This is a genomic window from Sphingopyxis terrae subsp. terrae NBRC 15098 (assembly GCF_001598815.1).
GTDB classification, from domain to species: Bacteria; Pseudomonadota; Alphaproteobacteria; order Sphingomonadales; family Sphingomonadaceae; genus Sphingopyxis; species Sphingopyxis terrae.
The window spans coordinates 1-57,671 of sequence record NZ_BCZQ01000029.1; the positions used below are offsets into that span (position 1 = coordinate 1).

Consider the following 57,671-nt stretch of genomic DNA (forward strand, 5'->3'; position numbering starts at 1 on the left):
GGCATGGCCGAACTCAACCAACCCATGATCGAGGAGGAAAATCAGCCCCTACACATCACCGCCAAAGCCGCCTGACGATGGCCCACGGCCACAGCCGAAATTACACCACCTTGACGGACGCGACCTGCTGGTCTGGGTAGCCTGAAGCCGACATTCCCTGGGCACACATTTGGTGTAGGTGCCATTTATGTCGGGTCAACGACGTCACAAGAGGCATGTCGGTCCGTCAGATTCCTAAGCCAAGCGTCGAGACGTCGAGCTTCGATGGAATTTGGTCGGGAATGCGCCTTATTCTGTTGAAAAACTATCCACACGGCTTTGGGCGCCTCGACACAAGTAAAAATATTAGCACATTTCTAATTGCTACATAACTTTGGATCGCCAATTGGGTTCTTATTATATGTTTATTACGGAAGAGGCATGGATGAGGTGCGTCGTCCGAGTTTTTCAACAGAATACGCCTAATCGCGGTCATTCGAGAAATCAGCGGGCCTGCCCATAAGCTGTCGTTCGTTTACCCCCGCGAGGATGGCAGCTACGCGCCTGATGTCGGCCGTTCGGCCACGCCGGGCACGTTGCCGAAAGCGGACGCCGAAATGATCATTGCTGAGCGGCATCAATGTTGAACGTACCGGAAAGCCACCTTTCAGGAACACTGACAGAGATCATGGACATACCAAGAAATGAGTTAGCGCGTCAGTTCCGCGCCCCGTGGCTTTGCCACGCCAGGGGTCGTCGGCGTGAAATGAACGTTGCCGTGCTTTTATGCTTGACGCGATGGACACGCCGGTCATGCATAGGCGGGCTTATGAAACCGGAAGTCGGTAACTCAGACCTTGCATTCTCTCTGGCTGAATGATCAAATCGCGGACATCCGCTAGCCACAGGCACTCACTAACAAATGAAGCCAGCTATACGACAGTTTCTTACCGACTATCTTGGCGAGGTCGTGGTTGGCGATGCTGCAGTATTTGCAGGCGCAGGTCTTTCGATCCCTTCCGGTTATGTCGACTGGCGTGAATTGATACGCCCGCTTGCTGAAGAACTTGAACTAAGGATCGACCTTGAAACCGATTTGGTAGGGGTGGCGCAGTTTCACGTCAATGCCAACGGCACCAATCGGGACAGGCTCCACAAGGCTGTTATCGAAGCAATTGCCCCGACCAATCCACCGACAAGAAATCACGAACTCCTCGCGCAGCTACCGATTCGTACTTGGTGGACAACGAATTACGATAAGCTCATTGAAACCGCCCTCCGTAACGCCGGGAAAGTTGTTGATGTAAAAAGCGCGGTACCGCAGCTGGCCACTAGCCGTCCAGGCAAACAAGCTACGCTGTACAAGATGCACGGGGATGTTGATCGGCCTGACGAAGCCGTGGCGACCCGCGATGACTACGAACGTTATCAGACTGATAGAGGTGCTTTCACAAGTGCGCTTGCAGGCGACCTAGTCTCGAAGACGTTTCTTTTTTTGGGATTCAGTTTCACAGATCCGAACTTAAATCATGTACTCTCTCAGGTCAGGCTGACTTTCAAGAGCAATCAACGGCGCCATTACGCGGTCTTCAGGAAGCGTGCGAAACTACCTGAGGAGACAGCCGAGGATTTTAGGCACCACAGCCTTCGTCAAGAGTTGATAATTGAGGATCTCAAACGCTTCAATGTGAAGGTTCTATCAGTTGACGAGTACGATGAAATAACGGAGTTTCTCGAAGAGCTTGTTGCCCGTTACCGCCGTCGAACTGTATTTGTTTCCGCAAGCGCTGCTAACTTTGAACCCTGGGGGAAGGAGGCGGTCACTAAATTCGCCGAGACGCTTGGACGCCAGCTGATTTCAAGCGGGACTCGCCTCGCGACCGGTATCGGCCTAGGCTTCGGCGACGCTTTGCTTTCGGGAGCATTGAGGGAAATCATGCGGTCCGACAGCAGCATTGAGGAAAATTTGGTGCTGCGACCGTTCCCGCAAAGCGGCGATCCAGAAAATCGAACCGCTGTCTGGAAGGAGTACCGCCAGGAAATTACCTCCCACGCCGGAGTCGCCGTCTTCTTGTTCGGGACGAAAGAAGGGGATGACGGGGTGATTTCGGCTCAAGGTATGAAAGAGGAGTTCGAAATTGCGCGAACACAGGGTCTTGCCGTGGTACCGATCGGGGCGACTGGAGGGATGGCGAAAGAGCTTGCAGATTTAGCCCTCGCGGATCCGAGCCAGTTCATTCCTGAACTCGGCGCAGATGGTCCGACACTTATTCAGGGTTTGGCGGAGCATACCGACGATTTGTCCACGCTGATCCAACCAATCATTGCGGTGATCCGTAAGCTTCAGGAAGGCAACTCTTAGTAATGCGCAAAGTGTTTTTTAGCTTCCATTATGGACGCGATGTGCGTCGTATTCAGCAGGTGCGCAATTCGTGGGTTGTGCGCGAACAGGGTGCAGCACAGCCGTTTTATGATGCCGCAGAATTTGAAGATGCCAAGCGCCGGGCGGGTGGGATACAAAAGTGGATAGACGACCAGCTCGCGGGGTGTTCGGTAACCGCAGTCCTGTTTGGGCGTGAGACTTACGGTCGTGAATGGGTCAAGTACGAAATTAAGCGGAGTCACGAGCGCAAGATGGGAATTTTGGCCATCGACATACACAATGTGAAAGATCCACTCAGTGGTGTTGATTTACCCGGCCGCAACCCTCTTGAGCACTGGAAAGTGGGTCAAAGGCCGTTCACTGAATTGTATCATACCTATGACTGGGTAAGAGACGATGGCTACAACAACATAGGCGCGTGGATTGAGCGAGCTGCCCGAAATGCCGGTAGGTAGACTACCTTCACCGCTTATGATCGGCGCGTCAGTGTAGCGGCGGTCTGCACCTTTAGCCGCGACTCTCGCGGCGCTGCGAGCCGACAGTGACGATGAAACCAACTGCCGCCTGTCGGCTCGCCATTACACTCCATGTTTGGCGGAGACTTCCGGTCCTATATAAAATGGGTGTTCGCGATATTCAGATGTCCGCGTCCCAGCCCTCATCCCATGCGCCGTCGACCTGCATCGCAACCATCAAGCGACTGACAACGAGAATAGCCTCTGCAAGGCGGACCGGATCGACGGGGCGTGCGTGCATCGTGGGACGACGGCTTGCGTTGAGGCGCAGAATATCGACGCGTAAATCTTCGAGCCTGCTGAACACGGCCTCGAAGGCCGCGCCCCAGTTGTCGGTGCGTCCGATGATCGAGATCAGGTCGGCGAGATCGACATAGTTGATGAGAGGCAGCGACGCCTCTCCGCTGCGCTGAGCTTCCAGGCGCCGCTCTTTCGCCCGGCGCGCGACGTCGCCGGGGACGCGTTGCTTGAACCATTGGGGTCCTGCGATCGCTTCGAGCTTCTGGGTGATGAACGCTCGAAGCGCCATCTCGAAGCCGTCGATAACGGAGTACGATGCCACTCTTGCCTGGCGGGCTGAAACGCGCATCCGGATCGATCCGGCTTCGACAAAGGCGGTCACCACGCCGGCGCGCGATACTGCGCCCTCAACGACGCCCCCTTCGATCAGGAGCGCGAGCGTTTCGCCGATATTCGTCTCGACGAAGCCCTCGTCGACATCCATGTCGCGATAGACGCGGGCGCGTTCAGCGGGCGAGCGGCGCAGATCGACGTCGCTAAGCGTCGCCGAATTATAACCGCCCATAACGCTGTCAAATGCCGCTCGGCTGGCGAGCGATGCCGGACCCAGGATATCTGTCGCGCCCGCGAACATCGCGAGTTTCGCAGTCGTGCTGCCATAGCCGGCGATCGCGGCTTCGATTTCCCGCTGCAACTTGCGGGCGCTGCCGAAACTGCTCGTCATCTCGGTGATGCGCTTGGCCGCCAGGCCGATCGCATTGATTTCCTTGGAGGCAAGCGCGTTGGACCCGGTTATCGCCTCCATATCCTTCGGCGACAGGCTGCTCAGTCCGTTGGCCCAGTGACGCGAGCGGCCGAGCGCGCTCAATCCGGCAGAATCAAGACCAAGAACCACGCGCTCGGCCGAGGAAAATGCCCCGGAGGAGAGTGACGCCTGAATCTTATCGAAAACGCCCGCGCCCAAACTGCCCTTCGTTCCGCAGAGTCCAGCGCTGATCGCAGCAAGCCGTTCGGCTGTTTCGGTCGCCATGCCGAAAGGCCGTTTAGAGCCGAGGCCGATGCGCTCGATGGCATCTCGCAATGCCTTGTTCTGCTGGGCGAACGGGCCGAAGGGATGCTGAATTTTGAGCGCCTGCTGAATCTCGGACTGCAGGGTGACCGACTTGGTCCCGAAAATGGCGAGCCGATCCATCTTGGCATAATCCGCCCTGATCTGCTCGATCAGCTTGTCGGTTGCCGTGACGGGCAAGCCCATCGCAAGCCGCTTTGCGGGATTGCTGAACAGCGGATCGAGCGCCGCAAGCGCGGTGACGCTTTTTTGGACCTCCGCCGCGCGCCGAACGATGTCGCTTCCTCCAGCCAATTCCTGCGCGCGGCGTGTCAGTTCAATGCTCTTCTTATTCGCGTCGGTCATGCTCGATCCCCGGTATGGTCACGCGCGAATATAGGTCGCATGCGCCCAAGTTCACCTCGCCGCCTTCGAATGAACCGCCACTGAGGATTCCGTGCAACGCCAAGAGGCCAGGCTTCGGATGTCCCGATTGGGGCTGCTGACGCCGACGTGCACGCCATGACTGAGAAGATGGGCGCAGCGACATCCCCGGAAATCATCGGCGTCCGAACTATCTCCCAATCGGATACAATTTGACTTAAAGGTTCCGTTGATGCTGTCGGCGAGCGGTCCATATCGCTATTATCGGCACCTTGAAGGCTGACGCGGATTGCTGCCGCGTCATTCGACGGCGCATAAAAATGGTGGGGGCGACATGGCACGTCGGGTATTTTTCAGTTTTCACTATGCGCGCGATGTGCGCCGCATTCAGCAAGTTCGGCAGAGCTGGGTCGTCAGGCCCGGGGGCGAAGCGCAGCCCTTTTACGACAAGGCCGAGTTCGAGGAAGCGAAGCGGCGTGCGGGCGGTATCGAAAACTGGATCGAGCAGCAGCTCAAGGGCACGTCGGTGACGGTTGTGCTGTTTGGTGCCCAGACCTATGATCGGCCTTGGGTCAAGCACGAGATCAAGCGCAGCTACGAGCTGGGCAAGGGACTGCTCGCGATCGACCTGTTCGGCGTAAAAGACCCGCAGACGGGTATCGATGTGCCGGGGCGCAATCCGCTCGACCACTGGAGCATCGACCGCGGCGGCATCAAAACCGCTTTTTCGAAAATCTATCCGACCTACAGCTGGGTGGGCGACGACGGGTATCACAATATGCCCGCATGGATCGAGGCGGCCGCCAAGGCAGCGGGCCGCTAGCAATGGCAATTGATCTGTCGACGCTTACCGAAGCCTCCACGCGCTTTCGGGTCCATGTCACCAAGGCCATGGTCGAGGAAGCGCGAACCCGAAACGCCAAGACTGTCTTTCTCTGTCACAGCCACAAGGACGAGCAATATGTTAAAGGCTTCGTCCAGCTGCTGAACGATGCCGGGTGGGACGCCTATGTCGACTGGATGGACCACGATATGCCGCCGCATCCAAACCGCAAAACTGCCGAGAATATCCAGCGACGGATCAAGCAATCGACCTATTTCATGTTTCTGGCCACGCCCAACGCCATGAAGTCCCGCTGGTGCCCTTGGGAAATCGGCTATGCTGATGGTGTCAAACCCATTCGCAGCATCCTTGTAGCAACGACGCGCGACAATGCCGGCACGACGCACGGCAGCGAGTATCTGGACCTTTATCGAAAGGTCGATTTTTCGAAGTTCAACCGCTTGGCGGTCTGGGAACCTGGAGAAGAAATGGGCGTGGCCCTCGCATCGATGTAGTATTCGCCGGGGCGGATCGCGCTCAGCCAATACTACCGATGCTTGTTCAAGATGGCCGCAGAGCCCGATTGCTCTTGCTCGCGTGCGATGGCTTTGACGATCCGCCGCCGCGATTGCGCGCAGGCGAGCAGGGCCGCCGCTTCGCCCGATTGGTCGATCCAATCGAAAAAGCGTTGGGCGCTAAAGCGGGTCGTTGTTCGGTCGCGGCAATTCTGCAGAAAGAGGAACTGCACTTTCTGGAGGGGGTCGGCGACATAGACACCGAAGGGCGCCGCCACCACCGTCGCGTCGGGAAAGCCGAGCATCGCGATCGCCTGGCTTTCGGTAGCGCCTTTCTGGCAACCGATCACATGAACGGGGCCCGCCGCGGCTGCGAGCGCCGCCTCATATTCGAAGTCGCGCAAAAACGGTTGGCCGACGAGCTCGCGCGCCGCGGCAATTGTCAAAGCCGCCGGGATCGCGTGGACGGCGAACAGCACGGCTTTTCCCGCGACCGGTAATTCGACGCGGTTTCCCACGCGCTTGCCACCGGGGCGCGCGGCAAAACACTCGGCGAGCGTGTCGACCATTAGCGCCTGGCGATCGCGAAAGTTGAGACTGCTCCACTGCAGCGCCTCGCCGGTGTGGAACTTGCCCTTGCGCGCCTCGCGCACGCCCAAGCGCGCAAGTGATTGAACCGCGTCGAAGACGGCTTCGCGGATCCTCTCAAGCGCGTCGTCGCGGGTTCGTACCGAGCCGCCACGAAAGAAATTCTGTGTCTGAAGATATTCGCGGAACCGCGCATTGCGGGCGATCTGCGAAGGATCTTTAGGATCGTCGGCGATGTCGTGGAGCGCAACGAGGCGAACCTTGCCCGCCGCCGTTGCAACGCCGCGCATCAATTCGGCATGGCAGATGCCGATATCCGATGCTCCCGCCGCCCAGCCGGCGTTACCATTGCTCAGGACAACGACGATGTCGGCTTCGTCAACTTGCGCAAGGCAAATGTCGATCGAATCGCCCGCGGCGTCGTCGGGCGGGGCGTCCTCGTTGATCCAGACATCGAACATCGGTTTCCCGAAGAGGCGCACGGCTTCGAGTTCGCGCTTCGCTGCGCGGCGCAAATCGCTGAGCGGCGACCCGCCCTCGGGAAACGGGTCGTTGCAGCGGCTCGATATCATCACGCGAAGCTTTTTGTCGGGCATCGACGACTCCATGTTGGGATCAGCGGGGTGGCGGATGGCGCACGACGAAATTCTTCTGTTTCGACAAATATGGCGCGATGCCTTGCGTCGCGGGATCGAAAAGGCGGGGCTTGTGCTTCTTCTCCCATTCCTGCGCGCGCACCTTGTCGATGTCGGCGGGGGGATATGTCAGCTCGACGATCGTCTTCGCGTCGGCGCGCGCCGCCGCAAGATATTCGAATGTTTCGCGGTCGGGATTTTCATGCTTGCCGTCGCCCGAAAAGACGTAGTGCTCGGCGGGGAACATCGCAAAGCATTCTGCGCTGTTGTTTCGGTCGCTGCCGTGATGCGGCACCTTGAAAATGTTGACCGATAAGGGTTGCGACTTACTGGCGAGACCGAAGGCTGCGGCCGCTTCCATTATCTTGTCGCCGCGCGCGTCGCCGGTGAGCAGGAATCGCTTCTTTCCCTTTTCGACGAGGAGAACAATGCTCGACAAATTGGCGACCGACGTGTCGGTGAAGCTCGCGAGCAGCGATGCAGGGGTCGCTTGACCCTTGTTCCGCGCCTTGAGCCAGGCTGCGAAATCCTTTCGCAAGGCGTCAAGTTCGGACTTTCGCGGGCCGAGGAGCCGGATCGACAGCCCGTCGATGACGAGCGGCGCGGCGCTATGCGCTTCGATCGTTTTACCCTTAAATCCGGGGTTGATCGCGATGCCGAGCGCCTTGGCCTGGGCAAGCAAATTATAGCCTTGGGCAATGCTCGCAAGCACCATTTCGAGGTCCTCGGCGCCCTCCTTCGCGGCCTCGGGCGCCATGGCGCCGAGACTGGCGATGATGGCATCGCCCGCCCCGGCGAGCGCGGCAACGTCACCGCTTTTGGCGTCGACGAGACTCAGAAAGCTGTTGTGCCACAGGCGATCGACCCGAAAATCGGGCTTATGCGTGCCCCCCTGCGCCGCGATATCGTCGAAGAGCGCCTCGATGCCGTTGATATGGTCATCATCGATGTGGCTAACGATTATGAGGTCGATGACGAGCGGATCGGACTTGCCGATCGCGCCTTCGGCGATCCGCTCCTTGCGTAGTTCGAGCAAGCGCGGCTTGAGCGACTGTTTGTAAACGCCGGCAGGACCGCCGTCGATCAGGATCAGGCGCTTATGTCCATTCTCCTCATGGTGGAGGAGCAGGCAATCGCCCTTGGCGGCAGGCAGGACCTCGAGTTCCATATTTTCCCCCTCTCCCTTTTCGCATCTGCAACCTCACCACCCTAGATTCGCTGCATTGCGCGCAAGATATCGAGCATGCCTGCCCCCTGAAAGCTGCGCTCGCGTCCGAGATCGGTGCAGCTTTCGCACAGGATCGCCTTGATCTCGGCGGCGCGGCCGACGAACTCGGGATTACGCGCCATCAGCATCGCCGCCGCGCCGCTGACGTGCGGCGCGGCCATGCTCGTGCCGCTGAGGGCGTCCTCGCTCGGGCCGGGGATCATGCTCCATATTTTCTCCCCGGGCGCGACCAGATCAGGTTTCTGGCGACCGTCGCCCGTGGGCCCGCGGCTCGAGAAGAAGCTGACGCCATAGCTGTGGGGCGAGGTGCGATGCGTTGCACCGACCGTGATCACCGCCTCGGCGTTGCCCGGGTCGGTGATACTCGATGGCGCGTAGGATTCGAAGGCGCCGCCGTCGCTGAGATGGTAACTTTGAAAGCCGCGATTGCCGGCGGCCGCGACGACGACGACACCCGAAGCAACGAGTTTGCTCGCCTCTTCGCAAACAGGAGTTTGGCCGCACGCATAATTGCGCACATCGTGGTGAATCGACAGGCTGATATTGGCGCCATGAATTTCGGTGTGATAGGATCTTGTGTTGAGATAGCGGATGAACTGCAAGGCGCCGACGAGCGCAAATTCGCTATCGTCGCCGCCTCCGGTCACGACACGGAAATCATAGAGGCGGATGTCGGGACACACCCCGCGCTGCGCAGTCGGTGCCCCGCCTGCGAAGTCGGCCGCATCCCAGCCGCCGCCGATAATCCCCGCGACATGCGTACCGTGGGGGTGCGCCGGCACGCCGGGCGAGGCTTCGAGAACATATTTCTCGGCGCGCATCCAGTCGACAGGCCTGCGCTCGCGTGCGTCCTGCGCGAGCGATAACAGATCCTCGATGACGAAGCCGAGCGACAGACCCGTGCGCTCGGCGAGGAACCGCGCATTGTCGCGGAGGATGTCGCCATCATAAAGATGATCGACCAGCACGGCGCGGCGAAGCTGCGTAAAATCATAGGTGGCAACGACCCGGCTATTTGGCGGATCGCGCAAATCCTTGAAGGCGGGATGGCTCGCATCGATCCCCGTGTCAAGGACCGCCCAAGCAAGCCGCTCGCAGTTCACAGAAAAAAGCGTCGCGGCCGCGTCGCCCTTGATCGCCGGCACCGAGCGGTCGATCGCGAGCTCGACCGGGCGGTTCAGCGATACCGCGAATATATCATAATCGCTGCCTAGGCCGATGGGGCGCAGCCGCACCAGATGCTCGCCAATCTCGCCGGCAAGCGCCGCGATCGCCTCAATGTCGGCGCGGCGATAAAAGTCGGCGGGCGTCCCGATTTCGGCAGCGTCGGCGGCCTCGGCGCCTTCGGCCCATAGCAGCGATGCCAGCACGCGCAGCGTCGCGGCGAGACGTTCGATCCCGGGAGGCGTCTCGATGGTCGCGCTTTCCCAACCGCGTCTGCGGCGCAGCTCGTGCAGTTGCCGCGCGACGCGCTCCTCCACGCCCGCTGCGACACCATCGTCGGCAGCGAGACCAAGCGACCGTGCCCAGCGGGTGAAAGGCAGCAGCGAATAGGCAAGTTCCTTGATGCGCAGGCGGGCCGCCACAAGACCTTCGACGAAGGACAGGCCGTAACCGAGCCGATGGCCGGCGTCGCCGAAGCCGGGGCGCTCGGGCGTATCGTAAAGTCGCGCGGCGATGCGCGCCGCGACAAGCCCGGTGGGCGTGTCGCGATAGGCCTCGACCAGGAGATCGAGCGCTTCGCCTGGCGCCCCGGCATAGCCCGCCCAGACGTCGCTCCGGACCGGCGAATCCTGCACGAGACGCCCATCAGCGTCGGGACCAAGAACGAGGCTGTTGACCACCTCGCGACCCAGAATGATCATGTCCCCTCCCGTCACGGCCGCGCGAGCATCGATGCGGCGCGAACACGCGACACGCCGAACATGCTCGAAGGTGCGAGGGCCGTACCCGGCTGTCAAACATTATCGCATCGGCTTTGGTAAGGATTGCCGGGCCGGGCGCACGCTACCGATAAATAGCATATCGGGGAAGATTGCGCTTTGCAGCGCGCGGCCATGAGCTATCGTGCCGGTCTCGAAAATCAGGGAGAGGGCCTGTGGAGGGCAAGCGGCCGCGTAACGTCATTGTCTGCTGCGACGGCACGTCGAACCAGCCGGCAAAACACCAAACCAATGTCGCACGCCTGGTCTACGCACTCGAAAAGGACATTGAGGCGCAGCATGTCTATTATCAGCCGGGCCTTGGAACGCGCGCGTCGCCCGGTTTCCCGCTTCCCGTCGGCAATTATCTGGCGCGGGTTGGGGGCATGGCGTTCGGCTACGGGATCAAAGACGACCTGCGCGACGCCTATGTGTTCATCATGAACCATTGGCGGCCAGGCGACCAGCTCTTCCTGTTCGGATTCAGCCGCGGCGCCTATACCGTCCGTATCCTCGCTGCCCTGCTCTCCACTTACGGCGTTCCGATGCCCGGCAACGAGGCGCTTCTACCCTATGCGATCAAGATGTTCTGGCGCGCCAATGGGGCCGAAGGCGCAGCGTTCGACACGGTCATGACGCTCGCTAGGCGTTTCAAGGCCAATCTCTCGATGGCCGAATGCAAGCCCCATTTTGTTGGCGTTTGGGATACGGTGAGTTCGGTCGGCTGGATCGGAACACCCGTGGCGCTACCCTATACGGGCGCCAATCCGGATATCGCGCATATCCGGCATGCGATTGCGCTCGACGAGAAGCGGGCCTTTTTCAGGACAAACCGCTTCCGCCCGCACGCCCGGCAGGATTGTGCGGAAATGTGGTTTCCGGGCGATCATTGCGACGTCGGCGGGGGTCATGCCGAATCGGCATCCGGCCTCAGCAAATATTCGCTCCGCTGGATGGCCGACGAAGCCGCGGCGAAAGGGCTTGGCATCGATAAAGACCGCCTTGCCGACATACTCGGCGAGAGCGAGGGGAGCCATTTCACGCCCGCCTCGCCGAAGGCTGAAATTCACCGCATGCCCTTCTATTGGTGGCCGGCAGAATTTCTTCCCAAGAAGCGCTGGGACAACAAGACCCAGCGAACGACACGCCGCCTCAATCTTTTCCGTCGCCGGCGCCCACCGAAAAACGCGCTGATCCACCCAGTCGCGTGGGATATCGACGGCTATGCCGAACGTTATCTTAAGGACTTCCGTCGTCCAGAGGCGCCGCAATGATGCGGTTGGCATGCGTTCCCTTTCGACGCGAGGAGAGACCGCAATGAGCCATTACGAACTCGCCATTCTCGGTTCGCCGACCGAGGCCGAGCGAGCTGCGCTTGTCCGCGCGATTGCCACGCTCGTCGGCGATTTCGGCATGGAGATCGGCCGCGAGCTAATTCTGCACGACGGCGCTAGCGTGGCCGGGCGCAACCCCCGTGCCGCCTTCGTTGCTGCCTATTTTGGGGGCGTCCCCGCATGCGATGTTGAAGCGGCGCGGATGCTCGTTGCGCAAAGCGCGCCCGTGGTCCCGACCGTGGGGCCAACCCAGGAATTTGGCGCCTGCATTCCCGATTTCCTCCAGTCGGCAAACGGGCTTCGCCGGCGGGGTGACGACGAAGCGATGCGCGAGCTCGCAGCAGCGCTCCTCGAATGCATCGGCTTGCTTCGTCAGCAGCGGCGCGTCTTTGTGAGCTACCGCCGTACCGAGGCGCGCGCCGCAGCGCTTCAACTCCATGACCTGTTGTCGGCACGCGGGTTCGACGTCTTTCTCGACACGCACGACATCCGTCCCGGCGATCCCTTCCAAGAAGTGCTGTGGCACCGCCTTGTCGATTCGGATGTCATGGTCATGCTCGACACACCGACCTATTTCGAGAGCCGCTGGACCCGGCATGAAATTGGCCGCGCTCGCGCTAAGGAAATCCATGTGCTCCGCGTCATATGGCCAGGGCTCGAGCCGAACCGCATGACGGACCTCGCCGAGACGGTCTATCTCGATGCTAACGAACTGACGGGTTCCGACGGTCCGATCGTCGATACCGCCGCCGATGCGATCTTGCTGCGGGTCGAGGATTTGCGCAGCCGGAGCATCGCCGCGCGCTTCATGTCGATCACTGGCAAGCTCAGGGCCGACATTGTGAAGATTGGGGCCGAGGTGGAGGGAATCGGCGCGCATCGGGCAATCGCGGTGCGCCTGCTCGATCAACGCAAGGTCTGGGCCTATCCGATCGTCGGAATCCCGACCGCTGAAATTTTGAACGATGTGGTTGAAAAGGCGCGGCGCGCCGAGCAGCAGGGCATACCGGTGCTCGTTTACGACCATATTGGAATCCGGCAGGCTTGGACGGCGCATCTGAAGTGGCTCGACGAACAGATTGCGGCCGTGCGCGCGATCAAGGTGTCCGACGCCGGTTGGGAACTGGCCGGATGGGAGGCTTGATGATGGATGCAATTTTCCTGTCCGCCGGCGTCCCCGATCCGCGGCGCGGTCCCGAATATGCCGCAACCGCCGATACGGTGGCGATTACCGCCGCGGTCTCGGCGCTAGTCTATGTCACGCTCGGACGCCGTCCGCTGATTTGGGGCGGCCACCCTGCGATCACCCCGATGATCTGGGTCATAGCCGAAGACTTAGGCCTCGATTACGGACGGTGGGTCGGGCTCTATCAGTCACGCCATTTCGAAGACCAGTTTCCGCAAGACAATGCACGGTTCGGCAATGTCACGCTCACCGACGATATCGCCGGCGATCGCGCGCAAAGCTTGCTGCATATGCGCCGACGGATGTTCAGCGAGCATCGCTTCGCCGCCGCTGTCTTCATCGGCGGCATGGGCGGGATCATCGACGAATATGACTTGTTCCGGGAACTTCAGCCCGAGGCCGCGATCATCCCGGTGGTCTCGACCGGCGGCGCCGCGATCGAAGTCGGCAAGCGGCTCGATGCGCTCGTACCCGATCTCGCTGACGATCCCGACTATGTCGCGCTGTTTCACCGCCACCTCGGGGTTTCGGCCAGGGAGCAGCGTTTCGCCAACCCGGATGCGCAACCGCGCGATATCGAAGCGCGTTATTGGCGGCCGCCGGAATGAACCGCGAGCCGTTCCCGATTTGCACGGCCGACGACAGGGCACGGGTCAGTCCGAACCGCCATATCGCATCAGGATTTTTTCCTCGTCGCCGTCGCCAACCACGAGCGACCAGTCCGAAAAGCCGAGCCATCCATCGGGCAGCGACGTGGCGGCCTGCATGCCGCTGGCGAGGTCGATCGTGGCTCGGCCAATCCCGCGCTCGAACGGAGCGATGACGAAGCACGAATGGCCCGCCACGAGAAGCTGTCCCTTGAAGGACTGCCCTATGTAAGGGCTGGCCGCCGCAGCGACGGGATCCACGCGCACGGCGACGGGGGGCAGCAAGGCGACGGGTTCGCTGTCACTTGGAACCTGAAGAAACGGCCCGCTCTGATCGGGACGGTCGAAAACGAGTTCCCAGCGATCCTGCGACCCGCCATCGCCCGCCGCCGCTCCGACGCAGAGCGCGAGCCAGCGCCCGCCGGCATAATCGGACCGAACATAAAATTGTCCCGGTTTTAGCGCGGCGGGATAAACGACACCGACAATTCCTCGCAGCATCGCTCGATCTCCCTAGTGCTGCAGCGGCCGGATGAAAGCCGCCCAAAACATTTCCGATGCCCCCTCGAAAGTAAGCTTTGCGGCGCGATCACGGCCGACGTTCATACCCATCGCGCGAAGAAAGCAACTTTGATCGTCGGCCTCGACATGGAGGCATTCGCTAAAGCTGTTGGTATCGCTCGTCTGCCCTTCGAGAAAATGAATCGCCCGGCCCAGCATGCCGCCCATGAAAATCGTGCAGCGCGCCGCTGCCGCGCCATCGCGATAAACCGTCGCAAAAAAGCGATCGGCATCGATGCGGCGGATACTCCCCTCAATGCCCTGGTTGCGCGCCCCTAGTTCGTCGAGCGATGTTTCGAAAAACCGCACCATATAATCGAAGGCACCGTGCAGGAACTCATCCTTGTCGCGGTCGGAAAATGTCTTGGCGAGTGCCAGATTACTCGACCGCGGTGCCTCGGGCACGACGGCGCTTCTCTCCAACGGCAAAACCGACCGCATCGCCGGGCTTTCACGTGTTGCCATTTGCGGCGTAAGCGACGCCGCCGCGGTGCGAATGGCGTTGGCAACCTCGAGAAATGCCTGGTCACGGTCAGGCCAAAGCGTCACCGGCTTGCCATCGGTGGGAACGGCAAGGAGCTTGCCGAACGGCGCATGTTTCCAATCGCAGGCCCGTAGAATGACGGGAAGCACCACGGCTTCGCCTGCTTCGTGGCGCTCTATCGCGCGCATCATCTCGACTTCGTAGCAATAATCCGAGGCGAGAAAATCAGGGCTCACGAGCAGGAGAAGGATATCATCCCGTTCGACATGCGCGCCGATGACCTTGTCGAACGCGGTTCCCGGCTCGATCTTGCGATCATGCCATGTCTCGATGATGCCCTGACGTTGGAGCATCGCCAGTTGCGTCTGCAACTCGTCGCGCAACGCCTCGTCGCGATGGGAATAGGAAAAGAACAGCGTCGCCACGTGCAAAACTCCTTTCCCTGACCTTTAGCGTTCCGCATCTGTTCCAACAAGCAGGATATAAAAACCACCATTCCAGTTCACGAGAAGTGCGTGCGTCGGAAACTAGCAATCAGGGACGCGACAAAACCGCGTTCGGAATTATCGTCGACGGATCGACCCTTGTGAAGCTGGCGTGGAATCGCACGCCCTCGGCCGAACTAGCGTCCGCCACAGTGGCCGGCCCCGCGACTACGGTGCTAATCATGGTCAGGGACAGCAAACGCTTCACCAAATCCCGAGGCTTGGGGTTCGGACGATTTCTCAGCTGCTAGCCTGCCGATGAGGCCCAGCACCGAGCCCGCTCCGCCATCACGATGCTAAGGTGTCCGACCGGGACTGGGTGTTTACTCGCTATAGTGAATGGTCAGAGCGTCGATGTTGATGTGGCCCCGGGCGGATCGTTGTCATCTGTCGCTGGCCACGCGTCTACGAGCGCAGACGTCCGCTTTACGCGACCGCTGCCCTGAAACCCGCCAGTCCAAAATCGGCCGAAGCTGCCTAACTTGTGGGGCGACCAGCGCTTGCAGCATTCTCTTTGAGGAAAGTCTCAATTGTCGAGCAGGTTGCCGACGTAGTTGGTTGCAGTATGCCGATGTCCTCCAACGTCCTGGCTTTTTGGGAACTCAGCGGGATCCACGTATCGATAACTTCTGTGGTGTGTTCGCCTGCCAATGGAGCAGGATCACCAAGCGGGGCTGGAAGGTTGCGATACTGAGCCGCGTTACGTTCCGACAGGACCGGCTCAGGGAGGTAGGGGTGTCGATCGACGCGAAAGCTCGCGCGCTCGTTACAGTAAGGGAAGTCCGGCAAATCTGCGACCCGAAGCATCGGGGCGGCGGCGATGCCGATCGCCTGCAGGGCCCGCGCGGCATCCATGGGCGAACGCTTGCCGGCCCACTCCTCGATGGAAGAACCGCTCAGCAGGGCGTCGAGGCGCGGCGAAGGGCCGTCGGGCAGGGTGAGCACGCACCATTCGTCGTCACCAAACGCGCGCACCGCCAACGAGCGGCTGACGAGTTGCGGTGCTTCGTTTGCCATCAGCGATTCGGCAAACTGCCCGAGCATCACTTCGGCCTGCGACACGCTTGCGGTGCCACCGCGCCCGGTCCGCAGACGCCGGATCAGCAACGCGGTCGCGCCCAGCGCGCTGATCCGACCCGCCACATGGTCGGGATAGACGGTGACCGCGTCGCTATAACTGTTGGCGTCGTCCAAATAACGCCACATCCCCGTCAGCCCGGTCGCCGCACGGACCAGTGGGCCATAGCCAAGCCGCTTCGCCCACGGCCCAGTCGGGCCGAAGGCCGAGCTGTCGGCCATGACGAGCCGCGGATTCGCCGCGGCCAGCACATCGGCGCCAAGGCCGAGCGCGTCCAGCGTCCCGGGCTTGAAGTTCGAAAGCAGCACATCCGCCTGCCGCACCAGATCGAGGAAGAGTGCGCGCCCCTCCTCCTGCCGCAGGTCGAGGCCGAGGCTTCGCTTGTTCCGGTGTCCTGCGGCGAAACTCGCCGACAGGCCGTAGGGGAGGTAGGATTGCCGCGACCCGTCGGGAAAGGCCGCGCTCTCGACCTTCACGACATCGGCGCCGCCGTCCGCGAACATCCTTCCCGCTTCGGCGCCGACGACGATGACGCCAAGGTCGAGTACCTTCAGCCCCTCGAACGGCCGGTCGAGCACTTCGTCGCCGACCACAAGTGCAGGCGTGTCGCCCGCGGCGCCAACCGGCCCCATGCGCGCGCCGTCGATCGTCAGCACTCCGTTCGGCAGCCTCAGACGCCGACCATCGGCCAGCGCGACCTCGGTCAGCGCGCCGCGGGTCGCGACCTGTTCGCTCGCCGCAAATTCCTCGAAGCTCAAGAGCGCCGTGATCGGCACGCCATGCGCCTGACCTTCGGCTTCCAGCGCGGCGCGTTCGCGCGGCGCAAAGAAGGCCGCGAGCGCAGCCTGCAGTTCTACCGATTGTTGCCGCGTACTGATCTTTGCAAACTCGGGCCCGTCAAAGGCTGCGGGCTCGCCCATCCAGCGGAACATGCCCTGCCACTGGCGCGGCGCGAGCAGGCAGATGCGGACCTGACCGTCGACGCAGGGGAAGATCGGATATTGCGTGCCCTTCGCAGGCCGATCGCGCGATAGCAGATGGACGGGCCGTCCCATCGTCGCGCTGCCGTTTATTCCATAGCCGGGATCGAGAGCCTGCATCGCACCGTCGAGCGCCGAGAAATCGATGCAGTCGCCAACACCCGAGCGCAGAGCCTTGAAGCAGGAGGCCAGCACGACATAGGCGCCCTGCGCGGCGGCGCATTGCCAGGCGAGTTCGCCCGGCGGCAATAGCGGCGCGCGGCCGCGAATGCCCGAGCGCGACAGGCTGCCCGACAGTGCATGCAGCACCGCATCGCTCGCCCGCCAGTCGCTGAAGCTGTTACCGGTTCCGAACGGGCTAACCTCCATCAGCACCAGCGCCGGATTGGCAACGGCGAGCGCGTCATAGTCGAATGCAGCGGGCGGCGCGACGATGATATCCGCCCCGGCAAGTGCGTCCCGATCGACCGGTCCCGCGCGAAAAGTCTTCCCCGCATTCGCCGCGATATCCGCGGCATCGCCGGTCGCCGGAACATGGCGGTCCACGCGGGCGCCCAGTTCGGCCAGATAGCGCGTGATCGGTGCCAACGGGCCTTCGACCAGATCGACGACACGCAGCCCCGCCAGCGGCCGGTCGACGCTCATCCGGGATTGCGCGGGAATTGCGGCAGGTCCGTGGGAATTTCGACCCACGGCAGCGCCGACGACGTCCACACGTGGATCGCGGGGGTGAATTGTCCTGGATCGTCGGCGGTCCCCGCCTTGACGATCGCGACCTTGGGCGAGGCAGCAGAAAGCGAACGGATGGGCGATCCGCAAGTCGCGCAGAATTGCCGCAGCACAGGCTGGCCGCTTTCGGTGTCGGGATCTTCCCATGTCGTCAGGTCGCCCGACACATGCATCGCGTCATCAAGCACCACGACATTGACCGAAAAGGCGCTGCCCGACTGACGGCGGCAGTTCGTGCAATGGCACACCGCGACGGTAATCGGATCGCCGGCGAGGCGGTATCGCACCGCGCCGCAATTGCATCCGCCCTCGATCTCGCTCATCACTCTCTCCCGCATCTTTGCTGTTGCGCTTTTATCTAATGACATTAGTTTACGGAGTCGGCAACAGACAATCGGTCGGCATCAAGCTGGCGGCAAGAGGTGGAGAGGCGAATGAGCGAGACTTTCGCGATGACGATCGATGGCTGCGCGGTGGAGTCCGCACGGACGATCGATGTGCGCAACCCCGCAACGGGTGAGATATTCGCCGCCGCGCCCGATGCCTCGGCCGCCGACCTTGATGCTGCGGTTGCTGCAGCCGCGCGCGCCTTTCCGGCCTGGCGCGACACGCCGATCGCGGACCGCAAAGCTGCGCTCGCTGCGGCTGCAGACGCCATCGAGGCGCATGCTGACGAACTCGCGTCGCTATTCGTGAAAGAGCAGGGGCGCCCGCTTCCCGGTGCCAAAATGGAAATCCTCGGCGCCGCGATGTGGATGAAGGCGACGACGATGCTCGACATCCCCGTCGACGTCACCGAGGACAGCGACAGCCGGCGGATCGAGGTGCACCATGTCCCGCTCGGCGTCGTCTGCGGCATCGTGCCGTGGAATTTTCCCGTGCTGCTTGCCGCCTGGAAAATCGGTCCGGCGCTGATGGCGGGCAACACGCTGGTGCTCAAACCCTCGCCCTTCACGCCGCTTTGCACGCTCAGGATCGGCGAGCTGATCCGCGACGCTTTCCCCCCGGGCGTCGTCAACATCATCAGCGGCGGCGATGCACTGGGCCCGCTGATGACCGCACATCCGGGCTTTGCGAAGATCAGCTTCACGGGCTCGACCGCGACCGGGCGCCGCGTGATGGAATCGGCGGCCAGGGACCTCAAGCGCATCACGCTCGAACTCGGCGGCAATGACGCTGCCATCATACTCCCCGACGTCGATGTCGACGCGGTCGCCGAGCAGTTGTTCGAAGGCGCCTTCCACAACACGGCGCAGGTCTGCGTTGCGACGAAGCGCCTCTATATCCACGCCGATATTTACGACCGTCTGCGCGACCGCCTCCACCAGCTCGCGAAGGAGCTTCCTGTCGGTGATGGTGCCGAGCAGGGTAGTCGCTACGGCCCCATTCAGAACGAGCCGCAATATCGCCGCGTCCTTGCGCTCCTCGACGATGCCCGTGCAAATGGGCTGACTCTGCTCGAAGGCGGCGCGGTGCCCGATCGCGGCTATTTCGTCCCCCTGACGCTGGTCGACAATCCGCCAGAGGACAGCCGGGTCGTGGTCGAGGAAGCCTTCGGTCCCGTGCTCCCGTTGCTGAAGTTCACCGATATCGACGATGTCGTCGCGCGCGCCAACGACAGCGACTATGGTCTCGCCGGCGCGGTCTGGTCGGCCGACGTCGAGGCTGCCACCGCGATCGCGCACCGGCTCGACACCGGCACCGTCTGGATCAATCAGAATCTCCAGTCGACGCCCTTCACCCCGCTCGCGGGGGCGAAACAGTCGGGCTTCGGGCAGGAGAATGGCGTGCCCGGTCTGCTCGAATTCACCCGCCCCAAGGCGATCTTCATCCCGAAGGCAGCTTGACGCGATGCGCCTCAGCGCGAAAGACGAGGCGTTTCGCGAAGAGGTTTGTGCTTTCTTCGCGGCCGAACTGACCCCCGAGTTGCGCCGGGCGGGCAAGTTGATGACGTCGGTCTATGCCGACCATGCGTCGCAAATGGCGTGGCAGGAAAAGCTCCATGCCAAGGGCTGGGCGGCGCCCGCCTGGCCGGTCGAGCATGGCGGCTGCGACTGGAGCGTCGTCCAGCACCATATTTTCGCAAGCGAACGCGTTCGAGCGGGCGCGCCGCCGGTGTCGCCGATGGGGATCAAGATGTGCGGTCCCGCGATCATCGGTTTCGGCACCGACGAACAGAAGAACTTCTTTTTACCGCGCATGCTCAACGGCGAGCATTTCTGGTGCCAGGGCTATTCCGAGCCTGGCGCGGGATCGGATCTTGCGGCGCTGCAGATGAAGGCGGTGCGCGATGGCGACGACCTTGTCTGCACGGGGACGAAAATCTGGACGACGCACGCGAACGTCGCGAACTGGATCTTCTGTCTCGTCCGCACGACAAGGACCGATCGCAAGCAGCAGGGGATCACCTTCCTGCTGATCGACATGACCTCACCGGGGATCGAGGTGCGCCCGATCATCATGGCGTCGGGCGAGCATATCCAGAACCAGATCTTTTTCGACAATGTCCGCGTTCCGGTCGCCAATGTCCTGGGCGAAATCGACAAGGGCTGGACCGTCGCCAAATATCTGCTCGAATTCGAACGCGGCGGTAGCGCCTATGCGCCCGAGATCGAGGTTGCGCTCGATGAGCTTGCGCAGCAAATTGCTGCGCAGCCGGCGGGCTCAGCGCGTAGCTTGCTTGAGGGGCGCATCGCCGAGGCGCGCATCCGCTGCGACATTCTCGGCCGGCTCGAAAGCGATATCCTGTCGCGCCTGTCGGTGGGCGCGCCGACCGGGGCCGATGCGTCGATGATGAAGATCCTCGGGACCGAGTTGAACCAGCGCGTGACCGAACTCGCACTCGAGGCGGCGGGGCCGCTCGCGCGTGCGTTTCAGCCCGGCGTCGCAATGCCCGGCGGGCCGATCCCTGGCCATGCCTTCGACGATTATTGCAGCGGAGAGGTGTGGCAGGCGATCGCGCCGCTTCACTATCTCAACGAGCGTGCAAGCAGCATCTACGCGGGGACGAATGAGATCCAGCGCGGGATTTTGGCGAAGGCGGAGCTGGGGATTTAGGCGCGCGCCATGTAGCGCGCGAGATGTTCGTCGCGCGTGCCATATTCGCTTTCGATCACCGTCAGCCGCTTGAACAGCGCCGACACGGGAAGTTCTTCGGTCATGCCCATGCCGCCGTGCAACTGCACCGCATTCTGACCGACGAAGCGGCCGGCGTCGGCGATCGTGACCTTCGCAGCGCCGATCGCCTTCGCACGTTCGGCCGGATCGAGATCGAGTGCGTCGGCCGCGAGTGCCGCAGCCGCAGCGGCGCGGCGTGCCTCGATATGCATGTCGACGAGCCGGTGCTGGACGACCTGAAAGCTCGAGATGGATTTCCCGAACTGTTCGCGCTGGACGCAATAATCGCGGGTATCGCTGACGAGCCGCGCCATGCTCGCGGCGGCTTCGGCCGCGATGGCGGCGGCGCCAAGATCGAGGATATCGGCAATATCCTCGGGCTCGACCCCCAGCCGGGCGTCGGTCGGCACGGTCACGTCGTCGAGCAGCAAGTCGGCGGCGCGGCGCCCGTCGATCGTCGGATAGGCCTTCATCGCCAGCGCCTTGCGTTCGATCAGGAAGGCGGCGAGACCGTCGTCGGTCGCAGCGGTGACGATCACCGCATCGGCCTCGGCGGCGCCGATGGACAGCAGCTTGCCACCCGACAGGCGCCAGCCGGCGGCGTCAATCGCCGCGCGCGCGGGTTCGCGGTCGTCGAGCGATGCGAGGGCCAGCTTCGCTTCGCCCGCCGCGACGCGCGGCAGCCAGCGCGCCGCCGCATCGCCGCGCGCGCGGTCGAGCAGCGTACCGGCGAGCAGCACGCATTCAAGATAGGGCAGGGGGATTGCCCTCGGCCCGAGGACCTCCAGCACCGCAAAGCCTTCGCGCGGTGGCAGGCCGAGGCCGCCATGCGCTTCCGCGAAAGGCAGGCCAAGCACGCCCGCATCTGCGAGCGCCTGCCAGCCGTCGTCGCCGGATTTCAGCCGGTCGAACCGCGCAGCGAGGGCGTCTTGCAATTCCATCTCAGCCAGCCTTCGCTTGCGGCGCGTCGCGCAGAATGATGTCGGCGGCGCGCCAGGCCATCGCCATCGTCGGACCATTGGTGTTGCCCGACGGTATCACCGGCATCACCGACGTGTCGATGATGCGAAGCCCTTGGGTGCCGCGGACGCGCAGCGCCGGATCGACGACCGACGCCTCATCCTTGCCCATCCGGCAGCTTCCGACCGCATGATAGCCGCAGGTACCGAAACGGTCATAGGCGTCCATGATTTCGGCATCGCTGGCGAACGCTGGCCCGGGCATCGTCTCCTCGGCAATCATTCCGGCGAGCGGCGCCTGTCGTGCATAGTCGCGCATCACGCGCACCGCGCCGATCATCGCTGCGCGATCCTCTTCGGTCGCCCGGTAATTGGGCCTGAAGCTCGCAGCGGCATCGGGGTCGCGCGTCGCGATATGGATGCTGCCGCGCGATGTCGGGCGCAGCGGATAGATGACCGCGTTCATGCCGGGATGTTTTTCGAGTTGCGTGCGCTGTGTCGCCATGTCGAAGCTGAAGGGTGCGATCAGCATCTGCGCGTCGGGACGGTTGAGCCCCGGCCGCGTCTTGAACCAGCCGCCGATCTCATAAGCCGCCGCCGACATCGGGCCGTCGCCGGTAAGATAATATTTGAGCGTCGCGAGCAGCAGGCGCCAGCCGCCGAAGACGCGGTTTTGCGACAGCGCCTCTTGGGTGAGCTTCCATTGCATGATGATGCCGCGGTGTTCGATCAATCCTTCGCCGACTTCCGGGCTGTGGTGGACGAGCGGGATGCCCAGGGCGGCAAGCCGGTCGCGGTCGCCGATCCCCGATCGCTCAAGGATCGCCGGGCTCGCCATTGCGCCGCCGCAGATGATGACTTCATGCGCCGCGTCGATCGTTTCGCGCTGGCCGTCGTGAATGACTTCGACGCCAACAGCGCGCGTGCTATCGAAAATCACGCGATCGACGGTGCGGTCGGTCAAGACGGTCAGGTTGGGGCGCTTCTCGGCGGGGCGAAGAAAGGCCTGCGCCGCGCTTTGGCGCTTGCCCCTGAAGATTGTGCGCGGGGCATAGCCGATCGCCACCTGATCATCGGGGGCGTTGATGTCGGCCTTTTTCGTCCAGCCCATCGCTTCGCCTGCCGCGACTTGCGCGTCGCTTATCGGTAGACGCTGTGTCGGCATCGAGATCTTCATCGGTCCCGCATGCCCACGCGTTTCGGCACCACCAAGCTCGTGATTTTCGAACGCGCGATAGGCCGCCCCGATATGCGTCCAGCTCCAGTCTTCGCTCGATTTTTCGGCGATTGCGTCGAAATCTGCGGGCTGGCCGCGGACGTACATCATGCCGTTGACCGATGACGACCCGCCGAGCACGCGCCCGCGCACCCAGGCTTCGGACTGACCCGCCGTCGATGCCTCGGGCTCGCTCATATGGACCCACAGATGTTTGGGATCCTGCATCACCTTGGCGAGGCCCTTGGGCATCGCGATGAACGGATGGCGGTCACGCGGCCCCGCTTCGATTAGCGCGACTCTGATCGCCGGATTCTCCGACAATCGATAGGCAAGGACGCATCCGGCCGCCCCGGCACCGCAGATGATATAGTCGAAGCCCATCCTCTTATCCCTCGATTCCGGCCGCTTTTGCGACACTCTCATCGCCTCCATAAAAAACTATTGTCATTAGGTAAAGGCTGGAATAGGCTAAGACCAACGATAAGGAGAGGATCTGCAATATGAGTGAAGTTGCAGAAGTTTCACGCCCGGCGCGCAAGCTGACCACGCTCGCCGACCTGACGCCGAGCCAGATCGAGGCCATCCGCAAGATTCCGGCCGAAAAGGACGCCGTCGTCGTGCCGTTCGGTGCGACGCGCCCTAATGCGATTTTCACCGGGCAGGACCGCTTCGACCTCGAACAGGACAGGATTTTCCGCCGCTTTCCGGTGCCCGTCACCGTGTCGGCGCTGCTCGAACCCGGCAGCATCGTCGCGAACGACAGCTATGGTTTCCCGATGCTCGTCTCGCGCACCCGCGACGGCACGATCAAGGCTTTCGTCAACGCGTGCCAGCACAAGGGGTCGAAGATCATCGAGGATTGCGCAGTCCACAAGCAGGGCCGCGTGACCTGTCCCTATCACGCCTGGACCTACGGCATCGACGGCAAGCTGATCGGCGTGTCGCGGAGCGAAGCTTTCGAGGATTTCGACAAGAGCAAGCGCGGGCTCGTCGAACTCGAGGCGCGCGAATGGGGCGGTATCGTCTATGTCCAGTTGAACCGCGACATCGCCGCCGACTGGTCGAACCTGTCGCAGCAGGTCGCCGAGGATTTCACTGCGCTCGGCATTCCGTCGGCGCACGTCTATGGCCGCAAGAGTTTCGATCTGAAAGCGAACTGGAAGGTCGTGCTCGAGCCCTTCCTCGAGGGCTATCATGTCCAGCGGCTCCACGCCGCATCGATCGGCGACCGCTTTCAGGACGCGCCGAATATCGTCGACATGTTCGGCCCCAACATCCGGCAGGTGTCGGGGCGCATCGGCTATGTTCCCGAAATGCTCGACGAAGATGCGTCGGCGAATGTCCATAAGCTCGTGACCCATGCCTATACGGCTTTCCCCAACTGCGTCGTGGTGACGAGCCAATATTATACCAGCGTCATGCTGCTGATGCCGCGAGCCGCCGACCGCACGACGGTCGAATATTTCATGCTTACCCCCGAGGCCGCATCGACCCCGAAGGCCGAAGAGGTGTTCGCGCGCTCGTACGAGCTGATCCTCAGCGTCTTCGGCGGCGAGGATTTTCGCGCTGCCGAGATCAGCCAGCAGGGGCTCAACGCGGGTGTGCCCGAAGAGACCGTCTATTGCGGGCTCGAGACCAATATCGTGCGCTATTATGAGGCGATCGAAGCGCTTCTGTAATTATTGAACCGGCGGCAGACCGGACGGAGAGGGATTGATGGCGCAGACTTTACCGAGCGCTATGGACTGGTGGGCGCGGATGCGGCCGAAACAACCGGCCGTCGTGCTTGGCGGCGACCGGCTGAGCTATGGTGACTATAAGGCCTGGTCGGACCGCGTCGCGGCGATGCTGGAGGCCGACGGGCTGCGGCCCGGTGACCGCGTCGCAATCTGCTCGACCAACAGCCTCGCCTATTGCGCACTGATCATGGGCATCATCCGGGCGGGCGGCATCGTCAATCCGGTCAATTTCCGATTTACGCCCCGCGAAATTCGCGAGCTTTGCGAAACGACCGAACCGCACTTTGCCTTTGCCGCACCCAAGTTCGAGGCGAATATCGCCGCAGCGGGACTGGCACCGCGCCCGATGGCCGAAATCGAAGCATTGCGGGATGCCGCACCGGCGTCGCCCGCGCATGATCCGCAGCCTGACGCGCCCGTCGTCATCATCGCGACGAGCGGCTCGACCGCCACGCCCAAGGGGGTCGTCTTCACCAACCGCTCGATGACCGCCTATGCCGCCTGCTGGTCGCTCGAGGAAACATCCTCGTCGCCCGGCGCGCGCGTGATCAGCCTTGCGCCGCTCAATACCTCGGCGGGCTTCGTCCAGCTCATGCACTATACGGTGCAGGGCTGCACCATCTTCATGGAGCCCGCCTTCGTTCCAGACGCAATCCTGCAATTGCTGCAGGACGAAAAGATCAACTGCTTCGGGGCTGTGCCGACCTTCTTCGAGGCGATCGCGCGCGCTCCGGGTTTTTCCGCTGCCGATCTCTCATCGATCCGCCTCGCAACTGCGGGGGGCGCGCGGGTAAGTCGGCAGCTGCTCGATCTCTGGAAGGCGAAGGGCATCACGATCCGCCAGATCTATGGTCAGACCGAGGTCGGCGGGAACGTGACGATGATGCCCGAGCATCTGGCGATCGAAGAGCCCGAAAAATGCGGCTGGGGCGGCATCTTCATGGACGTGCGCGTGCTGCGTCCCGACGGCAGCGCCTGCGATCCCGGCGAGCCTGGCGAGATCGTGATGCGATCGCCCGGCATGATGCAGGGCTATTGGCGTAATCCCGAGGAAACCGCGAAGGCGATCCGCGACGGCTGGCTGTGGTCGGGCGATATCGGCACGCTCGACGAGCGCGGCCTGCTGACCTTCGTCGACCGCATGAAGGATTTGATCATCTCGGGCGGTCTCAACATCTCGGCCGCCGAAGTCGAGCGCGTCGTGTGCGAATTTCCGGGCGTTAGCGAAGCGCTGGCGATCGCGGCGCCCGATCCCAAGTTCGGTGAGACGCCTTTCGTCGTTTATCATGGCACCGCCGAGATCGACGTCGCGGCGTTGATCCGCCACTGCAATGCCAATCTGTCAAACTACAAGGTACCGCGATACGTCGCCTTTTCGGCCGACCCGCTACCGCGCCTTGCTACTGGAAAATTGTCGAAGCCTGCGGTGCGCGAGATGTACGCCGGCGCGCACGCGACCATGGAGCGCGTGCGATGAGGAGCAAGACATGACCGCCCCGCAACCGGCCGCAGCGCCCGTTCCGTCTCATATCCCCGAGCATCTCGTCTTCGATTTCGATATCTACGGCGATGCGCGCATTGGGCCGGATGTGCAGGGCACCTATGCAGCTGCGCTTGCCGACGCGCCGAATATCTTCTGGACGCGCCTCAATGGCGGGCACTGGATTGCCAAGAGCTTCGACGCGATCAGCCACATCGTGCTCGATCCGGAACATTTTTCCGTGCGTGAGATGCAGATTCCGCGCGTCGAAAATCCGCCATTCTTCATTCCCCTCAGTCTCGATCCGCCCGAGAATCTTCCTTATCGCAAGGCGATGATGCCGATGTTCGGGCCGACCGCGATCAAGGCGCTCGAGCCGCGCATCCGCGAGTGGGCGATCGCGCTGGTCGATGCCGTCGCGGCCAAGGGCGCGTGCGATTTCCAGGCCGACCTCGCGAAGCTGTTTCCCGTCAGCGTCTTCATGGAACTGATGGGAATGGACCTGTCGCGATTGCGCGATTTTCGTGCGCTCGCCGAGGCGTTCTTCTCGGCGCAGAATGATGAGGCCGAGATGGGGCGCCTCAGCGCAGCGATCCTCGGCGAAATGAAGGCGCTGATCGAAGCGAAGAAGGCCGCACCCGACGACAAGCTTATGTCGCATTTCATTCAGGTCGACATCGGCGGCCGGACGATGAGCGACGAGGAGATCCTCGCGATGAGCTTCGTGCTCTTTCTCGGCGGCATGGACACGGTCACTAACGTCACGGGCTTTGCCTTCCAGCAACTCGCCCAGATGCCCGACGTTCAGGCGCGGCTCGCCGCCGACCCCTCGCTCATTCCCGCCTTCACCGATGAGGCGGTGCGGCTCTATGGCGTGGTCAACACACCGCGCCTGGTGGTGCAGGATCAGCAGATCGGCGAGGCGCAGTTCCGCGCGGGCGAGATGGTGCTCAATATCCTCTGTCTCGGAAGCCGCGATCCCGCGAAGTTCGAAGCACCAAATATCTTCGACCTCGACCGGAAGAAGACGGCGCATCTGACCTTCTCTTCGGGGCCGCATCTTTGCGTCGGACATGTCCTTGGTCGCGCCGAACTGCGCATCCTCACCGAGGAATGGGTGCGCCGCATACCGGCCTTCAGGGCGGCAGCGGGGGCGAAGCATGGCTTTCGCATCGGCACCGTCATGGCGCTCGAAACGCTGCCGCTCGAATGGACGGTAGCGCCCTGATGATGCACGCGAACGACGGCGCCGACGCGCCCTATTGGAACGGGTTGGCCGAAGGCCGCTTGCTTTTGCCGCGTTGCCGTTGCGGCGACTGGTTATGGCCCGCCGCTAACCACTGCGCTGCATGCGGCGGCGAAGAGATCGCCTGGGTCGATCGGCCTATGCGTGCGACGATCTTTTCCTGGACGCGCACCTGGCATCGCTTCGGCTTGACCGAGAGCCTTGACCTGCCGTTCGTGTCGATCGTCGCGACGATCGACGATTGCGGCATCCGCCTGCTCGGACGCCTCGACGACCCCGATCAGCTCGATCCTGTCATCGGCGAAGCGATCGCCGGGCGCAGCGGCGCGACCCGCGTCGAGGGCCGCGACATTCCAACGATTATCTGGAGCCGCGGCTGATGCATCCGCTTTACGGTACCACCGCCGTCGCCGGAGTCGGGCTGCGCCAATATAAGCGCGGTGCTTCGCCGCTCCCCGAACAGGCTGTGCTGGTCGAGGCGATCCTCGCCGCTTGCGCCGACGCGGGCTTCGACCCTGCGGACGTCGATGGCTTCGTCTCCTATGGCGACGACAAGAATGAGCCCGTCCAGTTGATGCCTGCGCTCGGCACCCGCGAGCTCAAATGGTCGAGTGTCGTCTGGGGCGGCGGCGGCGGCGGCGTCGCTGGCGCGTTCGGGCTGGCGGCGGCGGCGATCCTGTCGGGGCAGGCGAGCGCGGTGATCGTTTTCCGCGCGTTGGTCGAAGGATCGAGCGGCCGGCTGTCGGCAGCGGTGATGGCGCATCACCTCAACGATCATATGCTCGCGGCCGGGATCGTTGCACCGGCTCAGGTGTGCGCGATCCGCGCCAATCGCATGTATGAGCATCACGGCGTGCCAGCTTCGGTTGCCGAAGAACTGGTCCGCGCCTCCTATTATCATGGATCGCGTAACCCCGAGGCCGTGGCTTTCGGCCAAGCGTTCGATCTTGAAGAGATGCGCAGCTCGCGGTGGATTGCCGAACCCTTCCGCCTCTTCGACTGCAGCCGCGAGAATGACGGTGCCGCCGCGTTCCTCATGGTTTCGGCCGACCGCGCGCGCGATCTGAAGAGGCCCACGGTGTATCTGCTCGGCTGCGCCAACGGCGCCGAAAAAGGGTGGGGCGATCTTCTGGAAAATGATGACGAGGCGTTGTACCCGACGGCCGGCTTCCGCTCGATTGCGCGGCGCCTCTACGCCGATACCGGATTGTCGCCCGCTGATATCGACGTGGTGCAGCTTTACGAGAATTTCAGCGCGCAGGGCGTCGCGTCGCTGATCGACCATGGCTTTTGCACATACGAGAATGTCGCCGAGGTCGTGCGCTTCGACAATCTGGTTGCGCCGACGGGCAAGCTGCCGGTGAACACCGGCGGCGGCAACTTTGCGCAAGGCTTCATCCACGGAATTGGCACCGCCTATGAGGCGGTGAAGCAATTGCGCGGCGAGTCCGCAAACCCGGTACCCAATGCGAAAATCTGCCTGCTCGCGGGCGGTCCGGGCGCGCCGACGGTCAGTTCGGCGATCTTCGGAAGCGAAGTGCCTTAGCCTGGCTCAGGCGGCTGCCGACTTGAGCGACTTTCCCATCGTGCCCTGTTCCAGCCGGGCGCGCACGCCGGTGAGGAATATGCGCAGCGATTCGACAAACAACTCTTCGTCATCGAACGGGCTATCGGCGATCGCCTTGGCCAGATTGGGGTATTTGCCAGGGTCGACGAATGGCATCGGGTCGACCCCGCGTGCGCGGGCCGCGGCCTCGAAGAGTGCGGTGCCATAGGTCAGACGTTCGATGGCCTCGATCACGACGAGCTGGATTGAGGTCGGGAAGGGTTCGTCACGCGCTGCGCGGTCATAGGCTGCGAGTAGCATATGCTTCGGAAAATAGCGCAGGATCAGTGGCGCGGCATTGGGGTGCTTCAGCATCGCCCGGCGGGTCGAGACGCAGATAGCGACGATGCGTTCCTCATAGGATTCGTCGCCGCTGTCCATCAGCGTGATGCGCACCAGCATGATGCGCGCAACTTCCTGAAGCAGCTCTGACTTGTCCTTGAAATGATGGTAAAGCGATGGCGGGCGTACGCCGAGCTTCTTCGCCACAAGGCCGAGGCTCAGCTCCTCAAGCCCATGTTCGTCGATCACCTCGAGTGCGGCTTCGGCCGCACTGCTGCGCGAGATCAGCGGTTTGGAAGGTCTTGCCAAGAAACTATCCCCTGTTTCGGCCGCTCATGGCAGCCGGGACGCGTGGGCGCCAGCCTAAAAGGAGTCGGTTTACCGCTCACCGCAGCATCAGGCCGCCGTCGACGACCAGGCTCTGGCCAGTGATATACGAGGCTTCAGCCGATGCGAGGAACAGCGTGGCGGCCGCCACTTCGGGCGGCATTCCAAAACGGCGCAGGGGAATCGCACGCAGCGTATTGCCGGCCTTGCGCTCGTCGGCGCGGACCTCGGCGGTCATCCGCGTCTCGATGAAACCGGGTGCCACCATATTGACGCGCACGCCATCGCGCGCCCACTGGTCGGCGACCGCGCGGGTGAAGCCGAGCAGTCCAGTCTTGCTGGCGGTATAGGCCGGGGCATAGCCGATCGCGATGAAGCTCGCGCATGAACCGACATTGACGATGCAGCCGCCCCGATCGCGCAGGGCTGGGTGGAACAGATAGCAAAGCTCGACCGCCGCGTTGAGATTGACCTCGATTACGTGGCCATAGCCCTCCATTGAATATTCATCGGGGTGGGACTGACCGGCATTGTTGACGAGAATGTCGATGGGCCCGGCAGCCTCGACGAGCGCGACACGGTTGGCGGGCTGGTCCAGGCGAGCGCGGATATAGGTAAAGCGCGACAGATCGTCCTCATAATCCGCGCCATTCGCCCGCGTACCAGTAATGACGACATCGGCCCCCGCATCGGCAAAGGCTTCCGCGATGCCGAGCCCGATCCCCTGTGTGCCGCCAGTGACGAGCACGCGCTTCCTCTGAAAGTCGAACCGGATCATGTCGCTGTTCCTTATCCATAAAACTATTGACGTTAGATAAAGCGAAGCGCAATCCTTTTGCAAGCAAGAGAGAGGATGCAGCATGGCGAACGGATTGCGGCGCGCGATTTTCGTCGCGCGCGATGGCGTCAGGCTCGTCGCGGATTGCGGTGGTCGTACGGACGCGCCGGCGGTGATCCTGCTTCACGGCGGCGGGCAGACGCGGCACAGCTGGAGCCATGCGGTCGATCATCTGCTGGCGACCGGCTTTCAGGTCATCAGCTATGATGCGCGGGGGCATGGCGAAAGCGACTGGTCGCCCGAAGGAGCCTATCGGCTCGCCGATCGCGCCGGAGATCTTGCGGCGGTAGCGGCATCGCTCGCGGTCCCGTTCGTTCTGGTCGGCGCGTCGCTCGGTGGCGCGACATCGATCGTTGCCGTGGATCGCGGGCTGCGTCCGGCGGGGCTGGTTCTGGTCGATATCGTTCCCGAACCCGACCCGCGCGGGATCGATCGCATTGTTTCCTTCATGCGGGGTCACCCCGACGGCTTTGCGACAATTGATGAGGCGGTTGCTGCCGTCGCCGCCTACAATCCCGGACGCGCCGTCGCGCCTGACGGAAGGGGGCTGATGAAGAACCTGCGCGAAGGGAATGACGGTCGACTTCGCTGGCACTGGGACCCGCGCATCATCGCCGACGAGCCCTCGCATCATCACCGCGTCGTCCAGCGCGCGACAGGCACGCTGGCTGCGAGGCCCGACCTTCCTGTGCTGCTCGTCCGGGGGCTGTCGAGCGACGTCGTCAGCGATGCGGGCGTCGATGCCTTTCGCGCCACATTGCCATGGCTCGAACTGGTCGATGTGGCAGGGGCGGGGCACATGGTCGCGGGGGATCGAAACGACGCGTTCAGCGATGCGGTAGTCGGATTCGCGCGGCGCACTTTGTCGGTCAAAGCCTCGCACTGATCCATATATATTATAATAAATCAGTGCTTTGAGGAGATTTTCCAAAAACCTTACGTCGTTAAATTTCTCGATTGACTTAAAATCTAATGAGGATAGGTTATTGCTCAAGGACCGCGCATGACGGTCTGTTTTATGGGAGAGGATCTGTCATGGACCGCCGTGCTTCATTTCGTGCTGCTCGCTACACCTGTCTTGCATCGATTATGGCGGCTGCGGGAATGGCCGTTCCGGCCTTCGCCCAGACCCCCGCCGCCGCCTCGGCTCCGACCGCCGACCCATCGAATGCCACGCCGACCGAGGGCGAGATCATCGTCACCGCGCGCCGCCGCGACGAGCGTCTGATCGATGCGCCTGTTGCCATAACGGCGCTGGGTGGCGCCGCGCTCGACAATTACGCGGTCACCGAATTCAGCGACATGGCATCGCTCGTTCCGACGATGGTGGCGGGTAAGGCCGCATCGGGATCCTCTGCGAGCATCTTCCTGCGCGGCGTCGGCTCGACCGCGCTCAGCGCAGGCTTCGACCAGTCGGTGTCCTTCGTCGTCGATGGCATGCCGATGAGCCGCGGGCGGGAAATCAGCCTCAGCCAGTATGACGTTCAGCGCATCGAGGTGCTCAAGGGGCCGCAGGCCCTGTTCTTTGGCAAAAATGCGACTGGCGGCCTGATTTCGGTGACGACGAACAGCCCCAAGGATATATTCGAAGCGGGCTTCAAGGCTGGCTATGGCTTCGAGGCGCAGGAAAAATATGGCGAAGGCTATATTTCGGGGCCGCTCGCTGAGGGCCTTCGTGCCCGTCTGGCTTTCCGCATCTCTGACAGTGAGGGCGCATTCACCAATACGGCGGCAGAAACCTACATTGACCCGCTGGGTATGGAGCGCCACCGCAACAGCAAATATCGCGGCTATGGCACGACCTATAGCGGCCGCCTGACACTCGAATGGGATGCGGCTCCCAACCTGACCTTCCAGCTCAAGACCGGCTACACCGACCAGAAGGACGGCGGGCCGACCGATATTCTTGAACGCATCTGCGGCGGCGGCCGCACGACGCCCTTTTCGCCCGACCCCTTCGGAGCGGGTGTTGGTATTCCGCCGAGCCCCAATGCCGATTGCACGGTCAATGGTCGCTCGGACAGCGCGACGATCCCGCTTGCCGTGGCCGAGGCCAATTATCGCTACGCCGGCGACGGGCGCATGTATTCGCGCTTGAAATCGGGTTTCGGAATCCTGACCGCGACGCTGACGAGCAATGTGTTCGACGTGACATCGATCACCTCCTACTATCGCTTCAAGCAGACCGACCTCAACAATGTGTCGGGCGAGGCCTATCCTGCGACCTTCTCGCAGCTTGCCGACTATCGTCAGACGTCGGAGGAACTGCGCTTCCAGTCGAAATGGGGCGGACCGGTGAACCTGCTGTTCGGCCTCTTCGCATCCAGCAACAAGTTCATCTTCAACACAGATGCCTATATTTTCCCTGTTCCGATCAGTCCCGTGACCGATACCTACGTCACCTTCAAGCGCGACAACGGCTTTTCGGGCAGTTCGATGTCCGCGTTCGGTGAGGTCACGGCAAATCTGTCGGACTCGATCGAGCTCGCGGGCGGTGCACGGTGGAGCTATGAATCGCGTGACAGCTACCAGGCATCGCTGCCGGCGCATCTCGCTTTTGCCGCGGCTTTTCCAGGCGATCTGCGCCTCGACGACCGTTACCGCGAGAGCGACGTGTCCCCGCAGGTGACGCTTCGTTACAAGCCGTCTCGCGACCTGACTTTCTATGCAGCGTACAAGGAAGGCTTCAAGTCGGGCGGGTTCAACATCTCGCAGACGTTGACGCCAGCCGCGACCGTAGCGGCGGGACAGTTCGGCGCCGAGCGCGCCCGCGGCGGCGAGGTGGGGGCGCGTGCGATCCTGCTGGGCGGTGCCTTGTCGCTTAACGCGACGGCTTATTATTATGATTATCTCGACCTACAGGTACAGAATTTCGACCCCGTCACCATCGGACAAGTGGTGGCAAATGCGGGCACCTTGCGCGTCAAGGGCGTCGAGGGCGACTTCAATTGGCGGCTGGGCAGTTTCTCGCTGCGCGGCGCGGCCGCGTACAACAACGCCAGCTACAAGGATTATATTGGCCAATGCTATGGCGGCCAGACGATCTCAGCCGGCTGTAACCTGCTCGCAGGACCGAGCGGAGCCTTTACCAGCCAGAATTACGACGGACGCACTCCGCCAAAGGCGCCGCGTTTCGCGGGGCGGTTCGGAGCGAGCTATGAGGCGCCGCTGACGGACTCGGGCTGGACGCTGCAATTGTCGAGCGACGTCAGCTACACGTCAAAATATAATTTCACCGACACGCTGCGCCCCGACGCTGTGCAAAAAGCCTATGCCAAGCTCGATGCCGCGCTGCGCATCAACGGTCCGGGCGATCGCTGGACGATCGGCCTGATCGGACGAAATCTGACGAACAAGCTGGTCGTGACGGCAGCCAACGATATTCCGTTCGCTGGCGGCACGGGAACCGGAACCGCCGGGCCGGGCGTCCTCGCCGACATGTCGGCGTTCGTTGACAACCACCGCGAAATTTATCTCGAGGTCGGTTTCAAGTTTTGATCGGTTACGAGCAAATCGGCGAGGGCCTGCCCGTTGTGGCGGGTCTTCTTCCACGCGCGCGCGCAAGTGCAGGGGAGCGCCTATGGCAAAGCTGATTGTCGTGACACGCGACGGGACCGAGCACGAGATCGAGGCCGACACCAGCCTGACCGTGATGGAAAATATCCGCGACGCGGGCTTCGACGAACTGCTCGCGCTGTGCGGCGGTTGCTGCTCGTGCGCGACGTGCCACGTCCATATCGAGGGTGGCAACAAGGGCGCGATGCCGGCGATGAGCGAGGACGAGAACGACCTGCTCGATTCGACCACCGACCGCGACGACGCCTCTCGCCTGTCGTGCCAAATCCTGTTCAGCGACGCGCTCGACGGCCTCCGCGTGCGGATCGCCGCCGAGGACTGAAGCAGCCGGGCAGCGTCCGGTTTCTCAAACAGCCGTCCAAAAGCCGACAGTCAGCAAACGGCCAAAACCGACGTGTTCAGCGCAGTTGACTGTCTGGGCGGGGGTTACGCTGGTTCATCCATTGTAACCGCAAGCTCTTCTACATGCTGGGCGAGGAGATCGATGGATTCGATGCGCGCGTCCCACGCGAACATGAAGCGCGCAGAGCCGCCTATGAATGTATAGAAGCGCCAGCCTCTCGCGCTGAGGCCTTCAAGGAGTTCGTCCCGTGCATGGATGAATACCGCGTTCGACTGGACAGGGAAGGCAAGCCGCACACCGGGTAGGCCATCAATGGCGCCGGCAAGGCGGGCTGCGCAAAGGTTCGCATGTTCGGCATTGCGGAGCCAGGCGCCGCTTTCGAACAGCCCGATCCACGGTGCCGCGAGAAAGCGCATTTTCGACGCAAGCTGGCCTGCCTGCTTGCACCGATAGTCGAAGTCGGTCGCCAACTCGGTATCGAAGAAGACGATGGCCTCCCCGGCGGCCATGCCGTTCTTGGTGCCGCCGAAGCACAGGACGTCGACACCGGCGCGCCACGTTATTTCCGCGGGCGGGCATTGGAGGGTTGCGCAGGCATGGGCGAAGCGCGCGCCGTCCATGTGGAGCTTGAGCCCGAGTTCACGGCAGGTTGCCGAAATCGCGCGTATCTCTTCGGCCGTATAGACCTGACCCGTTTCGGTCGGCTGGGTGATCGTCACGACGCGCGGTTTCGGGAAATGAATGTCCGAACGACTTGTTGCGAGTTCGCGGATCGCTTCCGGTGTAAGTTTGCCGTCATCCGATCGCGCGACGAGCAGCTTCGATCCGTTCGAGAAAAATTCAGGCGCGCCACATTCATCGGTTTCGACGTGCGATGACGACGAGCAGATGACGCTGTGATAGGATTGGCAGAGCGCGGCAAGCGCGAGCGAATTGGCGGCGGTACCGTTGAAGGCAAAGAAAACCTCGCACTGCGTCCCGAAGAGAGTCCGGAAAGCATCGGCCGCGCGCTGTGTCCAGTCGTCGTCGCCATAGGCAGGCGCCGAAGCCGTGTTTGCGGCAGCCATCGCGTCCCATGCTTCGGGGCAAATGCCCGCATAATTGTCGCTGGCGAATTGTTGCGGCGGAATGGTCACGTCGAAATCCTTCCTTCGAAATCGAGGCAGATCGACGCGCGTGCGGCTGGGCATCCCGTTTTTTGCCGGTCCGGCCACATCCCCCGTTCACGTAGGGGCACCACCTTGCTCGGGAGCAGGTTGGTGTCGGGCGTCGACCCGACTCTTGATGCAAGGCGCGCCCTAGGCGTCGCCTGAATTGGTGTCAATCAAACTGTCTGGCGCTTTGTCATTGGCCTTTTTCTGTCGCTGGCGGGCCGAATATGCTGTCGCTAGTCCAGCGCGGTCGGGACGGGGCGTTTGCGATATCGATAGCGAGCGCGACGGCATAATCGTCCAGCCTGATCGCTTCGACAGGCATGATGCCGGGCTGGTTGATATCATCGCTCGGGGCATGATAACGGTTGGCGCGCCACGCCTGTTCGAGCCTGAACGCTTCGCTTCCGGGCGTGAAGCCGAATTTGAGGGCAAGCGCCGGGATGCCTGCGCGCACGAAACTATATTGATCGGTTCGCACGAAACTGTTCCGGTGGGGCAGGGGGTCTGGAACCAGACGCAATCCCTGTCTTGCGGCAACGGTTCGGGCATTGTCGCCGAGACTGCTCTCGCCGTCGCCCTGCGCCAGTATCTCGGTCAGCGGCCATAGGGGCAGGAGCGTATCGAAATTGAGGTTCGCGACAAGACCTTGCCGCGGCACCGTGGGAAACCGCGCGAAGTAGGTCGAACCGAGCAGTCCGGGCTCTTCTGCTGTCACGATGAGGACAAGGATCGACCGTTTCGGCCTTGGGCCTGCCGCCAGCCGCGCGGCGATGTCCAACACCGATGCGACCCCCGAGCCATCGTCGATCGCGCCATTGTAGATAGCGTCACCGTCGACCTCGGGACCGATGCCGACATGGTCGAGATGTGCCGAGAGGATCACATATTCCCGGGCAAGCCGCGGGTCGCTTCCTGCCAGCACGGCGACGAGGTTGGGGGACGTCAGCCGACGGCGCCGCGCCGTCACGGTGGCCCCGAGTTTATAGCTGAGCTCGAACTTGGGCAGCGGGGCCGATGTATCAGCGGCGGTGGCGAGCGACGCAAAGTCGTGACCCGATCCTGCGAACAGCGCCTCGCTGGAGTCAGGAGCCATGCTTGCCAGAAAAAAGCCATCGGGAATGTCGCGAAGGCTGCGATCGGACAAATACATCTGGCTTTGGCGCGCGAGCAGGAGCTGGCGGCTCCAGGGTATCTCGACCATGTTTGGCGACGTCAGCATGATGAGACCGGCGGCGCCGGATCGCCCCAGCAGCCGCAAGCGCTCCTTGCGCTGGTTGGCCTTGATCGGGGCAGGAATATTCGGCGGGCCACCGCTGATCGCGACCGCGATCTTGCCGCGCAGATCGACGCCGGCAAAATCGTCGTGTCCGAACGCGGGCAGATGCATGCCGTAACCGATGAACACCAGCGGCGCTTCGGTCGCCGCCGCGCGGGGGCCGCCGTATGCGGAGATGATCATGTCGCGATCGAGCGCCAAGGGCTGTTTCGTTCCCGATTGGTCGATCAGCGACACGCTGGAAGCCGAATGGTCGATCGTCTGTTCTTCGAGCGGAACCGTCTGACGGTAGCTCGCCTGTGCACCCGCGGGCGCAAGGCCGATCTCGCGGAACCGGCGCTCGACATAGCCGACCGCGCGAAGATGGCCCGTCGTGCCGGTCCCGCGGCCTTCGTTGGCATCGCTTCCGATCGCTTTCACATCGTCCCACCATCGAACGGAGCGCGAAACATCCTGGGCCGTTCCGGACTGCGCAACGGCGTAGGCCGGCAAGACGAGCGCCACGACGCCCGCAATCAATCGGTTCAGGGTCATGGATTTTCCTCGCTTCGGGATGCGCCGCCCCAGACGAGGTCGGGGCATGTGATGTGGCCGCCTTCGTAATGCGCTGCGGGCATCCGGTCGGCGGCAAGAAAGATCGGGCCATCAAGGTCGACGATGCTGCAATATTGGCCGACGAGCCAGGCCGGAGCCATCGCCAGCGACGTTCCGAGCATGTTGCCGACCATGACGTCGAGCCCGAGCGAACGGGTCCGCTGCACGAGGCGAAGCGCATCGGTAAGGCCGCCGCACTTGTCGAGCTTGATGTTGACGGTTTGGTAGAATCGGTAAAGGCGATCAAGATCGGCGACCGTCTGTATGCTCTCGTCCGCGGCCACCGGGGTCGATAATGCCTGATCGGCAAGCAGCGCATCGGAGCCAGGCGCGAACGGCTGCTCGATCAGCCTTACGTCCGCCGCCCGGCATGCCGGCATAAGGCGGGCGAGGCTGGTCGGCGTGAGGCTCCGGTTGGCATCGACGGCCAGCCAGACGTCCGGGCGCGCGGCGCGCACGGCCGCGACCCGCGCGCCATCCTTTTCGTCACCGACGAGCTTTACCTTGATCGCGCGGGCATCCGCATAATGTTCCGCTTTCGCTGCCATCGCATCGGGTGGCGCGTTGCCGATCGTAAAGGTGGTGAGCAAAGCGCGGGGCGGCGCCATATCGAGCAATTGCCAGACGGGTTGGCCCATGCGCTTTGCATGGAGATCCCAGAGCGCGCAATCTAAGGCGTTACGCGCCCCGCCGGCAGGGAAAATCCGGGCGGCGTCGGCATGGCGGACGCCCCCTGCGATCGTCGCGGTCGCATCGGTCAGCGCGGCCGCAATGCCTTGCGGCATATCCTGCCGATAGAATACGCCGGCCGCTTCCGCTTCACCCACGTGACCGTCGGCTTCGAGCCGCAGCACGACTGTTTCGATGTCGTCAAAGCGCTGGCCGGCGATATGGAAGGGTTCGGCGAGCTTGTGTCGGACGATGGCGACATCGACGCGCGGCGCACAAATTTCGAGGCGGGCGAGGGCGCCGTCGATGTCGAGAGACTCCGCCGAAGAAGGGGGTGGCATGACAGACATGCGATTCGGCTAGTCGCATGAATATTTTCTGTCTATGATTTTTAATGACAAAAAACTGTCATTGCGCTCTCGCATCAACCCGACATTTTCGGGCGCGGAGGCTGGTGTCCGGCGTAGCCCGTGAAGGTCTGGTGGAGGCGCGTGAGTGTTTCGAGGCGAGCCTCGACTTTCGTGCCGATCTTTTTGATGACGCTATTCACCATCAGGTTGATGGCGCAGACAAGCGCTACCGGCGAACTCCAGAACATGCCGGTCTGCGTTGGCACGGCAAGGACGTGTGGGGTGAAACGCGGCGCCCAGTCGCAGAAGAGATCGGTGAGAACGATCAGCGGGATGCCAAGCTGACTCGCGTGCTCGGCGATAAGATAGGACTGGCGCGAATAGCGGCGGATATCGATCACGACGAGGCAGCGGTCTTCCTCGTCAGTCGCAAAGACATCGGCGTAATTGCCAGCGGTCAGATCGACGAGGCGGACGCCGTCGCGCATGAATTGCAGATGGTTGGCGAGGAGCATCGCGATGCCGCGCTCGGTCTGAAATCCCGCGATATGAACGGTCTTCGCTGTCGCGAGCAGATTGGCGGCGTCCTCCCATTGCGGCATTTCGGCAAGACGATAGACCGCTAGCAGCGATTTCATCTCACGCTGCATCGATTCATCTGCTTCCTCCGGAAGGCCGGGGCTATCCACGAAATGCTGGAGCTGGTCGCCAACCAGCCAGGGAAAACCTTCCTCGCTGCCATCCTTCAGTTCGTTCTTCATCGTCTTAAAGTTGCGATAGCCGAGCTTGCGGGTGAAGCGTCCGATCGTGATCTCGCTGACCCCCACTTTCACCGCGAGCGTCATCGCGGTCTCGAAGGCGAGTGTGGGATAATGGCGTAGAATATAGGCGGCGATCGCCCGGTCCGCCGTCGAATATGTTTCGAGTTCGGCCTGAAGGCGCTGGAGGAGCGGCACATTGGGGATGGCCGGTGCCTCCTGTCTCGCAGCTCGTTCCTGCTTGCCTGCCATGCGCCTCTCCTCCTGTCAGCTTCCGGTTATTAATGTCAGAAATATGTTCAAAACTATCAATTGACAGAAATATGTCAACGAGAGTTAATTCTGTCGTTCTCCGGCCTTGCGAGCGCAAAGGGCGCTTCGATCCGGGCTTATCGATCCAGGGGGTGTGTGAGATGACGATGAACCGAGAAAGCTTTGACTCCCACCAGCGCAGTCGCGCGGCGCTTCACCCGTTCCGTGCCGGGACCGCCGCCGCGATCCTTGCCTTGGTCCCGTCCGTCGCCGCCGCGCAAGAGGCAGCTGGAGGCGAGGGCGATGCTATCGTCGTGACGGGCTATCGTTACCTTAGCGAGGATACGAGCGGGACGACGGGTCTTCCGGTTCCATTGGAAAAGGTCCCCCAGTCGATCAGTCTCGTCAGCAAGGATTTCCTCGATGCGACCGATGCGAAATCGCTGGGCGATGTCGCACAATATACGCCGGGGGCGCTGTTCGACGGCAATCCCGGGGGCACGTCGTCGATTGTCAAGCTGCGCGGCTTCGCGGCTGGCAACGCGATCGACGGGCTGAACGTCGGGGCGCTGGATTACGAACCCGATTTCGCGACCCTCGAACGGCTCGAGATCGTCAAGGGGCCGACCTCGGTGGTTTACGGCGCGGCCAATCCGGGCGGCATCATCAACCAGGTCACGAAAGGCGCGAAGCCCGACACGCCCTCGTATATCGAACTGCTCGGCGGGTCTTGGGATCGTTGGCGGGTCGAAGGACAGGTCGCGACCTCGCTTGACACGGCGGGAGCGGTCAATCTGATCGCGGTCGGCGTCCATGAGGAAGCGGGCAGCTTCATGCAGCGCGTCGATTCGGCGAAGACGGTTCTGTATGGGGGGATCGATGCGGAGTTGTCACCGGGTCTCACCGGCTATGTCCATGGCGGTTACGAGCGCTACCGGCGCACTTCGTTCGACGGCATCCCGACATTGTCCGACGGCTCGCCGGCGCCGGTCGACCGCTCCTTCTTCATCGGGTCGGGCGATTTCGACCTCGTGACGCCGGTGGTGCGCGTGAACGGCGGGCTCGACTGGGAGGCTTCGTCGGCGCTGTCGGTCAGCCTCAAGGTCAATTACCTCCGCTCGAACACGACCGGAGAAAGCGGCTATGCCTATGATCTCCAGCCCAGCGGCGACTTCTTCATCGCGATCAACAATATCACGAAAAGCGTCACGCAGGCATTCAGTGCGGGTCTCTCGACCGTCTACAAGTTCGACGATATGGGGCTGACCGACAGCTTCGTGACGGTTGCCGCTAATTACCAGAGCTACGACACGAAACAGGCAGGCACGATTCCCAATACGCCGCAGGGCGACGTCGGAAATATCTTCGATGGCGTCGATGCGATCGAGGCGCTTTTCAACACGCGCACCTATCCGGGCATCTTCGATTACAGCCTGAACCGCCGTCTGCGCTATTTCACGCTGTCGACGCAGGCGAACATCAAGGTCGCCGAGCCGCTGACCCTGCTTGCGGGACTCTCCTGGGCCAAGCCCGATGTCAGTAAGCAGTCGGGTACCGGCCCCTGGCAGGATTTCAGCGGAGACAGCCAGACGAGCCTCCGTCTCGCAGCGACGCTGGAGCCGGTGCGCGGCCTCAACTTCTATGCGTCCTACAGCGAATCCTTTCAGCCGCAGCTTTTCATCGACGCTGCGGGCGGGGTCCTGCCGCCGCTCACCGGCGAACAATATGAGGTCGGCTTTAAATATGTGTCGTCCGATCGCCGCCTGCTTCTTACCGGCGCGCTGTTTGACGTTCGGCAGTCGAACCAAGCCCGCTATGACCAGACCATCGATCTTATCGACCGCTACGCGCCCATCGGCGAGGTGCGCCATCGCGGGCTCGAACTCCAGGCGGTGGGTGAAATTGCGAAGGGGTGGCAGGTCAACGCAGGACTCGCCATCCTCGACCCGACGATCCGGCGCGACGACGATCCCATGCTGATCGGCAAGACCATCGCCTTCCTGCCGAAGAGCTCGGCGAGCATCTATACCAGTTATGAATTCGGCGATGCCTTTGTTGGCGGCGGTATCCGCTACGTCGATTCGGTGAAGACGGATATCGACCGTGCGACGCGGGATCTGCCGTCCTATACGCTGGTCGATGTCTCGGCAGGTTATGACTTCGGGCGTTTCCGTGCCCAGATCAACGTCAAGAATGTCTTCGACAAGCATTATTTCGTGAACAATTATCAGACGCTATTCTACGGCAATGTCGTCGGCGAACCGCGCAGCGTCACGGTTTCGCTGCGCGCGAATTTCTGAGCTCGTGCCAGGCGTGGTGTTTGAGAGGCGAATCTTGACGATGGTGCGGCCGGCGCGCGCTGCTGCGCTGCTGCTGGCCGCGGCCGCGCTGGCGGCGAACCTTTCTGCCGCAGCGTCGCAGGCCGGGCCGGTGCACGACATCGTTTATACGGGAGCCCGCGCGATCGACCCGGAAACGGGGCTCGATGCGGTGCGCAATATCGCGGTCGACGGCGACCGGATCGCGGCGGTCAGCGAGGCGCCGCTGAAGGGCAGGCGGGTGATCGACGCGCGCGGGCTCGTCGCGGCGCCGGGCTTCATCGACATACATTCGCATGCGACCACGCGCGACGCGGCGCGCTATCAGGCAAAGGACGGGGTGACGACCCGGCTCGAACTCGAGATCGGGACCTGGCCGGTACCGACCTGGTACGAGGCGAAGCGAGGACGCGAACTCCTGAACTATGGCACCAGCGCCGGGCACACGGCGCTGCGCTATTTCATCCAGAAGGGGGAGGGTGATGCAGGGCTCGCGGCGCTGCGCGACCCGATGGAGAAATTCGACGCAAACGAAGCCGACGCGCCGCTGTCCAACGCCGCGGCAAAGCGGCTGGACGCGCTGCTCGAACAAGGGGTACGCGAGGGGGCGATCGGAATCGGCAGCGGCACCCAATATGCACCGGGGATAACGCGGCGCGAGATGCTCGATGTCACGGCGGTTGCCGCGAAAACCGCCACCTGCCTGTTCACGCATATTCGTTACGGCAGCCTGGTAGAACCGGGCAGCGCGCTCGAGGCGGTGCAGGAGAGTATCGCGAACGCCGCCGTGACAGGCGCTTGCGTCCATGTGGCGCATATTAACAGCATGGCCATGCGCGATGCGCCCTTCATGACCGCGCTCATTCGCGATGCGCGCGCGCGCGGCGTCGATATCACGACCGAAACCTATCCCTGGGGCGGATCGGTCGATGCAGTGCGCAGCCACTTCTTCGATCCGGGTTGGGAACAGCGCTGGGGCGTCGGCGTCGGCGATCTGCAATCGCGCAGCACGGGCCGACGGCTGACGCAGGCCGAGTTCGACGCGCTGCGCGCCGGCACAGGCGATGACGGGGTCATCATGCATATGAACAGCGAAGCGACAATCGCCGCGCTGCTTCAGAACCCCTCGGTGCTCGTTGCGAGCGACGGGGGGCGGATCGAGGGGCCGAACGGGCATCCGCGTTCGGCAGGCACGTTCGCGCGCCTGCTCGGTCACTATGTCCGCGAAGCGCGAACGCTCGATCTGGCGGAGGCGCTGCGCAAGATCACATTGATGCCTGCTCAGCGGCTCCAAGCTTTCGTTCCGGCCATGAAGCGCAAGGGCCGGCTCCAGCCGGGCATGGACGCCGATATCGTGCTGTTCGATCCGCGCACGGTGGGGACGCGCGCGACCTATGGCGATGCCGCCCATTATTCCGACGGCTTTCGCTATGTGATGGTGAATGGCGTTCTCATCGTCGATGACGGGGCGCTCGTCGAACGCGTCAATCCGGGGCGGCCCATATATTCGAAGTATAATTGATGAGCATGGCGATCGATCATCCCATGGCTGTGCCAACCACCGGGCCCGAAGGTCTCGACCTTCCCGGCCCCTATCTGCTTTTCCTCGGCGATGCGGCGGACGCCACCTTTCTGAAGACGGGCCTCGGCCTTCGCGACTGGGCGCCACGGCTCTGTATTGGCGAGCATAAATGCGCGGGCGCGGCGGCCACGCTCGGCCTTCCGGTCATGAAGCCGCGTGCGGCCCATGCCGCCGGCGCGCGGGCGCTCGTCCTATCCGCGGCGTCGATCGGCGGTGCGATACGCGATGCCTGGATCCCCGACCTGGTCGATGCCCTCGAAGCCGGACTCGACATCATCAGCGGCGCGCACGACCGGCTCGGCGAGAACAGGCGGCTCCGACAGGCCGCGGAGGCCCACGGGCGCCGTCTGATCGACGTACGGACACCGCCTGCCGTCTTGCCGATCGCGACCGGCCGGCGACGAAGCGGCAAGCGGCTGCTGACCGTCGGCACCGACTGCGCGCTTGGAAAGAAATATACGGCGCTGGCATTGGCCGACGCCTTCCGCGCGCGCGGGATCGACACGGATTTCCGGGCGACGGGCCAGACGGGCATCATGATCGCAGGGCGAGGCATTCCCATCGATTCGGTCGTCAGCGATTTCGTCGCGGGCGCTGCCGAGTTGCTGAGTCCTGATGCCGATCCGGCGCATTGGGATGTGATCGAGGGGCAGGGGTCGCTCTTTCACCCCTCCTATGCTGGCGTATCGCTAGGCCTCCTCCATGGGTCGCAGCCCGACGTTCTGGTGCTTTGTCACGCCCATGGCCGCGAACGGATCGTCGGGCTGCCCGACTTTCCGCTGCCGCCGATCGGCCGCGCGATCGAGGTTACCCTGCAGCAGGCAGAGCTTACCAACCCCGGCGTCCGCTGCGCGGGCGTCTCGCTCAATACCACGGGTCTGGGCGCCGAGGAAGCGGAGGCGGCGATGTCCGAACTGGCGCGCGCGTGGAACATCGTGGTCGCCGATCCGATGCGCGGCGGCCCGGCTTTCGACCGTCTCGTCGACGCGTGCCTCGCATGACCCGGCTGTTTCTCCTTCTTCTCGCATTTGCGATCGGGACAATCGCGCCGACGGCGGCACGGGAAGGTGGCGGCGCGGATCGCGAAGCGGTACTTGCCGATATCCGGGCAATGGTCGAGGGCGCTTCGGGCGACACCGCGCTCGTAGTCGCGATCACCGATCGTGACCGGACAATCATGGTCGCCGCCCATGGCTATTCCGACATCGACCGACACGTCCCCGCGACCGTCGATACGCACTTCGCGATCGGGTCGCTCTCCAAGTCGTTTGCGGCGGTCGCGCTGATGCAGATGGCGGACGAGGGGCGCTTCGACCCCGATGCGCCCATCGCGCGCTATCTCCCCGATTTTCATGTGCGCAGCCGCTATGCGCCGATTACCGGCGCGTCGCTGATGTCGCACACGTCGGGCCTCCCCAATTATCTCGCCAATGTCGCGTCGATGCGCTTCCTCGTCACCGCGCTTTCCGGCTTCGAGCCCCGCTACGCGCCGGGGGAGCATTTCTGGTATTCCAATTCGGGTTATCAATTGCTGGGCTATGCGGCGGAGGCGGTCGACGGGCGGCCGTTCCCGATGATTGTGCAGCAGCGCATCCTCAATCCGCTCGGCATGACGGCGACCGCCCCACAGATCGACGACCGGCAGCGCCGGCAGATGGCGACAAGCTACGAGCGCGCGCCCGATGGCGATCTCGTCGTCGCGCCATGGTTCGAGTATATCGCGGCCGATGGCGCGATAGTCTCGAACGCGCCCGACATGACCGCATATGCCCGGATGCTGCTGGCGCGGGGCGGGACGCCGAAGGGGCGGCTGCTGTCCGATCGCGCCTTCTCGCGCATGATCACGCCGGTTCGCGACGACTATGGCTATGGTTTCGAGATCGCCGAGCATGGGGAGATGCTTTCCCACACCGGCTCGATCGCGGGCTTCCAGGCCTATTTCGCCGTTCATCTGGAGCAGGGGCTGGGGATCGTCATTCTCGGCAACGGACCTGCAGACAGGGTGCTTCGCGAGCGGATCGTCGCGCGGCTGTTCGGTGCCGCGCCGAAACCCGTGCCCGATCTCACATGGCGCGGAGTCGAGAGCTTTGTCGGCCATTTCGTCGGCCCCGGCGGCAAGGCGCTGGAGTTTCGGCCCGGGCCATCGGGTGATCTGCTCATGGACGACGGCGGGAAGGTTTTGCCTCTTGCGCGGATCGGACGGGAAGGATGGGGCGCCCATCTGACCCCTGCGGGGCCGCGGGCCTTTCTCTTCTTTCGCGATGCATCGGGCGCGGTGTCGGAGGTGGTTGCGGGGGATGCGACCTTTGTCCGCGCGGATGCGCCCCGGGCGCCGATGGCGCCGGCTTCCTATGGGCCGCTTGTCGGCCGATACAGCGCGCATGGCGAGGAGGGGCCGAGCGTACGCATCTATGCGCGCGGCGCGAAGCTCGTGCTGTCTTACGCCGATTCCAGTCTCCCCCTGCCGCTCGCTGAAGATGGGGCCGGGCATTTTCGCTTCGAAACCCCGGCTTACGCGCCCGAACGGCTGCAGTTCGACACGGTTGCCGAAGGAAAGGCCCAGCGGCTTCTCCTGAACGGGGTGCCCCTGTACCGCATCGAACTGCCGTGACGGTGCTTTGCCGGATCGGTGTGGCGCTTGCGGCGTTGCTCTCGACGCTATCGGCCGCTGCTGTTGCCGCGCCATACGACGCGGCCTTCATCGCTTGGGCGAAGGCGCAGGCGGTTCCGCTGCCGGCGTGCGCGTCCATCCGGGAAGGCGCGGACTATCGTGCGATCGCCGCGTCGCTCGGCAGAGCGCGCGTCGTCGCGCTCGGGGAACCGGTGCACGGCGCGCACGAGCCGCTGACGCTGCGGAACTGCCTCTTCCGCTATCTCGTCGAGGAACAGGGCTTCACTGCGATCGCGCTGGAATCGGGCCTCCATGAATCGCGGCGGCTGCACGATTATGCGGCAGGGGGCGCAGGCGATGCGCGCGAGATTGCGCGGAACGGATTTACTTGGGGCTTTTGGCGCTACCCAGAGAATATCGAGCTGCTCGAATGGATTCGCGCCTATAATCTCGACTCCGCGCACGACCGAAAGGTCGCGATCTACGGCATCGACGTGAGCGGCGGCGATGCGGACGGAGCATGGGCGCGTGCGCGGGTCACGCTCGACGAGGCTCTCGACTATCTGGCCCGGGCGGAGCCCACGAGGTCGGCGCCCCTGCGCGAGAATATCGAGCCCTTTCTGGGGCGCTTCTCGGCGCCGGCGTATCGCGCGCTGACGGAGCGCGAGCGCGCGGAGCTTCGTCGGTCGGTCGCGCAATTGCTCCGCTTCTTCGATACAAGGCGGCCCGCTCTCGTCGCCGCGTCATCGCGGGAGGATTATGACTGGGCGCGGCAGAATGTCGTTGCGGCACAGCAACTTCAGGTTCTGTTCGATGTGTCGGACGTGCCCGACCCCGCGGGTCGCCTGCTTCCCGGTGATTATCGCGCCGACGCTGCGCGGGACAAAGCGATGGCCGCCAATGCGCTCTGGGCGCTCGGCCAGGAAGGGCCAACGGGGCGCCTCCTGGTTTTTGCGCACAACGGCCACATCATGAATGCCTATACGCGCGGCGGGATATGGGCTGTTTATGAACTGGCTCCCGCGGCGATGGGGATTCATCTGCGGCACTCGCTTGGGCAGGGTCTCCTGATCGTCGGGACCAGCTCTCCGACGCGCGTCGAAGGTGCGGGCGAACCGGGAACAATCGAGCGTGCATTGGCGCGTGTTGGCGGGCAACGCTTTCTACTCGACATCCGATCCGCGTCCGGCGGCCCCGCGGGTTGGCTGAACGATAAGCAGTCGATCAGTGTCAACTATACGACTGAAAGCTTGGTTACACCAATGAGGGCCTTCGATCTTTTGCTGTTCTTCCCTCTTTTGACGCCGTCATCGAGCCCGCCCTAACATATGCATGTTCTCGATTTCTGGTGGGCAACATCTCGATCAGGCAACTAAAGCGGCAACTATTGAGCTTAAACGCCGCATAGCGGACCTGCTGCTATCGGCCACACGCTGCCTAAACGTTTCACGGCAGGTCACGGCCAGACCTGGAGCAGTTGTTTTTTAAGAGCTTTGCCTCATGTCCCGTATGGGATTGGGTAAGGAGGCCTTATGCGGACGCTCTGTCTTGGGCTCATGGTCACGGCAATTGCTATTCCCGGCGCTATCCATGCCGCCACGCGCATTGCTCCGGTGCATCCCGAACGCGAGAAGATGTCGGAGACGCGCAGACGAGAGTCGGTGCTTGACGATCTGAACTCGATATTGACCGGGCCATCTTCTCCAACCGCGATAGCAACTAAACCATACGCCGGCTCCGTCGAGGGGCTATGCCAGCGCGACGTGGTCCAGCTCCAATATTCCAGCAGATGGGATGGCACTCGCGAGCGCCGCCTCCAGCCAATCGGAGTCAGCGTGTCAGTCCAGTATCACTACCTCGGTCCTGATGGTGACCGAAGCTGGTCGAACAGGCAGAAGTCGTGCGAGCGGTTGGCTGACCGGAAGATTTATTGGGCCTTCGGCGAAGACGACCATTATGCGGCGCGCGCGCTGGCCACGCTAAATTCGACAGTGTCAGACGTTCGGGGCAACCAAAAATTCACTATCGACTGCGACGGATTGAACGCCAGAGAAATCACTACTTCGTGCGCGGATATCTTTCTGGGGGCAGCAGAGCAGATTTCGACGATATCGAGGCGGCTCGGACGGAAAGACGAAGACTATGATTTCACGTCGAGCCCATATCAATTCACGATAACGCGAACCTACTCCCCTCTGATAAGGGGAGGGTATTCGACCGCCATCAAAATACGATATCAGGAAATTGTGGTGACTTAGCGAGGTCGCGATACCTATCGACCACCATACCTCACGAATGTCCGCTTCTCGGACTCTCGCCCTAGAACCTGCCTGACCGGAAACGGCCATTATTCGCCGGTCGGAGAGAGGAAGAAAGACAGGAAATGTGTATCGGACCAGCCACTCTTTTTCCCGGCGGCAAGCGCTGCGATATCCAGTCTCGCCTGCCGCACGATCGTCAGGCGCCGTGACGGGATGACGTAGAGGCGCTGGTCGCCTGCGCCTGCCGCGACGACCAGGTCGGCCGGGAGCGTTGGCGCATGCGCAACGATGTCCGTCGAGCGCGTCACAGGATCGTCGGAGGGACTCGCTCGCGGAAGCCACCAGGTCAGGCCATAGGCGGGGTTGGCATCGCTTCCTTTGAACAACTCGGCCAAGGCCGCGGGATCGACAAGCGCCTTGCCGTCCTGCGTGCCGCCGCGGCGCACGAATTCGCCGACTTTTGCCCATTGCTCTGCGGCGAGTACCAGCCCCTGCGGCATCAGAGGCGCGCCATCCGGTCCATTGCGCCAATCGCCGATCGTCACTCCGACCGGGGTCAGGATGCGGCGCTCGAGATAGCGGCGCGGATCGGCATCAAGGCTTGCGGCGGCCAGCTTGCGGCGTATAATCTCGCCGATTATCTGCATCGGCGCGGGGCCATATTGGAATTTCGTGCCGGGATCGGCGGCGAGCGGGGCGTTCACCGAGTCGAGATAACCCCGTGGCCGACCGACGGTCGACGCCTGTCCACTGGTCATCGCCAGCAATTGCCGGATCGTGATCGCGGCCTTTTTTGGGTCCTCGCGCCATTCGGCGAGCGTGGCCGACGCAGGTTCGTCGAGCGTGAGCAGCCTGTCCTGGACCGCCGCTGCCGCCATCAGGCCCACCAGGCTCTTGGTCCCCGACCAGAGTTCCTGCGGTGTCGAGACGCCATCGGAGGAGCAGCGGACCTTCCCGTCCTCGAGGACGAGCACGGCGACGCCTTGATGCGCCGACGAATAGGCCAGCGCCGCGGCACAGCCGGGAGCGGGGGCGGCCTGCACCGCCGGGGCTGCTGCGCAGCCCGCGAGCAGGAGAAGGGGGGCAATGCGTTTCAAATCCGGCTCCTGATTCCGATGCTTGTTTTTATCATTATTATCGATAATATTCCGAACTTCAATGATCGTTTGCTCCCGTGTTTTCCCGATCTAGGATGGCACCGGCAGACAGGGAGCCGAACGGGTGGAAATGGCCGCGACGAAGACCGACGACGAGCAGGCGCCGACACAGGACCGGGTTATCGCACGGTTGCTGACCGACGACATCGTCGAATGGCGGATTCCGCCGGGATCGTGGCTGCGCGAGCGTGAGATTGCGGCGCGCTTTGGAGTCAGTCACGCACCCGTTCGCGAAGCCTTTCGGCATCTCGCGAGCATCGGGCTGGTCAAGGTCGTGCCCTGGCGCGGCGCTTATGCGATCGACGTCGACGACCATGGGGCGGATGAGATCTACGAGCTGTGGAAAGCGCTCTTCGGGGTCGTTTGCCGCCTCGCGTGCACGGCGATGAGCGACCGCGACGGGCGCGAGCTGATGCACCGGCTGATCGAATATAAGGATGTGACCGAACGAACCACCAATTCCGCCGAGCATCTCAGGGTCTCGAACCGGATCGGGCGATTCATCGCCAAGCGATCGAATGCGCCGATGGCGCTCGAGTTGCTCGACCGGCTGGCGCTGCTCGCGCGCTGGCAGCACAATGTCTACACCGACGAGTTTGTCGCGACGCACGGCGAGGGCGAGGTCGGCCGCCGGTCGGCGGTGCTCTATGAGCAGCTTTGCCGGCATATCGTCGCGCGCGAACCCGACGACGCCGACCGCGTCGCGCGCGACCTGATTGCCACATCGCAACAGAATTTCGCCGAGGCGCTGGCGGAATATAAGGCACGGCGGACCAAGGCAAAGCCTGGCCGTCGCCGCGCCCGCGCGTCGTGACGCGGGGTTATGCCGGCCGGCGGAGCCTGCTGAAGGCAGGGCTTGCGGCGCCGATCGCTTTTCAGGCTGCTCCCGCCTTCGCCGCTGGGGGCGATGATGCCATATTCGCGGCCGAACGGCTTTTCGCCGATGTGAAGGCCTACGCCGAAGCGGGCAATAAGCAGTCGGGCGGGGCGGGCGATCGCTGGGCCGCCGACTGGGCTGCGCGGCGGCTTGCTGCGGCGGGCTTTGCGGTCGAGCGCCAGTCGTTCGACGTGCCCTGGTTCGAAGCGGCGACATGCGAATTGGCGCTCGGCGATCGGAAAATCCCCCTGATGGCGCAGCCGCTCGCCGTGCCGACGGGCGTGGGCGGGATCGGGGCGCCGCTGCGGCTTGCGGAGGTCAGCGATCGGCTCGATGGCGCGATCGCGGTGGTGCGGCTGCCGTATCGCCGCTGGTCGAGCCTGCTCGACCGGGCGGTGCGCGATCCGCTGGCCGATGCGCTGGCGCGGGGCGCGGCCGCGGTCATCCTTGTGACCACAGGGCCCACCGGCGAGGCGCTGCTCCTCAATGCGCCGGCCGATGCGCCGCTGTCGGACAATCCGTTGGCGCTGCTGGCGCCGCGCCTTGCGGCGCCCGTCATCGAAGCGGCGCGGCAGGGGCAGCCGGCGATGCTGGTGCTGCGCGGGAAGGGCGGTTCGCGCGTCGCGGAGAATGTCGTGGCGCGGCGCGTGCGCAAGGGGCGCCGCTGGCTCGTGGTCTCGACCCCGCGCTCGGGCTGGACCGATTGCGCGGGCGAACGCGGGCCGGGTTTCGCGATCTGGCTCGCGCTCGCCGAATGGATGCCGCGCGCCTTCCCCGATCATAGCCTGCTCTTCGTCTGCAACAGCGGGCATGAATATGAAAATCTGGGTGCCAGCCATATCGTCGAAAAGGTCGGGCCGCCGCCTGCCGACACCGATCTCTGGCTGCATCTCGGCGCCAATGTCGCGACGCGCGACTATCAGGACATGCCCGGGCGCCTGTTGCCGTTGCCGAGCGCCGATCCCTTCCGCTTCCTGATGACCTCGGCCGCCTTTGTCGATCGCGCCCGGTCGGATTTCAGGGGGTTGCCGGGACTGGAGATGGCTTATCCCTCGACCGAAGGGGTCGCGGGCGAACTCTCCGAAGTGGTCAAGGCCGGCTATCCGCATCATGCCGGAATTTTCGGCGCGCACCGCCATCATCACGCGCCGACCGACAATCTTTCGGTCGTCGCGCCCGCGCCGCTTGCCGCTACGGCGCAAGCGGTTCGCGACTTCCTCACCGCCATCATTCCCGTCCGCCGCTGACCGGCGTCGCCGCGAGGGCGATGTTTCCGGCTTGACTCGCGTCGCCATATGCACAAAATTATCGATAATAATTGCAATAACGACATGGGAGGGATTTATGGGACGCAAGGCGCAGCTTCTTTTCGGTACGGCCGCGCTCTGGGTGGCGGCGGCCGCGCCCGCTTCCGCCCAAGATCGGGCTCCCGAGGCTCTTCCGGCCGATACGGCGGCGGAAGCGGGCGATGACGGCGCGATCGTCGTCACCGCGCGGCGCCGCGAGGAACGCCTGTCCGATGTGCCGACCGCGGCATCGGTGATCGACGCGACGGCGCTCAACGATCGCGGCGGGGCGACGGGAAGCGGCGAACTCCTCGCCGACCAGCCGAGCGTGCGCTTCAACAATCTCAGCTCGTCGATCACGTCCGAAATTTCGATCCGCGCGTCGTCGACGGCGCGCGCGACCAACGGTGACCCGAGCGTCGGCCTCTATCGCAACGGCGCCTATATCGCGGGCGGTCCGGTCGGCGGGCGCAACTTCACGCGCCTCGATATGCTCGACATCGGCCGCGTCGAGGTGCTGCGCGGGACGCAGGGTGCGCTCTACGGCCGCAACGCGGTCGGCGGCGCGATCAACATCATATCGGCCGAGCCCGAATTCGACCTGTCGGGTTGGGCCAGCGTGCGATACGGGTTCGAGAACAACAGCCTGCAATTGCAGGGCGCGGTGAATGTGCCGCTGGGCGACGGGATCGCGGCGCGGATCAGCGGCGATCTGGTCGAACAGGACAAGGGCTTTTTCTACAACCCCGACAACGACGTCTATTTCGACCGGCAGAAGGGGCATGGCCTGCGCGGGCAGATCCGCCTGAAGCGCGGACCGGTCGACGCGGTGATCATGGCCGAGACGCAGCGGCTGACGACGCCGTCGATCCATTATCAGATCTTCATTCCGGCCGGCACGCCGGGCTTTCCGGGCGGCTATATCCAGGACCGTTTCCGTTATCCGTGGAGCACCGCGCCGCGGGCGTCGCAGGACGTCGACGGGTTGCAGGCGATCGTGCGTGTCGATCTTGGCGGAGCCGACCTCACCTCGACGACCTCCTTCCGCAAGCGACACAGCGAATATGATCTCGACAATGATGCGGTCAGCCCCGCCGAACTGGCGCGTGCGCGCGCCGCGGGCGAAGTCGGGCCGCTGACCCCGCTCGACCCGGGCAGCGCGTCCTATGTGGTCGATACGACCGACAATTTCTCGCAGGATATCCATGTCAGCGGATCGAACGACCGGCTGACCTGGCTGGTGGGGGCGGAAATGCTCCTCCTCGACAGCGATTTTTCGGTGACGACGACGCGCACGCCGACGCTCGCCAACCCGTCGCCGGGCAATATCGCGCCCGCGCGGCTCCATTTCGAAAGCTATGCCGCCTATGGTTCGCTCGGCTTCGACCTGACCGACAGCCTCAATATCACCGGCGAATTGCGCTATACGCACGACAGCCGCAGCATCAGCGCGCGGCTCTATGATCTCGGCACCGGGCTCCCGACCGGCGGGCCCTCGCGGATCATCGACGACAGCATCACCGCCGACAATCTCTCCTACAATGCGACGCTGTCGTACAAGCTGACACCCGACATCCTCGCTTATTCCAAGGTCGGGAGCAGCTATCGCGCTGGCGGCTTCAACACGCGCTTGTCCGACCCGCGCGCGCCGAGCCCGGTGCAGGTGTTGTTCGGCAACGAAAACAGCACCAGCTACGAGGTCGGTTTCAAGGGTAGCCCGATGCGGCGCGGCTATTTTGCGGTCGCGGGCTATTATACCCAGCTCGACGATCTGATCGCGCAGGTCGACGACGGCTGCGCGCTGACCAACCCCACCTGCCCGGTCGCGGCGGTGAGCTATCTCACCAACGCGGGCGATGCGAAGAGCTGGGGCGTCGAAGCCGAATACAGCCAGGGCTTCGACCTTGGCCAAGGCAGCGGGCGTCTGGCGCTGAGCGGGTCGCGGCAGGGCGGCAAGGTGAAGAGCGGGCGTTACGACGGGCTCGACCTCGCGCAGGTGCCCGACTGGCTCGCTTCGGCGAACCTCAACCTGCGCGCCCCGGTCGCGAAAAATGTTTCGCTGACCGGCAACATCCTGGTCAGCGGCCAATGGGGCGGGAAGCAGGAACTGACCGCGACCTCGGTCGACCTCGACGACTATGTGCTCGTCAACCTGCGCGTCGGGGTCGAGTTCGGGAAGGTGAGCATCAGCGCCTTCGCGAACAACCTCTTCGACAAGGTCTACTATGTCGCGCAGGCGCCGACGATCAACCGCTACAGCCAGCCGCGAGTGATCGGGGTCGAAGGACGTATCTCCTTCTGATCCGGCGGCCGCCGCGCCGCGTTCAGCGGCGCCTCCTTTCGAAACGTGCAACGAAGAGGATGGGAGAGACGATATGGTTGAACGAAAGACATGGGCGTGGCTCGCCGCCGGTGCGGTCGTCGTCGGCGCGGGTGCCTTCGCGCAAAGCGGCGTGGGGGACCGCGGCAGGGGGGATGCGCGTCCGATGGTGCAACTGCCCCCGGCAGCGGTCGTCCCGGCCAGCTCCGCGGCGTCGGCCCCGACGGCGTTGTCGCCTGCCAGCCTGACCACGACAGTGGGCGGCTATACCTACGACTGGACCGCGCTGCAGGCGGCCATCGATGCCGACGCCGAAGTCGCGAACGGCTATTTCATCGTCGGTAACGCCACCGACCCCGACTATCTGTTTGCATATGAGAAGGGCAGCTTCGGAATCGATCGGGTGACGCCACTCGCCTCGGCCACCAAATGGTTCGCAGGAACGCTCGCCATGCGGATGGCGCAGGCGGGGATTGTCACGCTGGACGACCCGATGCGGCCGCCGCTCGCCTTCTGGACGACGACCGGGACAAAGAAGGACGTCAAGCTGAAGCATGCGCTGTCGATGACGTCGGGGTTCAACGGCAGCCCGCTGGTCGGAGGGTGCCAGCTGACACCGGCGCTGATCCTGTACAATTGCGCGAAAAATATCCACGACCTGCGATACGACATCCTGCGTCCCGGCAACGCGCCGGGTGCGCAATATAGCTATGGCCCGCACGGGATGCAGGTCGCCGCCGCCTATCTCGAGGCGAAGGATGTGAGCATCCAGCCCGGAACGACGCCGGCGCGCCAGCGCACCTTCCACGAACTTTTCGCCCAGCATGTCACGACGCCGCTCGGGATGACGAGCACGACATGGTATGATCCGGCGGGCAGCGCACCGACGAATCCGTGGGTGGCGGGGGGCGCCTATTCGACCCCGCGCGACTATGCCAAGCTGCTGCGTGCGCTCCTCGGCGGCGCCTTTGTGACCGACATGACCGCCTTTACTCAGCCGCGCACGACCGGCCTGCCGCGCGTCTTCGTACCCTCGGGAGCCTCGAACTGGGAATATGCGCTGGGCTCCTTCGTCGAATGCGACACCCCCTCGGCCTGCGCGACGTCGATGATCAATTCGGCGCCGGGCGCTTATGGATGGACGGGCTGGATCGATCGCGGAACCGGCTATTACGGCCTGATCGCGACCGAGATTTCGAGCGGCGGAGATCGTAAGGGCACCGAACTGGAACAGGAGATGCAGGGCCTGATCGAAGCGGCTATCGCGAGCCGCGTGCCTGCGCCTTAAAATCTTGTTCGCAGCGCTTTTGGTTCGAGTGTCTGCTTCTCCAGATTTCGAACCAAAAGTTGCCTGACCGTAATCGGCCACGAGTTTCTATCGAGGGCGATAAGGTTCGCAGGCGATTCCGTCGCCATCGCCATCCATCTCGGGGCGATAGCCGGGCTGCCCTCGATATATCGGCGCGGCACCAGCAGCCCAGGCTTCCTTGCAGTTGCGGAAATATGCGTTGGATGCTGGAGGCGGCGTCGCCGGTCGGGGGCCGTCTGACACGCGCGCGGTCGGCTGGCGCGGGGCGGGGTTGGCGGCCCGATAGTCGGCGGGCATCTGGAACTCGCCGCTCCAGAGACCGAGTCTGCGCTCACGCGCTCTTGCTTCATTGGGAACATAGGCGGCCGTGAATTTTGGCAGGGCCACAGCGAGGCCCGCATCGACGACGGCGGCGGAGAGGTCGATTATTCCGACCTGGCACATCGCGACGGTGCGGCCATAGTCGTCGATGTCGCGCTGTTCGCAGCGCACGGACTGGCCTTCCACGATCGCGGCGAGCTTGTCGGCCGCTTCCTGGCCGCAGGCCCAGGGACCGTCGCCGCGCGTGCAGGTCTGCTTCAGTTCGGGCGCGTCGATCCCGTAAAGCCGGACGACGATACCTGTGAGGTTGAGCGTATCGCCGTCGGAGACCCGCGCGGGGCCGCTCACGTCCTGTGCGACCGACGGGGTAGGGGGCAGGGCGAGCGAGAAGATGATAGCGGCGATCGCGGTGCGCGTGGGCCGGCGTGTCGCGCGGTTCGGGTTTTTCGATGTCACAGCAGGGTTGCGGCCGTGCGTGCCGCATTTTTCCTGGTACGACCCGCGTACCAGAGCTCGGGCGTGTGATCGATGACGAGACGATCGGCGGGATATTGGGTGACGAGCTTCATCGCCTCCTCGGCCGGTGCGTGCAGCCATGCCTCATGGTCTTCGGGATGTAGGATAACGGGCATGCGGTCGTGGACCTCGAGCATCTCGGGGACGGCATCGACCATCACCATGGTGTAGCTGTCGCCCCATTCGTCGGTCGGACGCCAGAAGCCCGCGCAGGCGGCCAGCGGCTGGTCGGCAATGCTGATCCATGTGCGTGTCATTTGCCCTTCGGGCCCAACGGCTTCGGCGAAGGCGGTGATCGGGATGAGGCAGCGATGCCCGGGCTGGACGAACCATTCGCGCCACATGCCGTAAGGCGACATCAGCTTGTCGTCGCGGGCGTTGTTGACGTGGGTCGGCTTGTTGGGCTTGCCGGTCTTCTTGTTGGTGGAATGCCGCGGAAAGCCCCACACCATTGCGTCGAGCTGGCGTTCGCCGGCGACCTCGCGAACGACGAAGCCCGTGCCGCCCTTCCAGACATCACCGGTGCTCGCATTGGTCTGCTTCTTGCGCTGCGCCTTGAAATGCGAGGCGACCTCGTCGACCGAGGCCTTGAGCGTGATCTGGTTGCACATCGGCGGCTCCCGTTCAGGCGGCGCCGAGCAGCCCCTCGAAACTGGGCTGGATCGGCGGCGTGATCGTGAAGCTACCTTCGGGGAAGGGGCGCAAGATGTCCAGCGGCGGGCGCTCCTGTTGCATCCAGTCGAACCAATCGTCGGGATCGACGACCGCCACATGGCGGTCCTTGTGCGGCGCAAGGTCCGGATAGGCGGGGACGGTCAACGCCGCGAAGGCATCGGGATAGTCGCGCGTCCCTCGCTGCCAGACCCCGGCAATGCAGAAGAAGGGGATGTCGGTGACGAGGCTTGCCGCATAGAGCGTCTTGCCGTCGCGCTTGATGCCGAACTCGTTGGCGAGGATGAGGCAGGGGCTTTCGATCCGCGCGGTTTCGGACTTGAGCAGCGGGATCTGTCCGATCTCGGGGTCGCGCGACCGGAGGCCCCAATGCGCCTCGATCTGGCGTTCTTCCTGGCCATCCCAGATCATGATCCGGTGCCCGCCTTTGCCGACACCCTGCAGGACGTCGTCGAAATCTCTCTCCATCGTCTAGCTCCTAGCTCCGGTAGCGGCGGATCGCGCGCTTCCATTCGCGTTCGTCGACCCGCTCCTTGATGCAGATCGCGTCCTTGTCCCAATTGACCACTTCGAGGCGGAGCGGTTCGACGCGGCGGCCGGAACTCCAGGCGCATTGCCGGCACCAGAAATGGCGGCACGCCTTGCGAAGATTATCGTCCCAGCCTTTGCGGTGAAAGCGGTACCAAAGCAGTCCCGCATCGAACTTGGCGTGATGACCGCAGCGGCAAACGGGCTGCACCGCATAATGCCAGATGGCCGCCTCGAAAATGTGCGTGGCCCGCGGAATGCCCGATTTCGTATGCTGCACGTCACAGCGCCAGCACCAGCTGATCGGCGTCGGCGGCGGCCGTGGTCTCACCGTGGATGCGCGCGATCGTCAGCGCCAGTTCCTGCGCGGCCGCTTCGCGTATG

The 57,671-nt window shown here is 63.2% G+C and carries 50 protein-coding genes and 1 riboswitch (1 of these 51 running past the window's edge); of the genes, 28 read left to right on the plus strand and 22 right to left on the minus strand.

The genetic code is table 11. The features are described from left to right. Positions 1-901: 901 nt before the first annotated feature. Positions 902-2,341: an SIR2 family protein gene (locus STE01S_RS15605; protein WP_062769366.1), complete on the plus strand. Its 1,440-nt coding sequence runs from the start codon at positions 902-904 to the stop codon at positions 2,339-2,341. A gap of 2 nt (positions 2,342-2,343) precedes the next feature. Beyond that, positions 2,344-2,817, plus strand: a complete 474-nt coding sequence (locus STE01S_RS19745; RefSeq protein ID WP_082813363.1) for a TIR domain-containing protein — start codon at positions 2,344-2,346, stop codon at positions 2,815-2,817. Positions 2,818-2,998: 181 nt separating this feature from the next. Here the strand turns inward: STE01S_RS19745 and STE01S_RS15610 are convergent, their stop codons facing one another. Then, entirely contained in the window at positions 2,999-4,366 is a 1,368-nt protein-coding gene (locus tag STE01S_RS15610; protein ID WP_162928299.1) for a hypothetical protein, read from the minus strand. Between the two features lie 517 nt (positions 4,367-4,883). Here STE01S_RS15610 and STE01S_RS15615 point away from each other — a divergent pair. Beyond that, positions 4,884-5,372, plus strand: coding sequence for a TIR domain-containing protein (locus STE01S_RS15615; protein ID WP_062769494.1), 489 nt, complete (start codon positions 4,884-4,886; stop codon positions 5,370-5,372). Between the two features lie 2 nt (positions 5,373-5,374). Continuing rightward, on the plus strand, positions 5,375-5,887 hold the full coding sequence (locus tag STE01S_RS15620; RefSeq protein WP_162928300.1) for a toll/interleukin-1 receptor domain-containing protein: 513 nt from the start codon (positions 5,375-5,377) through the stop codon (positions 5,885-5,887). Between the two features lie 32 nt (positions 5,888-5,919). Here STE01S_RS15620 and STE01S_RS15625 read toward each other — a convergent pair whose 3' ends face one another. The 3 genes from STE01S_RS15625 to STE01S_RS15635 are packed head-to-tail and all read right to left on the minus strand — an operon-like array spanning position 5,920 to position 10,203. After that, positions 5,920-7,071 (minus strand): DUF4062 domain-containing protein, encoded by a 1,152-nt coding sequence (locus STE01S_RS15625; protein ID WP_218016993.1) that lies wholly within the window; start codon positions 7,069-7,071, stop codon positions 5,920-5,922. 19 nt (positions 7,072-7,090) lie between these two features. After that, a complete protein-coding gene (locus STE01S_RS15630) occupies positions 7,091-8,278 on the minus strand; it encodes a ComEC/Rec2 family competence protein (RefSeq protein ID WP_062769372.1) in 1,188 nt (395 codons plus the stop codon). Positions 8,279-8,319: 41 nt separating this feature from the next. Beyond that, on the minus strand, positions 8,320-10,203 hold the full coding sequence (locus STE01S_RS15635; RefSeq protein ID WP_062769375.1) for a S8 family serine peptidase: 1,884 nt from the start codon (positions 10,201-10,203) through the stop codon (positions 8,320-8,322). A 233-nt stretch (positions 10,204-10,436) separates the two neighbouring features. Here STE01S_RS15635 and STE01S_RS15640 point away from each other — a divergent pair, with 233 nt between their 5' ends. The 3 genes from STE01S_RS15640 to STE01S_RS15650 are packed head-to-tail and all read left to right on the plus strand — an operon-like array spanning position 10,437 to position 13,388. Then, on the plus strand, positions 10,437-11,534 hold the full coding sequence (locus tag STE01S_RS15640) for a DUF2235 domain-containing protein (RefSeq protein WP_062769379.1): 1,098 nt from the start codon (positions 10,437-10,439) through the stop codon (positions 11,532-11,534). A 43-nt stretch (positions 11,535-11,577) separates the two neighbouring features. Then, the gene (locus tag STE01S_RS15645; protein ID WP_062769382.1) at positions 11,578-12,738 is read left to right on the plus strand and encodes a toll/interleukin-1 receptor domain-containing protein; all 1,161 of its coding nucleotides are present in this window, start codon (positions 11,578-11,580) and stop codon (positions 12,736-12,738) included. Beyond that, a complete protein-coding gene (locus tag STE01S_RS15650) occupies positions 12,738-13,388 on the plus strand; it encodes an SLOG domain-containing protein (protein ID WP_062769501.1) in 651 nt (216 codons plus the stop codon). The genes STE01S_RS15645 and STE01S_RS15650 overlap by 1 nt, the downstream gene beginning before the upstream one ends. Before the next feature lie 45 nt (positions 13,389-13,433). On the opposite strand, the gene STE01S_RS15655 is transcribed toward STE01S_RS15650, so the two are convergent. Beyond that, positions 13,434-13,928: a hypothetical protein gene (locus STE01S_RS15655; protein WP_062769385.1), complete on the minus strand. Its 495-nt coding sequence runs from the start codon at positions 13,926-13,928 to the stop codon at positions 13,434-13,436. Positions 13,929-13,940: 12 nt separating this feature from the next. Continuing rightward, the gene (locus STE01S_RS15660; protein WP_062769388.1) at positions 13,941-14,897 is read right to left on the minus strand and encodes a toll/interleukin-1 receptor domain-containing protein; all 957 of its coding nucleotides are present in this window, start codon (positions 14,895-14,897) and stop codon (positions 13,941-13,943) included. A gap of 38 nt (positions 14,898-14,935) precedes the next feature. Here STE01S_RS15660 and STE01S_RS21030 point away from each other — a divergent pair, with 38 nt between their 5' ends. Next, entirely contained in the window at positions 14,936-15,208 is a 273-nt protein-coding gene (locus tag STE01S_RS21030; RefSeq protein ID WP_409371991.1) for a cytochrome P460 family protein, read from the plus strand. A gap of 226 nt (positions 15,209-15,434) precedes the next feature. Here the strand turns inward: STE01S_RS21030 and STE01S_RS15665 are convergent, their stop codons facing one another. Next, positions 15,435-17,660 (minus strand): CaiB/BaiF CoA-transferase family protein, encoded by a 2,226-nt coding sequence (locus STE01S_RS15665; protein WP_062769391.1) that lies wholly within the window; start codon positions 17,658-17,660, stop codon positions 15,435-15,437. Next, positions 17,657-18,067 carry a GFA family protein gene (locus STE01S_RS15670; RefSeq protein WP_062769394.1) on the minus strand — a complete coding sequence of 137 codons (411 nt, stop codon included), beginning with the start codon at positions 18,065-18,067 and terminating at the stop codon, positions 17,657-17,659. Before STE01S_RS15670 ends, STE01S_RS15665 begins: the two co-directional genes overlap by 4 nt. Positions 18,068-18,178: 111 nt before the next feature. On the opposite strand from STE01S_RS15670, the gene STE01S_RS15675 reads away from it, so the two are divergent. Next, complete coding sequence (locus STE01S_RS15675; RefSeq protein ID WP_062769397.1) at positions 18,179-19,591, plus strand: aldehyde dehydrogenase family protein; 1,413 nt, start codon at positions 18,179-18,181, stop codon at positions 19,589-19,591. A gap of 4 nt (positions 19,592-19,595) precedes the next feature. Beyond that, complete coding sequence (locus STE01S_RS15680) at positions 19,596-20,801, plus strand: acyl-CoA dehydrogenase family protein (RefSeq protein WP_062769400.1); 1,206 nt, start codon at positions 19,596-19,598, stop codon at positions 20,799-20,801. On the opposite strand, the gene STE01S_RS15685 is transcribed toward STE01S_RS15680, so the two are convergent. Beyond that, positions 20,798-21,802, minus strand: coding sequence for an acyl-CoA dehydrogenase family protein (locus tag STE01S_RS15685; RefSeq protein ID WP_062769403.1), 1,005 nt, complete (start codon positions 21,800-21,802; stop codon positions 20,798-20,800). The two genes, STE01S_RS15680 and STE01S_RS15685, sit on opposite strands and share 4 nt — an antisense overlap. A 1-nt stretch (position 21,803) precedes the next feature. Then, complete coding sequence (locus STE01S_RS15690; RefSeq protein WP_062769406.1) at positions 21,804-23,420, minus strand: GMC family oxidoreductase; 1,617 nt, start codon at positions 23,418-23,420, stop codon at positions 21,804-21,806. Positions 23,421-23,539: 119 nt separating this feature from the next. Here STE01S_RS15690 and STE01S_RS15695 point away from each other — a divergent pair, with 119 nt between their 5' ends. From STE01S_RS15695 to STE01S_RS15715, 5 genes are read left to right on the plus strand one after another with little or no spacing between them, the layout of a single operon-like run. After that, a complete protein-coding gene (locus STE01S_RS15695) occupies positions 23,540-24,718 on the plus strand; it encodes an aromatic ring-hydroxylating oxygenase subunit alpha (RefSeq protein WP_062769409.1) in 1,179 nt (392 codons plus the stop codon). Positions 24,719-24,755: 37 nt separating this feature from the next. After that, positions 24,756-26,255, plus strand: coding sequence for a class I adenylate-forming enzyme family protein (locus STE01S_RS15700; RefSeq protein WP_062769412.1), 1,500 nt, complete (start codon positions 24,756-24,758; stop codon positions 26,253-26,255). Positions 26,256-26,265: 10 nt separating this feature from the next. Beyond that, positions 26,266-27,486 carry a cytochrome P450 gene (locus STE01S_RS15705; RefSeq protein WP_062769415.1) on the plus strand — a complete coding sequence of 407 codons (1,221 nt, stop codon included), beginning with the start codon at positions 26,266-26,268 and terminating at the stop codon, positions 27,484-27,486. Next, a complete protein-coding gene (locus STE01S_RS15710; RefSeq protein WP_062769418.1) occupies positions 27,486-27,884 on the plus strand; it encodes a Zn-ribbon domain-containing OB-fold protein in 399 nt (132 codons plus the stop codon). The genes STE01S_RS15705 and STE01S_RS15710 overlap by 1 nt, the downstream gene beginning before the upstream one ends. Beyond that, the gene (locus STE01S_RS15715) at positions 27,884-29,050 is read left to right on the plus strand and encodes a thiolase C-terminal domain-containing protein (RefSeq protein ID WP_062769421.1); all 1,167 of its coding nucleotides are present in this window, start codon (positions 27,884-27,886) and stop codon (positions 29,048-29,050) included. The genes STE01S_RS15710 and STE01S_RS15715 overlap by 1 nt, the downstream gene beginning before the upstream one ends. Before the next feature lie 6 nt (positions 29,051-29,056). Here STE01S_RS15715 and STE01S_RS15720 read toward each other — a convergent pair whose 3' ends face one another. Both STE01S_RS15720 and STE01S_RS15725 read right to left on the minus strand, forming a co-directional pair. Next, complete coding sequence (locus STE01S_RS15720) at positions 29,057-29,701, minus strand: TetR/AcrR family transcriptional regulator (protein ID WP_082813368.1); 645 nt, start codon at positions 29,699-29,701, stop codon at positions 29,057-29,059. Between the two features lie 76 nt (positions 29,702-29,777). Further along, positions 29,778-30,497: an SDR family NAD(P)-dependent oxidoreductase gene (locus STE01S_RS15725; protein WP_062769427.1), complete on the minus strand. Its 720-nt coding sequence runs from the start codon at positions 30,495-30,497 to the stop codon at positions 29,778-29,780. An 82-nt stretch (positions 30,498-30,579) separates the two neighbouring features. Between STE01S_RS15725 and STE01S_RS15730 the strand changes: the two genes are divergently transcribed. The 3 genes from STE01S_RS15730 to STE01S_RS15740 all read left to right on the plus strand — a co-directional run bounded on the left by STE01S_RS15730 (position 30,580) and on the right by STE01S_RS15740 (position 34,455). Beyond that, positions 30,580-31,443, plus strand: coding sequence for an alpha/beta fold hydrolase (locus tag STE01S_RS15730; protein WP_062769430.1), 864 nt, complete (start codon positions 30,580-30,582; stop codon positions 31,441-31,443). A 203-nt stretch (positions 31,444-31,646) separates the two neighbouring features. Continuing rightward, positions 31,647-34,055 carry a TonB-dependent receptor gene (locus STE01S_RS15735; RefSeq protein WP_062769432.1) on the plus strand — a complete coding sequence of 803 codons (2,409 nt, stop codon included), beginning with the start codon at positions 31,647-31,649 and terminating at the stop codon, positions 34,053-34,055. A gap of 82 nt (positions 34,056-34,137) precedes the next feature. Then, positions 34,138-34,455 carry a 2Fe-2S iron-sulfur cluster-binding protein gene (locus STE01S_RS15740; protein ID WP_062769435.1) on the plus strand — a complete coding sequence of 106 codons (318 nt, stop codon included), beginning with the start codon at positions 34,138-34,140 and terminating at the stop codon, positions 34,453-34,455. A 104-nt stretch (positions 34,456-34,559) separates the two neighbouring features. Here the strand turns inward: STE01S_RS15740 and STE01S_RS15745 are convergent, their stop codons facing one another. The 4 genes from STE01S_RS15745 to STE01S_RS15760 form a co-directional block, all read right to left on the minus strand. After that, positions 34,560-35,612, minus strand: a complete 1,053-nt coding sequence (locus STE01S_RS15745; RefSeq protein WP_062769437.1) for a threonine aldolase family protein — start codon at positions 35,610-35,612, stop codon at positions 34,560-34,562. 48 nt (positions 35,613-35,660) lie between these two features. Continuing rightward, positions 35,661-35,769: riboswitch (SAM-I-IV-variant riboswitch) on the minus strand. Positions 35,770-35,820: 51 nt separating this feature from the next. Next, positions 35,821-37,440 carry a M28 family metallopeptidase gene (locus STE01S_RS15750; protein ID WP_062769440.1) on the minus strand — a complete coding sequence of 540 codons (1,620 nt, stop codon included), beginning with the start codon at positions 37,438-37,440 and terminating at the stop codon, positions 35,821-35,823. Next, positions 37,437-38,519: a dipeptide epimerase gene (locus STE01S_RS15755; protein ID WP_255265977.1), complete on the minus strand. Its 1,083-nt coding sequence runs from the start codon at positions 38,517-38,519 to the stop codon at positions 37,437-37,439. The genes STE01S_RS15750 and STE01S_RS15755 overlap by 4 nt, the downstream gene beginning before the upstream one ends. 74 nt (positions 38,520-38,593) lie before the next feature. Further along, positions 38,594-39,529, minus strand: a complete 936-nt coding sequence (locus tag STE01S_RS15760; RefSeq protein WP_062769446.1) for a MurR/RpiR family transcriptional regulator — start codon at positions 39,527-39,529, stop codon at positions 38,594-38,596. Between the two features lie 161 nt (positions 39,530-39,690). Between STE01S_RS15760 and STE01S_RS15765 the strand changes: the two genes are divergently transcribed. The 6 genes from STE01S_RS15765 to STE01S_RS15790 all read left to right on the plus strand — a co-directional run bounded on the left by STE01S_RS15765 (position 39,691) and on the right by STE01S_RS15790 (position 48,298). Continuing rightward, positions 39,691-41,829: a TonB-dependent siderophore receptor gene (locus STE01S_RS15765; RefSeq protein WP_082813369.1), complete on the plus strand. Its 2,139-nt coding sequence runs from the start codon at positions 39,691-39,693 to the stop codon at positions 41,827-41,829. 40 nt (positions 41,830-41,869) lie between these two features. Next, entirely contained in the window at positions 41,870-43,369 is a 1,500-nt protein-coding gene (locus STE01S_RS15770; RefSeq protein WP_255265979.1) for an amidohydrolase family protein, read from the plus strand. 23 nt (positions 43,370-43,392) lie between these two features. Further along, positions 43,393-44,430 carry a DUF1611 domain-containing protein gene (locus STE01S_RS15775; RefSeq protein ID WP_062769506.1) on the plus strand — a complete coding sequence of 346 codons (1,038 nt, stop codon included), beginning with the start codon at positions 43,393-43,395 and terminating at the stop codon, positions 44,428-44,430. Beyond that, entirely contained in the window at positions 44,427-46,040 is a 1,614-nt protein-coding gene (locus tag STE01S_RS15780) for a serine hydrolase domain-containing protein (RefSeq protein ID WP_062769449.1), read from the plus strand. Before STE01S_RS15775 ends, STE01S_RS15780 begins: the two co-directional genes overlap by 4 nt. Next, positions 46,037-47,365: an erythromycin esterase family protein gene (locus STE01S_RS15785; protein ID WP_120694206.1), complete on the plus strand. Its 1,329-nt coding sequence runs from the start codon at positions 46,037-46,039 to the stop codon at positions 47,363-47,365. The genes STE01S_RS15780 and STE01S_RS15785 overlap by 4 nt, the downstream gene beginning before the upstream one ends. Before the next feature lie 207 nt (positions 47,366-47,572). Next, positions 47,573-48,298, plus strand: coding sequence for a hypothetical protein (locus tag STE01S_RS15790; protein ID WP_062769452.1), 726 nt, complete (start codon positions 47,573-47,575; stop codon positions 48,296-48,298). An 89-nt stretch (positions 48,299-48,387) separates the two neighbouring features. Here STE01S_RS15790 and STE01S_RS15795 read toward each other — a convergent pair whose 3' ends face one another. Then, positions 48,388-49,398 (minus strand): serine hydrolase domain-containing protein, encoded by a 1,011-nt coding sequence (locus STE01S_RS15795; protein ID WP_011542780.1) that lies wholly within the window; start codon positions 49,396-49,398, stop codon positions 48,388-48,390. 130 nt (positions 49,399-49,528) lie between these two features. Between STE01S_RS15795 and STE01S_RS15800 the strand changes: the two genes are divergently transcribed. From STE01S_RS15800 to STE01S_RS15815, 4 genes are all read left to right on the plus strand, one after another. Then, entirely contained in the window at positions 49,529-50,272 is a 744-nt protein-coding gene (locus STE01S_RS15800; RefSeq protein ID WP_088474317.1) for a GntR family transcriptional regulator, read from the plus strand. Beyond that, the gene (locus STE01S_RS20455; RefSeq protein WP_011542778.1) at positions 50,269-51,582 is read left to right on the plus strand and encodes a zinc-binding metallopeptidase family protein; all 1,314 of its coding nucleotides are present in this window, start codon (positions 50,269-50,271) and stop codon (positions 51,580-51,582) included. Before STE01S_RS15800 ends, STE01S_RS20455 begins: the two co-directional genes overlap by 4 nt. 97 nt (positions 51,583-51,679) lie before the next feature. Continuing rightward, on the plus strand, positions 51,680-53,923 hold the full coding sequence (locus tag STE01S_RS15810) for a TonB-dependent receptor (RefSeq protein WP_062769458.1): 2,244 nt from the start codon (positions 51,680-51,682) through the stop codon (positions 53,921-53,923). Between the two features lie 73 nt (positions 53,924-53,996). Further along, a complete protein-coding gene (locus STE01S_RS15815; protein ID WP_062769461.1) occupies positions 53,997-55,229 on the plus strand; it encodes a serine hydrolase domain-containing protein in 1,233 nt (410 codons plus the stop codon). An 87-nt stretch (positions 55,230-55,316) separates the two neighbouring features. On the opposite strand, the gene STE01S_RS15820 is transcribed toward STE01S_RS15815, so the two are convergent. The 5 genes in view from STE01S_RS15820 to STE01S_RS15840 are tightly spaced (at most 13 nt apart) and all read right to left on the minus strand, a layout consistent with a single transcriptional unit that may run on beyond the window. Further along, positions 55,317-56,027 (minus strand): thermonuclease family protein, encoded by a 711-nt coding sequence (locus STE01S_RS15820; protein WP_255265978.1) that lies wholly within the window; start codon positions 56,025-56,027, stop codon positions 55,317-55,319. Beyond that, complete coding sequence (locus STE01S_RS20710; RefSeq protein ID WP_062769464.1) at positions 56,024-56,698, minus strand: SOS response-associated peptidase; 675 nt, start codon at positions 56,696-56,698, stop codon at positions 56,024-56,026. Before STE01S_RS20710 ends, STE01S_RS15820 begins: the two co-directional genes overlap by 4 nt. Positions 56,699-56,711: 13 nt before the next feature. Further along, positions 56,712-57,227 carry an SOS response-associated peptidase family protein gene (locus STE01S_RS20460; protein WP_062769467.1) on the minus strand — a complete coding sequence of 172 codons (516 nt, stop codon included), beginning with the start codon at positions 57,225-57,227 and terminating at the stop codon, positions 56,712-56,714. A 10-nt stretch (positions 57,228-57,237) separates the two neighbouring features. Continuing rightward, complete coding sequence (locus tag STE01S_RS15835) at positions 57,238-57,567, minus strand: hypothetical protein (protein ID WP_058804215.1); 330 nt, start codon at positions 57,565-57,567, stop codon at positions 57,238-57,240. A gap of 1 nt (position 57,568) precedes the next feature. Continuing rightward, positions 57,569-57,671 carry the 3' portion of a DUF6771 family protein gene (locus tag STE01S_RS15840; RefSeq protein ID WP_058804216.1) on the minus strand. Its footprint extends 89 nt past the window's final position, so only the last 103 of its 192 coding nucleotides appear in the window; its start codon lies off the right edge, out of view; it ends in the stop codon at positions 57,569-57,571.

Coding starts and splice junctions, on each gene's coding strand:
- STE01S_RS15605 (WP_062769366.1), top strand. CDS start 902: ATGAAGCCAGCTATACGACAGTTTCTTACCGACTATCTTGGCGAGGTC.
- STE01S_RS19745 (WP_082813363.1), top strand. CDS start 2,344: ATGCGCAAAGTGTTTTTTAGCTTCCATTATGGACGCGATGTGCGTCGT.
- STE01S_RS15615 (WP_062769494.1), top strand. CDS start 4,884: ATGGCACGTCGGGTATTTTTCAGTTTTCACTATGCGCGCGATGTGCGC.
- STE01S_RS15620 (WP_162928300.1), top strand. CDS start 5,375: ATGGCAATTGATCTGTCGACGCTTACCGAAGCCTCCACGCGCTTTCGG.
- STE01S_RS15625 (WP_218016993.1), bottom strand. CDS start 7,071: ATGCCCGACAAAAAGCTTCGCGTGATGATATCGAGCCGCTGCAACGAC.
- STE01S_RS15630 (WP_062769372.1), bottom strand. CDS start 8,278: ATGGAACTCGAGGTCCTGCCTGCCGCCAAGGGCGATTGCCTGCTCCTC.
- STE01S_RS15635 (WP_062769375.1), bottom strand. CDS start 10,203: ATGATCATTCTGGGTCGCGAGGTGGTCAACAGCCTCGTTCTTGGTCCC.
- STE01S_RS15645 (WP_062769382.1), top strand. CDS start 11,578: ATGAGCCATTACGAACTCGCCATTCTCGGTTCGCCGACCGAGGCCGAG.
- STE01S_RS15650 (WP_062769501.1), top strand. CDS start 12,738: ATGATGGATGCAATTTTCCTGTCCGCCGGCGTCCCCGATCCGCGGCGC.
- STE01S_RS15655 (WP_062769385.1), bottom strand. CDS start 13,928: ATGCTGCGAGGAATTGTCGGTGTCGTTTATCCCGCCGCGCTAAAACCG.
- STE01S_RS15665 (WP_062769391.1), bottom strand. CDS start 17,660: ATGAGCGTCGACCGGCCGCTGGCGGGGCTGCGTGTCGTCGATCTGGTC.
- STE01S_RS15670 (WP_062769394.1), bottom strand. CDS start 18,067: ATGAGCGAGATCGAGGGCGGATGCAATTGCGGCGCGGTGCGATACCGC.
- STE01S_RS15675 (WP_062769397.1), top strand. CDS start 18,179: ATGAGCGAGACTTTCGCGATGACGATCGATGGCTGCGCGGTGGAGTCC.
- STE01S_RS15680 (WP_062769400.1), top strand. CDS start 19,596: ATGCGCCTCAGCGCGAAAGACGAGGCGTTTCGCGAAGAGGTTTGTGCT.
- STE01S_RS15685 (WP_062769403.1), bottom strand. CDS start 21,802: ATGGAATTGCAAGACGCCCTCGCTGCGCGGTTCGACCGGCTGAAATCC.
- STE01S_RS15690 (WP_062769406.1), bottom strand. CDS start 23,420: ATGGGCTTCGACTATATCATCTGCGGTGCCGGGGCGGCCGGATGCGTC.
- STE01S_RS15695 (WP_062769409.1), top strand. CDS start 23,540: ATGAGTGAAGTTGCAGAAGTTTCACGCCCGGCGCGCAAGCTGACCACG.
- STE01S_RS15700 (WP_062769412.1), top strand. CDS start 24,756: ATGGCGCAGACTTTACCGAGCGCTATGGACTGGTGGGCGCGGATGCGG.
- STE01S_RS15705 (WP_062769415.1), top strand. CDS start 26,266: ATGACCGCCCCGCAACCGGCCGCAGCGCCCGTTCCGTCTCATATCCCC.
- STE01S_RS15710 (WP_062769418.1), top strand. CDS start 27,486: ATGATGCACGCGAACGACGGCGCCGACGCGCCCTATTGGAACGGGTTG.
- STE01S_RS15715 (WP_062769421.1), top strand. CDS start 27,884: ATGCATCCGCTTTACGGTACCACCGCCGTCGCCGGAGTCGGGCTGCGC.
- STE01S_RS15725 (WP_062769427.1), bottom strand. CDS start 30,497: ATGATCCGGTTCGACTTTCAGAGGAAGCGCGTGCTCGTCACTGGCGGC.
- STE01S_RS15730 (WP_062769430.1), top strand. CDS start 30,580: ATGGCGAACGGATTGCGGCGCGCGATTTTCGTCGCGCGCGATGGCGTC.
- STE01S_RS15735 (WP_062769432.1), top strand. CDS start 31,647: ATGGCGGCTGCGGGAATGGCCGTTCCGGCCTTCGCCCAGACCCCCGCC.
- STE01S_RS15740 (WP_062769435.1), top strand. CDS start 34,138: ATGGCAAAGCTGATTGTCGTGACACGCGACGGGACCGAGCACGAGATC.
- STE01S_RS15750 (WP_062769440.1), bottom strand. CDS start 37,440: ATGACCCTGAACCGATTGATTGCGGGCGTCGTGGCGCTCGTCTTGCCG.
- STE01S_RS15755 (WP_255265977.1), bottom strand. CDS start 38,519: ATGTCTGTCATGCCACCCCCTTCTTCGGCGGAGTCTCTCGACATCGAC.
- STE01S_RS15760 (WP_062769446.1), bottom strand. CDS start 39,529: ATGGCAGGCAAGCAGGAACGAGCTGCGAGACAGGAGGCACCGGCCATC.
- STE01S_RS15765 (WP_082813369.1), top strand. CDS start 39,691: ATGACGATGAACCGAGAAAGCTTTGACTCCCACCAGCGCAGTCGCGCG.
- STE01S_RS15770 (WP_255265979.1), top strand. CDS start 41,870: ATGGTGCGGCCGGCGCGCGCTGCTGCGCTGCTGCTGGCCGCGGCCGCG.
- STE01S_RS15775 (WP_062769506.1), top strand. CDS start 43,393: ATGGCTGTGCCAACCACCGGGCCCGAAGGTCTCGACCTTCCCGGCCCC.
- STE01S_RS15780 (WP_062769449.1), top strand. CDS start 44,427: ATGACCCGGCTGTTTCTCCTTCTTCTCGCATTTGCGATCGGGACAATC.
- STE01S_RS15790 (WP_062769452.1), top strand. CDS start 47,573: ATGCGGACGCTCTGTCTTGGGCTCATGGTCACGGCAATTGCTATTCCC.
- STE01S_RS15800 (WP_088474317.1), top strand. CDS start 49,529: ATGGCCGCGACGAAGACCGACGACGAGCAGGCGCCGACACAGGACCGG.
- STE01S_RS15810 (WP_062769458.1), top strand. CDS start 51,680: ATGGGACGCAAGGCGCAGCTTCTTTTCGGTACGGCCGCGCTCTGGGTG.
- STE01S_RS15815 (WP_062769461.1), top strand. CDS start 53,997: ATGGTTGAACGAAAGACATGGGCGTGGCTCGCCGCCGGTGCGGTCGTC.
- STE01S_RS20710 (WP_062769464.1), bottom strand. CDS start 56,698: ATGTGCAACCAGATCACGCTCAAGGCCTCGGTCGACGAGGTCGCCTCG.
- STE01S_RS20460 (WP_062769467.1), bottom strand. CDS start 57,227: ATGGAGAGAGATTTCGACGACGTCCTGCAGGGTGTCGGCAAAGGCGGG.